Raw genomic sequence first — 56,242 nt, 5'->3', positions numbered from 1 at the left:
CAAGTGCTGCCTTTTCTCCGTTGATGCCTACTGCCAGAACTCCCTGTCGAAACGCGGCTCCCGCCCGTCCAGGAAACCGAGGTCGCGCTTGACGCGATCAGGCATGCCTTCGAGGTCCAGCCGGTCCCATTCCGAAAACCGCCGCAGCAGTCTGCGGCCAAGGCCTGAGAGCCAATTGGAAGTCTCGGAAACCCTCGCATGGCTCTTGTGCTCGATAACGACGCAATCCATAACATCACCTCAACAATCTGATCCGTTGGGTTGCAGATTGCGCCAATAAATGCTGCAATTCCAATCGAACAATCGTTGGAACGCATAAAGAGAACTTATCCATGAAGCTGTCAAAGCAGTTTCCTTTGAACGCCCTGCGGGTCTTCGAGGCCGTGGCGCGGCTCGGCAGCTTTACGCGTGCGGGCGAAGAACTCGGCATGACGCAGACCGCCGTTAGCTACCAGGTAAAACTACTGGAGGAGAATGTCGGCGAGCCGCTGTTCCTGCGTCGTCCACGCCACATCAGCCTGACCGAGACCGGAGAACGGCTGGCCCCGCAGGTGACCGAAGCTTTCGAAATGCTGCAACTCGCCATGGCCGAGGCGCGTGGGGAAACAGAGGTAACCCTACAGATCACCTGCCTGGCGACGTTCGCGTCCCAATGGCTTGCGCGCAAGCTTGGCAATTTTCAGCTCGCCAATCCGAATATCGCCGTGCGGCTCAGCACCACGGATTCGCTGGTCGATTTCGGCCGCGAAGCAGTCGATGTCGGCATCCGCTCAGGCAGGGGAGAATGGCCGGGGCTGCGGGCGGACAAACTGATGGACGTCTATTTCACGCCTATGCTGAGCCCGGCACTGGCGGAAAGTATTGGCGGGATTCATGAGCCTGCCGACCTCTTGAAGCTTCGGATTTTCGATCCCACCGATCCTTGGTGGCACCAATGGCTCGAAGCTGCGGGCGTACCGATTCCCAGCTTCGAGAAGAGAAGCACGAGCTTTTATGGCGCCCAAGCCTATGAGGCCGCGGCCGCGGTGGCCGGCCAGGGCGTTGCGATCCTGACACCTGACTTCTATCCGGAGGAACTTGCGAGCGGGAAGCTGATCCGCCCATTCGAGCTTCAATGCACCGATGGCCGCGGCTACTGGCTGGCTTATCCGGAGAACCGCCGCAACGTCCCTAAGATCAAGGCATTCCGAAACTGGGTTCTTGCTGAAATGAACGTCGCCGGGACCGGCGGCAGCTAATAACCCATCTGAGGCGCGTAGAAGCAGCGTGGCGTGTCCTCGTTCGGGAACAGACAAAGGTGATAGTCACCATCACCGGAACGCATTGCCTTGCCCATGGGAAGAAGGAAGACATGTGCGTGTGTAACAAGCCTATGATCACCCGGTAGCAGCGTGACCCGATATCCGTGCGGCGTGATCGCGACGCTCTTGGGAGGAATCATCTGGCAGTCCCCGTTCTCGCTGTCGCCATTGCAACAAAAGGGCTCATAGCTCCAACCCGACGGCGCATCGTGCGCGTAGGCACATGATGCAAATGCAATCATCACACACACAAGAATGCTGCGCATTGGCATCATCTCCGTCGATGAATGCGCCGTCGGAATGGCGTGATTCTCACCTCATTCCGACGGCCTCAAAACTGAAATTGTAATCGAACCGTGACATTTCAAGCCACTTTCCATGCTGCAAAGCGGCGTCGACACACGCACTTTGAACCGCGCTTTACCATTCCGCGTGCTTGCGAACGGCGGCCCGCAAGCACGCTTCGTGATCGACCCGATCACGACCATCAGGAGAGCATCCGATGCAAAAGCGTCGACATCTTGGCTTGCCACATATTCTTTTTGACGCGCTCCTGCTCGGAGCGCGGGAACACCTGTTCCCGAAAAAGGCTTTTGGGGCGAAAGAGCCCTATCGGCTTGCCATCTCATCGGCCAATCCAAGGGCCTTGATATGGTTTGCATATTACAATGCCGATCAAGCTTGGCCCTTCGCCCCGATCCGGGAGTAGGACAGCGGCCCGATGCCTGCCTCAAGCCGCTGAAAGCGACGCGTGCCGAGTGCTGTTTGGGTCTCTAGGCGCAACCGAGCACGGCGAGAATGGCGGGAGCCCCCCTGAACGCCGAGCAGGCAGTCGGAGCTTCGAACGCTGCGAGCTTTGCGTGTGTACCCGGTCCGTACGGGGCATTTTCACAAGTTCGTTACTGCGAGGGATGCTGGCCCGCTTACTGTTGATGCTCAACCGACGCTTATCCCCTTTCCTCGGGACGCCACTTTCTGCAATGTGAAGAGTCGAGGGAAGTACAGGGGAACTCAATGTATGAATATGCCATCGCGTGGGAATGGCTGGCCTTTGCGGCCCGCTGGTTCCACGTCATTACCGCGATTGCCTGGATCGGCTCGTCCTTTTATTTTATTGCGCTCGACCTCGGGTTGGTGAAACGGCCGCACCTTCCGCCCGGAGCCTATGGCGAGGAGTGGCAGGTGCACGGTGGCGGCTTCTACCACATCCAGAAGTATCTCGTGGCCCCGGCGCAGATGCCGGAACACCTGACCTGGTTCAAGTACGAGAGCTATTTCACCTGGCTCTCCGGCTTCCTGATGCTCTGCATCGTCTACTATGGCGGTGCCGACCTCTTCCTCATCGACCGCCATGTGCTCGACATCAGCGCGCCTGTGGCGATCCTGATCTCGCTTGCCTCACTCGCCGTCGGCTGGATCGCCTACGACCTCTTGTGCAAATCGCCGCTCGGCAAGAACACTTGGGGCCTGATGGTGGTGCTCTACGCCGTGATCGTCTTCATGGGCTGGGGCTATACGCAACTTTTCACCGGCCGCGCCGCGTTCCTGCATCTCGGCGCTTTTACGGCAACGATCATGTCGGCCAACGTCTTCATGATCATCATCCCGAACCAGAAGATCGTGGTCGCTGACCTGATCGCCGGACGTACGCCCGATGCGAAATACGGTGCGATCGCCAAGCAGCGTTCGCTTCATAACAACTACCTGACGCTGCCTGTCATCTTCTTCATGCTGTCGAACCATTATCCGCTGGCTTTCGGCACCGCCTATAACTGGGTAATAGCAGCTCTTGTTTTCCTGATGGGCGTGACCATCCGCCACTGGTTCAACACGACGCATGCCCGCAAGGGCCGTCCGACCTGGACCTGGATCGTGACCGTCATCCTTTTCATCCTGATCATGTGGCTGTCGACGGTGCCGAAGGTGCTGACAGGCGAGAAAGACGCCCAGGCCGTCGCTCCCGCGTTCCAGCAATTCGCCGGCGACGCGCATTTCCCCGCAGTCAAGCAGCTTGTCGGCACGCGCTGCTCCATGTGCCATGCCGCCGAGCCTGTCTATGAGGGGCTGGCGCGACCGCCGAAGGATGTCGTTCTGGAAGCCGATGCCGAAATTGCCGCTCGTGCGCGCGAGATCTATATACAGGCAGGCCGCAGCCACGCCATGCCACCCGGCAACGTGACCGACATCACCCCGGACGAACGCAAGCTGTTGGTCGCCTGGTTTGAAAGCGCAATCGAAGGCAAGCAGGAATGATGTCAGCCGCCCTTCGCTTCATGCTCCTCGCCTCCACCCTGACCGCTTGCGGCCAGAGCGGCGCAGATGCGACTACGGCGAAGGGCAGTCCGGCAGCAGCCACAGGGAATTTTGACGGCGACCTCAACGCCCTCGGCACTGAGCCTTTCTGGGCGATCAAGATACGCGCCGACGGCATCACCATCAGCCGCCCGGGTGTGGAGGACATCAAGAGCGCCAACTCCGGCCCGGCGATCGAGAAGGATAGCGCCACCTGGACAATCGCCGGCGGACCTGCTCCCCTCAGGCTGACACTAACCAAGGGGGCTTGCTCGGACGGCATGTCTGACCGTCACTACCCACTCAACGCAGTTCTGGCATTCGGAGACAAGACCATGTACGGCTGCGCCGCCACACCGGCGGCTATCGCCGCCCAGCCGGCGCCCTGATGCATTCGAGAGGTAGAAAGCCATGACACACACCCTTCTTCGCGGCCGCCTCCTCTCCTTCCTGCGCGCACCTCAAGATCTTGGCGATAGCGGTAGCTATCTCTACGAAAGCGATGGCGCCCTGCTGATCAAGGATGGCCTGATCGTTGCCTGCGGCACCTATGACCAGGTCAGCGCGCAAGCCCCGGCCGACGTGGTGACCATCGATCATCGCCCCCACCTGATCATGCCCGGCTTCATCGACATGCACCTGCATTTCCCGCAGATGCAGGTGATCGCCTCCTACGCCGCGAACCTCTTGGAATGGCTGAACACCTATACCTTTCCCGAGGAGTGCCGCTTCGTCGAAAGCGCCCATGCTCAGCGGATAGCCGGGCATTTCTACGATGAACTCGTGCGCCATGGCACGACGACGGCCGTTGCCTACTGCTCCGTCCACAAGGCCTCCGCCGACGCCTTTTTCGCCGAGGCGCTGAAGCGCAACATGCGCATGATCGGCGGCAAGGTGATGATGGATCGCAATGCCCCGCAGGGTCTGCTCGACACCCCACAGATGGGCTACGACGAGACCCGCCAGATCATTGCCGAATGGCACGGCAAGGGCCGCAACCACGTCGCCATCACCCCGCGCTTCGCCATCACGTCGACGCCGGCGCAGATGGAAGCCACCCAGGCGCTCGCCCGCGAGTTTCCTGACCTGCACATCCAGACGCATCTCTCCGAGAACCACGACGAGATCAAGTTCACCTGCGAGCTCTATCCCGAGGCCATAGACTACACCGATATCTATGCCCGCTACGGCTTGCTCGGCGACAAGACGCTCTTCGGCCACTGCATCCACCTCTCGGATCGCGAGGCCGATGCGATGAGCGAAGCAGGGTCGGTCGCGGTGCATTGCCCCACCTCGAACCTCTTCCTCGGCTCCGGTCTCTTCCCGCTGAAGGCGCTCGCACGCCGCGACAAGCCGGTGCGCATCGGCGTCGCCACCGATATCGGCGGCGGCTCCAGCTATTCGATGCTGCGCACCATGGACGAGGCCTACAAGATCCAGCAGCTGCTCGGCGAACGCCTGAACCCGCTGGAGAGCTACTACCACATGACCCTTGGCAACGCCCGCTCGCTGTCGCTCTCCGACCGGATCGGCACGCTCGACGTCGGCTCCGACGCCGATATCGTCGTCCTCAATGCCGCCGCGACGCCCGCAATGGCGCTGAAGATGGAGGTCGTGAAGGCGCTGCCGGAAGAGCTCTTCCTGCTGCAGACCATGGGCGACGACCGCGCGATCGTGGAGACTTACGTGGCAGGCGTCGCGGCCAAGAGCGCGATCTGAGATCTGCCCGTTGGGGTCGGCATCTGCCCGCAACCAGCGGGCTGGATTTCGTGTGCCTCACTCCCGGTAGCGAAGTGCATTGACCAGCAAGGCGAAGGCCGGCGAGGTTTGCCGACGGCTCGTATAGTAAAGATGATACCCGGGGAAAGGCGCACACCAATCCTCAAGCACGCGAACGAGCCGTCCATTGGACAGAGGCTGCCGCACCAGCGCCTCCGGCACGTACGCCAGACCGAGCCCCGAAAGTGCTGCGTTCAACCGTAGCTGCGCGTTGTTGAACACCAGCTGCCCCTCCACGCGCACCTTCACCTCACGTCCGTCCTTCTCGAACTCCCAGGCATAGACCCCGCCATAGGTCGGCAGGCGCAGATTGATGCAGTTGTGGTCGGTGAGATCAGAAGGCGTCTGCGGCTTCGACCGCCGGTCGAAATATGCAGGCGCTCCGACGACCGCCATCCGCATATCAGGCCCGATACGCACGGCGATCATGTCCTTCGCCACCTGCTCGCCAAGGCGGACGCCGGCGTCGTAACGCTCGGCGACAATGTCGGTCAGCCCATAATCGACGATGATCTCGACATTGATATCGGGATAATCAGGCAGCAGCTTCTCCAGGGCGGGCCAGAGTATGGCGTCGGCGGCATGCTCTCCCGCCGTGATGCGGATCGTACCCGCCGGCTTCTCGCGAAATTCGCTGAGTGCTGCCAGCTCACTCTCGATCTCGTCGAAACGTGGACCGATCGAACCCAGCAGCCGCTCGCCTGCCTCGGTCGGCGACACGCTGCGCGTCGTGCGCGTCAGCAGCCGAAGACCGAGGCGTGTTTCGAGGCCGCGGATCGTATGGCTGAGCGCCGATTGCGACACCCCGAGCTTGGCAGCGGCCTTCGTGAAGCTTCTCTCCCGCGCCACCGCCAGAAAGGCGATAAGATCGTTGATCGATTGCCGCGTCATTCATGAATCCTACTCATAAGATCATGCCGTTTATACCATCTAATCGTAGGAAAGCATCCGCACTAAATCTTCTTCCGAACGTCAGCCGAGCAGCACGCTCCTGAGCTCACGAAAGGACGAAAGATGAAAATCAAGCGAAACGGCTCCGATCCATCCGCCAAGGGACCGGCGGACTATTTCACCGGAACGGTCCGCATCGACGCGCCGTTCAGCGGGGCGCCGCCAGCACGCGTCGGCGGTGCAACGGTGACCTTCGAGCCCGGCGCCCGCACCGCCTGGCACACCCATCCACTCGGTCAGACGCTGATTGTCCTCTCAGGCAACGGTCGCGCGCAGCGTGACGGCGGACCTGTCGAAGACATCCGCGCCGGCGACATCGTCTGGTTCGAACCGGGCGAGAAGCACTGGCACGGTGCATCCGCAACAACAGCCATGACCCACATCGCGATCGCCGAAGCCCTCGACGGCAAGGTGGTCGACTGGATGGAAAAGGTCAGCGACGAACAATATCAGGGCTAGGAAAGGAAAACTCCATGCAAAAGCGCACACTCGGAAAAAGCGGCCTCGAAGTATCCGCCCTCGGCCTCGGATGCATGGGCCTGAGCTACGGCTACGGCCCGGCAACCGACACCGCGGACGCGATCAAATTGATCCGCGCCGCCTTCGAACGCGGCGTCACCTTCTTCGATACCGCGGAAGCCTACGGTCCCTACAAGAACGAAACCCTGCTCGGCGAGGCGCTTGCGCCCTTCCGCGACAAGGTCGTCATCGCCACCAAGTTTGGCTTCAACTTCGGCCCGGATGGCGGCCAGAGCGGTATGAACAGCCGCCCCGCCCATATCAGGGAGGTTGCGGACGCGGCGCTGAAGCGCCTCAACACCGACGTGATCGACCTCTTCTACCAGCACCGCGTCGATCCCGATGTGCCGATCGAGGACGTCGCCGGCACGGTCAAGGACCTCATCAGCGAAGGCAAGGTCAAGCATTTCGGCCTCTCCGAAGCGGGCGCCAGGACGATCCGCCGCGCGCATGCGGTGCAGCCCGTCGCCGCCCTGCAGAGCGAGTATTCGTTGTGGTGGCGCGAGCCGGAACAGGACATCCTGCCGACGCTCGAGGAACTTGGCATCGGCTTCGTTCCCTTCAGCCCGCTCGGCAAGGGCTTCCTGACCGGCGCGATCAACGAAGCGACCACCTTCGACAGCAAGGACTTCCGCAACGTCGTTCCGCGCTTCTCCGCCGAAGCTCGCAAGGCCAATCAAGCGCTCGTCGATCGCCTCGGCGAAATCGCCCGCGACAAGGACGCGACACCGGCACAGATCGCGCTTGCCTGGCTGCTGGCACGCAAGCCCTGGATCGTTCCGATCCCCGGCACGACAAAGATGCACCGTCTGGAAGAGAACATCGGCGCCGCCGCAGTCCAGCTGACGGGTGACGATCTTGCCGCCATCGAAACCGCGCTCGCCGGCTACAAGGTCGAGGGCGACCGTTACCCGGCACATCTCCAGGCAAGGGTCGACCGCTGACCGGCGGCGAAGCGAAGGGAAAGGATCTGTCATGACTGACGGCATCAAGGACAAGGTCGTCGTGATCACCGGCGCAAGCAGCGGCCTTGGCGAAGCTGCGGCCCGGCGCCTGGCAAGGGACGGTGCCAAACTCGTTCTCGGTGCCCGGCGTCTCGACCGGCTGAATGCGATCGCTGATGAACTCGGCCTCGCCTCGGATGCCGTCGTCGAGACCGACGTAACCAAGGTCGATCAGGTCAGACGCCTGGTCGATCACGCTGTTCGGCTGCACGGCCGCATCGACGTCATCATCAACAATGCCGGCCTGATGCCGCACTCTCCGCTGGAGCGCGGCAAGGTCGAGGATTGGGACCGCATGATCGACGTCAACCTCAAGGGCGTGCTCTACGGCATTGCCGCGGCGCTGCCCTATATGAGGGAGCAGAAGAGCGGTCAAATCATCAACGTCTCGTCCGTCGCCGGCCACAAGGTCAATCCGGGTGGGGCCGTCTATGCCGCGACCAAGCATGGCGTTCGCGTGATTTCGGAGGGGCTGCGGCAGGAGGTGAAGCCCTACAACATCCGCACGACGATCATCTCGCCGGGCGCCGTTGCCACCGAACTGCCCGACAGCATCACCGAACCTGACGTCGCCGAGCGCGTCCGCAAGGTCTACGAGATGGCGATCCCGGCCGATTCTTTTGCGAGCATGGTGGCCTTCGCCATGAGCCAACCGGAGGATGTCGACGTCAATGAAATCCTGTTCAGGCCGACCAGGCAGGAATATTGACATTGAAGGCGGCCGCATCTGGCCGCCTCTCACCACCGACCACCTTTACCCGCGACATGCGCGCAGCTGCTAACTTGACCACGCGATCGATTTCAAGGCGTCCATCACAACCCGGATGACCGGCACGTTGCGGATATCCGCGTGCACGACCAGCCACAGCTCCCGCGTCAGAGGCTGCGGCTGCGGGATCGCCTCGATGAGACCATCGACACCAGCGAGCATGAAATTCGGCAGCATGGCGATGCCACCGCCGGCGCGCGCCGCCGCCAGCTGAAATTCCAGCGTCGTGGCCCTTAGCGCCACCTTCCTCCCCTCGGTTGCCTCGGCAAGCCGGATCGACTGCGGTGCGCTCGCCATCGTTTCGTCATAGGCAATGAAGGTTCTCTGCGCCTCCGGCGTGGCGGCCAGATAACCGGCGGTGGCATAGAAGCCGAAGCCGATATCTCCGAGCTTGCTGATGACGAAATTGCCTTGCTCCGGCTTCGTCATGCGAACCGCAATATCCGCCTCCCGCCTGTCCAGCGAGGCGTAGCGCGTCTCTCCGACGATGGTGATGCCGATGTCAGGATGCCGGACCCGCAAGGCGACCAGCCCTGCCGGCAGCATCGCAGCCGCAAGTGTCGGCGGCGCGCTGATCCGGACCTCCCCAGCGAGCGTCGCACCCGCGGCAAGCCCCAGCCGTTCGACGGCCTGCGCCTCCAGCCCCATTCGCTCTGCCATCCCGGCGACCCGCTCGCCCTCCGGTGTCAGCACGATGCGGCGACCGCGCCGGTCAACCAGCTTCACGCCCATCTGCTCTTCAAGCCCGGCAACCCGGCGGGCAACGGTGGCATGTTCCACGCCTAGGGCGCGAGCCGCCCCGAGCAGCGTTCCGGCGCGCGCGAGCGCCGCGAAATAACGGAGGCTTTCCCAATCGATCATTGTTAATTTTTTCCTATTTAATGAGAGGTAATAGGGAATTTTCGATCAGAATGCCATGCGCGATGATGCTTGCAACAGCAATCGGAGAGTACTCATGGACAAGGTCATTACGCTTCTCGCCCCAGGCGGCATCGAACAATTACAGGTTTCGGAACAGGCGTTGCAGTCGCCCGGTGCAGACGAGATCCGCATCCGCCACGACGCGATCGGCATGAACTTCCTCGACATCTATCACCGGCGCGGGCTCTACGCCTTGCCGGCCTATCCCGCCATACTCGGCGTCGAAGGCGCCGGCACTGTCGAAACCGTGGGGAGCGCGGTCACCGACCTGAAGCCCGGCGACCGCGTCGCCTATGCCGGCGCCCCCGTTGGCGCCTATGCCGCAACACGCCTTCTGCCGGCAGTCCGCGCCATTCGCCTGCCCGATAACCTGCCTTCAAAGGTCGCGGCCGCGTCCATGCTGAAGGGGTTGACGGCCTACATGCTGCTGACGAAGACCTATCGCGTCGGGCCGGGAACCACCATCCTCATCCACGCCGCCGCCGGCGGGCTTGGAAGTCTTCTCGTGCGATGGGCAAAGCATCTCGGCGCCACCGTCATCGGAACCGTAAGCTCGGAGGAGAAGGCCGATCTCGCCCGCGACTACGGCACGGACCATCTGATCGTCGGTCGCGATGCCGATCTCGTCGCCGCGGTCGAGGCGCTCACCGACAATGGCGGCGTCGATGTCGCCTATGACGGCATCGGCGCCGGCACGCTTGCAAAATCCATAGCATCCGTCCGTCCGTTCGGCGTCGTGGCGACGATCGGACAGGCGGGCGGGCCGATCCCGCCTGTCGCCGTCGACGCACTTCGCCCCGGAAAATCGCTGACGCATCCAAGTATCATGGCTTACATCACGGACACTTCGGCTTACCTGACGGCGGCCGAGACCGTGGTCAAAATGCTGGCAGCTGGCATCACCGCAACGATCGCCCGCGAATACGCGCTGGAGGAAGCTGCAGAAGCTCAGCAATTCCTCGAAGCGGGACGTGCCGCAGGAAGCCTGATTCTTGTTCCATAGGCGAGGAAAGAGATACACAAAGCCTCGGAAATCATGTTAAGGGCCATGGCGTTATTCAGATGTGAAAGTCTTATCCATGGCCACGCCTCTCACGATCGCCGACCTGAAAACCCTCGCCCAGCGCCGTGTCCCGAAAATGTTTTTCGACTACGCGGATTCCGGCGCCTGGACGGAGTCGACCTACCAGGCGAATGAGAGCGATTTTGCCAAGATCAAGCTGCGCCAGCGCGTGCTCGTCGACATGACGAACCGCACGCTGGAGACGACGATGATCGGCCAGAAGGTGTCGATGCCCGTCGCCCTTGCGCCCACAGGTTTGACGGGCATGCAACATGCTGACGGCGAGATGTTGGCCGCTCGTGCAGCGGAAGACGCGGGCGTTCCGTTCACCCTGTCGACGATGAGCATTTGCTCGATCGAGGATGTCGCGTCTGTCACGACCAGACCCTTCTGGTTCCAGCTCTACGTGATGCGCGACAAGGATTTCGTGCTCAACCTGATCAACCGCGCCAAGGCGGCGAAGTGTTCGGCCCTCGTGCTGACCGCCGACCTGCAGATCCTCGGCCAGCGCCACAAGGACCTGCGAAACGGCCTCTCCGCGCCGCCGAAGTTTACGCCAAAGCATATCTGGCAGATGGCAACACGCCCCTTCTGGTGCCTGGACATGCTGCAGACGAAGCGCCGCACCTTCGGCAACATCGTCGGCCACGCGAAGAACGTCTCCGATCTTTCCTCGCTCGCCTCCTGGACCGCCGAGCAGTTCGATCCGCAGCTCTCCTGGGCCGATGTCGCTTGGATCAAGGAACAATGGGGCGGCCCGCTGATCATCAAAGGGATCTGCGACGTCGAGGACGCCAGGGCGGCAGCCGAGACCGGTGCCGACGCCATCATCGTCTCCAACCATGGTGGTCGCCAGCTCGACGGCGCCCCCTCGTCGATCAGCATGCTGGAACCGATCGTCGATGCCGTCGGCCACAAGATCGAGGTGCATCTGGACGGCGGCATCCGCTCCGGCCAGGACGTGCTGAAGGCAATCGCCCTCGGCGCCAAGGGTACCTATATAGGCCGCCCCTTCCTCTACGGCCTCGGCGCCATGGGCAAGGAAGGCGTGACCCTGGCGCTTGGCATCCTCCGCAAGGAAATGGACATCACCATGGCGCTTTGCGGCAAGCGCGACATCAACGAGGTCAACTCGTCGATCCTGCTCGGTCGCCAGTAAGAACGAGCTACTACGGCAACCAGCCCGTCGCGAGCGCGCCTGCCCAATCCGGGCGGGCGTCCGCCTCCAGAGTGAGGTGGTTGCCGTCCGCGGCCGCGATCGCCGCAAACCGCATGGTCAGCTGCCGCGATAGGTGGAATAGCCGTAGGGCGAGATTAGCAGTGGCACGTGATAATGCGCGCTGAGGTCGGCGATACCGAAGCGGATGGGCACGAGATCCAGAAACGCCGGGTGCGGCAACGCGACGCCCATCCCGCGCAAATAGTCGCCGGCGTGGAAGTGCAATTCGTAGGTTCCGACCTTGAAGCCATCGCCAACTAGGATCGGGCCGCCGTCGACGCGGCCGTCGGAATTGGTCCGCACGGTCTTGATGTGGTGGCGAAAATCGCCATCCATCTGGAAGAGATCGATCCGCAATCCCTCTGCTGGCTTGCCGGACGCAGTATCGAGAACATGGGTCGTCAGTCCGGTCATAGGCTCGGCTCGCTGATGATGTAAGGGGCTTCGAAAGCGTACTCTTCCAGATTATTGCCGGGGCCGTCGCGGTCGACAACGAGGAAATCGCTGGCAGCACCAAGCGACATCAACGGATGGTGCCAGACGTTGCGGCGATAGTTCACGCCCTGATCGCCACGCGCGAGGAATACGCGGGGACGACCGGGCCTTCCGCCCTCGTCCTCAGAGGCGACGACGAGATAGGGCCGACCCGAGATCGGCGAAAAGCTCTGACTGCCGAACGGATGCCGCTCCATCATGCCGATTTCATACGGAAACGCCCGCGGCTGACCACGAAAGAGATTGATGATGACGTGCGCGCCCTCGCCGACTGCTTCGGCGGCCGCGAGCGCATGGAAACGTTCCGTCGTGCCGTTGTTGATATAACGCATCGTCGCCGGATCGGCTTCGATCACATCACCGAACGGCGCAAAGGCGGATTTGGTCAGGGGAAGGATGTCGAGGAATTGAGGCATGTCGTTATTCGCCTTCGGCGCGCCAATTGCGCACGAGGTCAAGCCTATTGAGGAGATCTGGGACGTCGTCTTTCGCCGTAGCCCAAACCTTGTCGAGGTCGATGTCGAAATAGCCGTGTGCAATACGACTGCGCATCCCGCGCATCGCACCCCAAGGAAACTCCGGGTGTTCCAGCGTAAACTCGGGATGGATCTTTATCAGTTGCGAAGCGATCTCCGAAGCCATCAGGAGGCTCATTCCAACTGCCCGCTGAAGGATAACATTCGCTAGGAACTCTTCCTTGTTGACACCATCGATCATGAACTGGGCATCGGTCGCGGCTTGCCGCATGCGCTCCAGCAGATAGGGAATTCGCTCCACGCTCATATCGGCTTCGCTTCAGAAAGGACACGCATCCGCACGGCTTCGGGAAAGTCGCCGGGCGTCAACAGATGGATGGATTTGCCGAGCATCATCTGTTCCAAGGCATCCTGTAAGCCGCCTAACGTTAACAATGTACTGCCGGGTAGCGCGTCCACCAGAATATCCAGATCGCTATCAGCCCGATCTTCGCCGCGCGCAACCGAACCGAAAACACGCGGGTTCGCCGCGTTGAAGCGCTTCGTGGCTTCGCGGATTGCCTGCCTGTTCTTCTCCAGCACTTCCGAAGGTTTCATGACGCGACTATAAGTCACGGATGCAAAAGAGAAAAGCACCAGGAATCGTGCGTCAGCGTCCCGCTAGCATAGTTTCCAGCCGCAGGAACGCGATACGCTCGACTTGAGCGGTGGCCGTTTCAAACTCCTCGTCGCTCGTATTGCCGATGCGCCTTTCGAACGCCGCCAGAATATCGTCCTTGCTCAAGCCCTTCACCGCAATGATAAACGGAAAGCCGAACTTCTCGACATACGCCGTATTGAGCTCGGTGAAACGGTCGTGCTCCTGCGCATTAAGTCGGTCGAGCCCGGCGCCCGCCTGCTCCTTCTTGCTGTCCTCGGTCAATTCACCTGCGATTGCGAGGCGTCCTGCAAGATCGGGATGGGCACGCAGCACTCCCAGCCGCTCCTCTGGGTTGGCCGCCCGGAAGATGGCAACGAGCGCCGTGTGGACACGATCAACCGTCAATTCGTCACCGACGAAGCCATCATCATAGGCACGCTCGGCAATGAATGGCGAATGTTCAAAAACACCGCCGTAACGCGATACGAACTCGTCACGCGAAAGCATCAGATCGTCTCCGGCTTGTGGTGCGTATGCCAATGTTGCGCGATCTCGAGACGCCGGGGGATCCACACCTTATCGTGCTTCAGCACATACTCCATGAAGCGCTTCAGCGCCGCAGCCCGGCCAGGACGACCAACGAGGCGGCAATGCAGGCCGACGGACATCATCTTCGGGCTGCCGGCCTTGCCTTCTTCATAGAGCGTATCGAAGGCATCCTTGAGGTAGGTGAAGAACTGATCGCCCGAGTTGAAGCCCTGGGGCGTGGCGAAACGCATGTCATTGGTCTCGAGCGTATAGGGGATGATCAGGAACGGCTTGTCATCGACACCCTTCACCCAGAACGGCAGGTCGTCGGCATAAGAGTCCGAGGAATAAAGGAAACCACCCTCCTCCATGACGAGGCGCAGCGTGTTGTCGGAGGGCTTGCCTTGATACATGCCGTAGGGCCGCTCGCCGGTCAGCTCGGTGTGCAGGCGCACGGCTTCCTGGATATGCTTGCGCTCGACGTCCTCCTGGAAATCCTTGTATTCCAGCCAGCGGTACCCGTGGCTGGCGATCTCCCAGCCAGCCTCCTTCATGGCCGCGACCGCCTCCGGGTTGCGGGCCATGGCAAGTGTTACGCCATAGACGGTTGCCTGAATCTTGAGTTCCGTGAACGTCCGCCACAGGCGCCAAAAACCGGCGCGCGAGCCATACTCATAGATCGATTCCATGTTCAAGTTGCGCTGGCTCGGCCAAGCGGCGGCGCCGACGATTTCCGACAACAAATTTTCAGAGGCCGGATCGCCATCGAGAATGCAGCTTTCGCCGCCCTCCTCGTAGTTGATGACAAACTGGACTGCCACACGCGCATCGCCCGGCCACTTCGGATCGGGCGTATTGCGTCCATAGCCGACGAGATTGCGCGGATAAGTCTCGGATACCATGAAATCACCTTCCTGAACGTCGGCGAAACGGTAGCATCCGGAGACGGAATGTCGAGACGGAAAGTACGCAACAGAGTTTTGCCTTTGCGGCACAAAGCCTTAGGCAAGCGCCAGAACACGATCCCTCCGGGCGCTGACTTTGCCCATCGGGTGCAACGAATGCACCCGAAACGGTCCGCCATTCCCCTCTTCGATCATCAAGGCAACGTTGGCGACCTTGACGGGATCGACAAGCACTGGCTCGAAAACGTTGCGAAGCGCGTGCTCGACCCGTGGGATATCGCAATGACTGACAGGGCCGGTCAGCGGCATGTGAAACCGAAATTCGTCCATCACATAGGGGCTTCCCCAGCGGTGCAGATTGGTGAACTGCGCCGCCGACAGACCGCCTGGATCCGTCCGCTCGATCTCGGCTTCACTCAGCGGCGCGCGGAAGCGGTCAAACTGCTGAACGACCGAAGAGGCAAGGTAGTGGACGTGCTCGCAGGGCAGCGAGGGAGCGAGACTGTAGAATGAACCGAGCCGCGCCACCTCCAGCCGATTGATCTGAAATGGTGTCAACGTGCCGCAGAAGCGCATAAGATCACGCAGAAGTTGCGCCTCCGTCAAATCGGCGGCCAGGCGGAAGGGGGCCTTCAGGACGCCCTGAAAGCCGTAGCGGCGAGGCATCGCCGTGTGGAAGGCGATTTCGTGAATACTCAGGCCGCGAATCGCGGTTGGCTCAACCATCTCGCCGGAAAACACGTTCCGACCCAACCAATTTGCGGCCACATGTGAGAGCGGATCGCTCGCAGCGGGCGTAAAGCAAATGGCGTAGCGCATAAAATCTCCTCCGTCGGCGCCGCGATTGCGCTAGCTGATAGGTGATTTGCGTGACAGATTAACGAAAGGCAGGAAATGCTAATTCACGTCTAGCGTGAAGCCACATGAATGTGATGGGCAAGCAGGAAGCTTTCAGGCAGCGCAAAGGGCGGCTGCATGCCGGCCGCGAAATGGACGGCAGCCGCCGCAAGACGGTGCGCCAGGCCGAAGCTGACCTTGAAGCCGCCAGTCAGTGCGATCAGACTACCGTGGTCGGGGTGTACGCCGATCATCGGATCGCGATCGATCGCCTTCGGCCGCAAGCCGGCCCACCGTTCAAGCACAGGCGCTCCTTGCAATGCCGGCACCAGTTGTCCAGCTGCTTCAAGCAACCCATCAAGCTGTCCATCGGTCGAGAACGGCTCGTCGAAGCGATTCTCACTCGTGCTGCCGACCGCGACGCGACCGCCCTCGTGCGCAACGACATACAATCCATCGCGAAAAATCGTCGGCTTGGACGGATCAACATCGACTTTGAGCAACGCCGCCTGCCCTTTGACTGGCTGGCCAAGTGGCTTCGTAAGACCGTGGGAATGGCGCTCCAGCACCGGAAAGGAGTGATGGCCGGCTGCGACAATGCAATGGCCGAAAGCAATCTCACCTCTGGTAGTCATCGCAACGTTGCGGTCAAGATCGAGATCATCAAGCGCAAGCTGTTCGACGATCCGCACATGCCGTGCGTCGCGTAGCGCGGCGGTGAGTACCGCGATGAATGAGCGCGGCGCAACTCTGGCGGCCAGCGTGTCATAGACAAAGCCGCTTTCCCCAGCCGCTGCATCGACCCAGGACTCCTGGGGAGGCCTGTCGAGCACATGCCAGTGGAAATGCCGCTCCCCCGCTATCCAGCGCGCTTCCGCGTCCCGGGAATGGCCAAGCGCGATTTCGCGCAGATGCGGCTTCGGCAGCGGAATGAGGCGCCCCGAGCGCCTGTAGCCGGCGGAAAGGCCGGTCTGCAGCTCCAGCGCCGCGATCTCTGCTTCCAATGAAACCAGGGAATCGAACTGAAACTGCTTCTTGGCATTCCATTTGTCCGGCATATGCGGCATCAGCGCCCCGAGCAGGCCGCCACTGGCGCCTTGGCCAAGCCGACCAGCTTCGACGAGCATGGCATCAATGCCCAAGCGTTCCGCATGAATCGCAGCCCATAGCCCCATAATCCCGCCGCCGACGATCAGCAGCGCAGTCGATGATTGACCGGAAGACGACGCCGGACTATCGGCTTGTGGCATGACAGATACGGATCCCGAACTAAGTGCTGGCGCCCATCAACCGCTTGAGTGGCGCGACGGCGATATGCCCTATTCACCGGCCTTTGGCGACCACTTTTATTGCCAGACAGACGGCCGGCTGGAGTGTGGACACGTCTTCCTCGCCGGGAACGGCCTGCCGCAACGTTGGCAGGACCAAAGCCATTTCCTGATCGGCGAACTCGGTTTTGGCACGGGTCTGAACTTTGCCGAGACATGGCGGCAATGGAAACTCCACCGGCTCGCTGGGCAGCAGCTCCACTTCATGTCGTTCGAGCTCTATCCCATGCAGCGAGCAGAAATCGACCGAGCGCTTTCGCATTGGGCCGAAATCGATGCCGAACGGCTGGCCTTGGCCGCGGCTTGGCCGGAAACACCAAAGGCAACGGTCTCCTTGCGGCTGGATGACCAGACATCACTCAGCGTCGTCTGCGGCAACGCCCTCGAAGGAGTCGGAGCTGCCCAGGCAGGCTTCGATGCCTGGTATCTTGACGGCTTCGCCCCGTCGCGCAATGCCGACATGTGGTCTGCGGAATTGATGCGCCTCGTCTGTGAAAAGACAAAGACCAACGGAACCTTTGCGACCTATGCCGCCGCCGGCTTTGTCCGGCGCAACCTGATCGCGGCGGGCTTCACGGTGGAACGCCGCAGCGGCTTCGCCGGAAAGCGCGAGATGCTCTGCGGCGTCAAATCCTAGAGTAGCCCGCCGAGCCTACCTCTTGCTCGTTCCTGCCCAGCCACATTTCCAACTTCTCCTGGAGCAACTCAGGGCTGATCGGCTTCGACATGTAGTCATCCATGCCTGCCTCGATACAACGCTCGCGGTCGGCGTCCAGCGCATGCGCCGTGACCCCGATAATCGGCACGCGATGGCCATTTCCGCGCTCTCTTTCGCGTATCGCGCGCGTCGCATCATGGCCGTTCATCACGGGCATCGAAACGTCCATCATGATGATTCGCGGCGAAAGGCGGCCCCAGACCTCCACGGCCTCCTGGCCGTTATTGACGACGAGAAAGCTGAGGCCGGTTTCCTGCAATATCTGCGTGAAGACAATCTGGTTCACTTCATTGTCTTCCGCGACCAGCACGTCGATAAACTCCGCCGGCGTTCTCTCTTCCGCCACAGGGCGCATCGTCGTAGCGATCTCCTGACCGTCAGCCAAAATAGCCGCCGCCGGGATCTTCTTCGTCCGGCTCGCACGCACGACGTCGACGAGCGTGTTCCGCATCACATTGGCCCGCGCTGGCTTCATCAGATAAGCTTGGCCGTTAAGGGCCGCGAACTCTTTCTCGGTACCGGAAATGTCCATCGAGGTCAGAAAGATGATCGGCAGACGTTCGAAGCGGCTGTCGGCACGTAGCTTTCGTGCGATCTCAGCGCCGTTCATACCGGGGATCTGGTAATCGAGCACGACCGCATCGATCTCGATGCCAAGCTCATCCGCCATATCGAGAACGGCAAATGCTCCTGGACCATCTTCGGCAGCGGCGCCATCGAAACCCCAGAGAGCCAATTGCTCGGTCAATATCTGGCGATTGACAGTGTTGTCGTCGACGAGGAGGACTCGCGCGCCCCTGACATTCACAGGCAGGGGTTTGGGAGCCAGTTGCGCCGCAGCCACGACGAAAGGCAGGTTCACGGTAAAGACAGACCCCTCCCCTGGCTGACTGTCCACCTCGAGATAGCCGCCGAACAGGTCCACCAGCCCCGCGGTGATCGCAAGTCCGAGTCCGGTTCCTTCGTGGCGTCGTGTCGAGGATGAATCGATCTGCGAGAACTTGTCGAAAATGGACTCCAGCTTATCGCGCGGAATACCGATGCCGGTATCCTCGATCCGAACACACGCCATGATTTCGTCTTCAGCGCCCGGTGTGAAGCCTACGTCCACCAGAACGTGGCCGCGCTCGGTGAATTTCACTGCGTTGCCGACGAGATTGGTGATGATCTGGCGGAACCGGCCCGCATCGCCAATCACTGCGGAAGGCAAGTCGGGGGCCGCGCGAACCAACAGCTCGATGCTTTTTTCCGCGGCCGGCGACGACAGGAGGGTCGCGACGTCCTCGATCGCCTCGACCAAATCGAACGTCGTGCGCCGGAGGGTCATCTGCCCCGCATCGATCTTCGAGAAGTCGAGAATATCATTGATGATCGTCACCAGCGCATTGCCCGATTTGACGATGATGTCGACAAAGGTTTTCTGACGGGTATCGAGATCGGTCTTCGCCAGCAATTCAGCCATGCCGAGAACGCCGTTCATCGGCGTGCGGATTTCATGGCTCATGTTGGCGAGGAACTCCGACTTGACGCGATCGGCGGCTTCAGCACGCGACAGCAGACGCTCGAGTTCGGCCTCGCGCTGCTTCGCTTCGGTGACGTCGGTGAACAGTGCGATCCAATGCTGCCGCTCGCTGATGGTAGCGTCCAGGTTGACCCACCGCTCTCCGGCGATATGGAACGGTGTTGAGATCGGCTTCTTGGCGGCGATGTTGTCGCGCCAACCGGTCAGGATCTCGTCCTCCTGACCGTGGAAATCTCCTCGTTTGGCGCAGAACTGGAAGAGATCGATCCATCCCCGGCCAACGGCAAGGTATTCCGACGGAATGGCAAGGATGTCGCTGAGCGGGTTGCTGGCAAGCAGGATATTGCCGTCCTGAACAATCAACAACCCCTGCGACATCGCCCTCGTCGCATCATCCATCAAGTCCCCGAGACGCGCGAGAGCCGCCCGCGTCTCATGGATTTCCTTCTCGTGCTGACGGACAGCAGTGACATCGGCATAGGACAGCAGCACGCGGCCGTTGGAAAGTCGGCGCCCCTCGAAGAGAACCCGCTTGCCATTGACCCAGCCGAGCTCCACCGGCTGCTCTTGTTCCGCAGCGACAAAATGTGCCTCGCGTCGGGCAAAAATCTGCTCCGGCGTCAGCCTGTCACCGTACCGTCCGAGCTGGTGGTTGCGACGGATGACGTCGATGAAGGCCCAGCCGTCGAATCGGTCGTCGCGCGGCAGATCCCAGACCTCGTAGAACTCGTCGTTGGCGTAGAGAACGTCGCGCGAGTCGTCGAGGATCATGACGCCGACAGGAAGAGCGCGGAGAATGCTTTGCAGGTCCTCGGTCAGAGCCTGGCTGCGTGCTACCTCGGATGCCAATGGTGTCGGAATGGCGATCGACGGGTCGCCATTGTTGCGTGGAACCTTCCTTTCGAAGATGCCTAGGACATAAACGCGGCCTTCAGACGGCGAGAAGCTCTCGATCCGCGCACGCCGGTGCTCGACGCCGCCAGCGTCGAAACAAACAGCGCTTTCCTCGCTTGCGAAGACTAGAGCTCGCCTCTCCTTGTCCTCGCGAGCCTCCTCTTCCGGTATATCGATAAGTTCGCGGCTGCGGCGACCGATGAAATCGGAGATCGCCTTTCCGAAGAAGGACGCATAAGCCTCGTTGACTGCCACATAGCGCAGCTCGCTGTTCTTGACGTAGGCCGGGCAATCCAGATCCGCGATCCGGCGGCAGGCCAGTTCGAGAAGGTCCCCGTCCGCCGTCAACACTGTTCCCCGGTCAAGAGTGGCTTGTTCATCGAACGACAATAGACGCACCCTCTTTAACAACGCATTAACCATGATTCCCCGGCGGCGGAGAATAGGTCGCAAGTTTTCCAAACCCGGTCATCGATCGCCATCGTCCGCCGATGCGGACGGGGCAAGCAAACATCTCGGAACTGTGGTATAGTTTCACTCGTTTCTACGAGGAACTCGTTCAGTTGGCCCGTATACCCGAACGGTTTCGCCTGACGGCTTCGAGAATAGGCTTCGTCTACGAAAGGAGACGATCATGTCCGTACTTCATAAAAGCATGGCGGCGGGCTTCATGGCATTGACCCTGGCGAGTGCGCCCGTCATCCCGGCAGCGCCTGCAAACGCCAACAGCGACTTCTGGGGCGGCGTCGCCGCTGGAGCCGTCGGCGGCATCCTGTTGTCGCAGGTCGCCAGGCCCTATCCGTATTACGGCTACGGCCACCCCGGCCCCTACTATGGCGGCGGCTACTACAGACCCTACTATCGGCCTAACTACGCGTACGGGGCATACTATGGATACAGGCCTTACTATCGCCCGTACTATAGGCCTTACTACAGAAGCTATTACCGGCCCTACTACTCGAACTCCTACTACGCGCCGCGCTGCCATATAGAATGGCGTCGCAGCGGCTGGGGCGAAGCCTACAGGACAAGGGTCTGCTACTGACATCCGCACTGGGCTGGGGGCGTCACCGCCCCCTTTTGCCGATGATCCATCAGTAGGTCCCCTTGACTTTTCCCCTGAACTAGACCAAATGCAGGCCAGCTTTCACCTTCCGGCCGCCGCGTGAGCGTGCCCCTGCCAGTAAATAGGATGCAGGAAGAAGGGCAAAAGCGCATTTCGAATAGACCGCACCCCAAGACGCGGCAGAAGCGCTGGAAAGCTTTTTCCAACAAGACAAGTTCCCACTTCACGCGGGGTTCTTGACGCCAGAATGACACCGGGCCGCATTTTGCGACCCGGCCGATTTTTTTGGCGCGCCCTAAAAAGGTTATGACTTGACCAATTTTGAATCGCTTGGCATCTCCAAGCCGATCGTCGCCACACTTTTCCAGCTCGGCATCGAAACGCCGACCCCCATTCAGGAAAAGGCGATCCCGCTTCTACTCGAAGGCCGCGACCTTATCGGCCTTGCCCAGACCGGCACCGGCAAGACGGCCGCCTTCGGTCTGCCGATTATCGAAAAGATCATCCCTGAAGAGCGGCGTCCGGACAACCGGACAACCCGTACGCTGATCCTCGCCCCGACCCGCGAACTGGTGAACCAGATCGCCCAGAACCTGAAGAACTTCCTGCGCAAATCGCACCTGCGCATCAACGTCGTTGTCGGCGGCGTATCGATCAACAAGCAGCAGCTGCAGCTTGAAAAGGGCACCGACATCCTCGTTGCCACGCCCGGCCGCCTGCTTGACCTCGTCGCCCGCCGCGCCATCGGCCTCACCGCCGTACGCTACCTCGTTCTCGACGAGGCCGACCAGATGCTCGACCTCGGCTTCGTGCACGACCTGCGCAAGATCGCCAAGATGGTGCCGAAGAAGCGCCAGACGATGCTGTTTTCGGCAACCATGCCGAAGTCGATCGCCGACCTCGCCGGCGAATACCTGACGGACCCGGTCACCGTCGAAGTGACGCCTCCGGGCAAGGCGGCCGACAAGGTCGAGCAGTATGTTCACTTCGTCAACGGCAAGAACGACAAGACGGACCTCCTGAAGAAGTCGCTCACCGAGAACCCTGACGGACGCGCCATCGTCTTCCTGCGCACCAAGCATGGCGCCGAGAAGCTGATGAAGCATCTCGACCACGTCGGCTATTCCGTGACGTCTATCCATGGCAACAAGAGCCAGGGCCAGCGCGAGCGCGCCCTCAAGGCCTTCCGCGACGGCGACGTCAAGACGCTGATCGCGACCGACGTCGCGGCCCGCGGCATCGACATCCCGGCCGTCAGCCACGTCTACAACTACGACCTGCCTGAGGTTCCGGACGCCTATGTCCACCGCATCGGCCGTACCGCCCGCGCCGGCCGCGACGGTATCGCGATCGCCTTCTGCGCACCGGATGAAACCCGCCTCCTGCGGGATATCGAACGCCTGATGAACATCAACATCGCGGTCGCAAGCGGTGACGCGCCTGCCAACATGAACGCGGCTCCCCGCCGCGGCAACGGCAACGGTGGCAACCGCGGCCAGGGTCGTGGTGGTGAAAACCGTGGCGGTGAGCGTCGTGGCGGCGAAGGCCGTGGCGAAGGCCATCGTGCAGGTGGCCGCCCGGAGCGTCGTCCGCGCCCTGAAGCTGGCGACGAAGTCCGCGCCAACAATGAGGAGCGCCGCGAGCGTCGTCCCCGTCCCGAGCGCCAGACCCAGCGCAACGAAGACTTCCGCGGCCAGCGCCGTGGCGAGGCTACGCCGATGACGTCCGGCCCCGACAACGATCTGGCGGCAACGTCGGACTTCCGTCCGGCCCGCAAGCCGCAGCGCCCGCAGCATGGCAACCATGCCAACGGCGAGAACCGTCATCACCCCGGCGGTGGCGCCCGCAATGCGCACGGTCGCCCGGCCCGCAAGCACGGCGAAGATCGTGGTGCGCAGGCTCACGGTGGCGGCGAGCGTCGCGAAGGCAATGGCGGCAACCGTCGCGGCGGTCCGTCGCGCGGTGGCAACGGCCAGCGTCGCGAACGCGCCTAATTCTAAAGAAAGGGCGGGAGAAATCCCGCCCTTTGCAATACGCGTCTCACGGCGCCAAAGCGATCTCACAATCCTGCCTTGTGGCAATCGGCCCGCTGCATTAGCATGTTGGTGCTGCTGTAGGGCGCGTCGGCTTCGGGCCGGAGGGGCATTGCCCGCCTACGTACGACAAAGTCAAACGTAGGCCGCGCCCATGCCAAATATCGAAAACCTCAGAAAACAAGCCAAGTCGTACCTGCGATGGCATCGCGAACGCTACTATCCCGTTGCGGCCCAGATCAGGTGGATCCTGCCGAGATATCGGGATCAAAGCGATCGAGAGATATTGGACGCCGACTTCAAGCTCAGCGACGCACAGGAGCTTGTTGCCCGAAAGCATGGCTTTGCGGATTGGCCCGCACTGATCAAAGGGATCGAAACCGTGACGAAATCGACAGCATCGGACAACAGACGTCCGTTCGTCCTCTCCGCGGAGCCGCAACTCTTCGTCTCTGATATCAACGTTTCATGCCAGTTCTATGTTCGGAAACTGGGTTTTGAAGTGGCGTTCCAATACGGAGAGCCGCCATTTTATGCCCAGGTGTTTCGCGACGGCGCACGCCTGAACCTGCGAAAGGTCGGCGCGCCTGTCTTCGACACCGGCTTCAGAGCGCGAGAAGTCGACGCCCTCTCTGCAACGTTGACCGTCGATGATCCGAAGCAGTTGTTCTTGGAATATCAGGCTGCCGGCGCCCCATTCCATCAGCCTCTGCGGGCCGAGCCATGGGGCGCCCGCACCTTCATCGTGCAGGACCCCGATGGAAACCTTATCGCCTTTTCAGGCGAGGCTACCTAGGCCCGCTGCAGCTCGGTCGTATCTTGTGGAGCGACCTTCGCTGGTCGGTTAGTCAAATAGACGCCCGTCACGACGACGATGGTGCCGAGGATCAGCGGAAGCGTCAGCGGCTCACCGAAGGCAATGAAGGCCTCGAGCGCCACCGTCGGCGGCATCAGATAGATGAGCGATGCCGCCCGCGACACCTGACCGCGGCGGATGAGATAGAGTAGCAGCCCAACGCCGCCCATCGACAGCCCGAAGACCGACCAGGTGAGCGCCGCGATGGCCTGTGCCGATCCGTCGAAATGCATGCGCTCGAATGTAAGCATCAGCGGCAACGTGACGATCAGCGCACCGACATATTGCAGCGTGGCGATCGGCAGGAGGTTGCCGGTCTGCAAATGCTTCTTCTGATAAAGCGTCCCGTAGGTGACGGAGCCCATGGCCATAAGGTTGATTGCCAACGGCACGGCGGCATGCGCCAGATCGGCCGTCGCCGGATCGAGGAGCTTCGGCGATATCGCAATCGCGATGCCGAGGAAACCAAGCACTAGCCCTGCCTTCTGGATTCCCTGCAACCGCTCGCCGACGAGCAGCGGTGCAGCCATCGCCGTCAACAGCGGCTGCAGCGCCGCGATAATGCCCGATATGCCGGCCGGCACGCCGTTGGCAATCGCCCACCAGAGGCCAGCCAGATAGAAGCCGTGCAGGAAAAGGCCCGAGTAGACCGCCCTAAAGGCGACCGCCCTGCCCGGCCATGCAGCACGCATGACAAGGCAAAGCCCCAGGAATGCCAGCCCCGACAGCGCATAGCGTACGGCAAGAAAGGTGAAGGGCTCCGAATGGATAGCAGCATATTTCGCCACGACCCAGCCGGTCGACCAGAGCAGGACAAAGATGGCGGGAGCGAAGCGATCGAGCGACATGACGTGACCCTGGGGCAATGGATTGCGACGCTGATAGCCGGCCGATGGCCCTTCGTCAAAAGCGAAGCGTTGATGCTTACCTGAAGTTTCGTTGATCGTCGGGCAGTCAGCCGCTGAGCGGGCGCGGGCCGAAAATGAATCGAACGCCGATCTGAAAATAGCCAGATGCTTACATTTTGAGCGACTGCCGGGCACCAATGGCGGCGGGACCTAGGTGCGACTTCCGTAAATGCCCAGTTTTTCGACTCTTTTTATCGCTTCCGAGGATTTTACGAATCTCACCTTCAAACTGTGCATGGTTCTTGCATTGCCATTTGCGTTGTATTCAAATGAAGAAAAAAGGGGAGCCACACCTTTGGCATTTGATGAAATGATCACCGGGGGCGAAAGTCCGCGAGAGCCATATGAAAAATACTTTGAGTGGTACAGTAACCAAGATCGGGCGCATCTGATCGCCAAGAGCCGGGACGCGGAGAACATCTTCCGAAAGACCGGCATTACCTTCGCTGTCTACGGACACGCAGACTCCTCCGAAAAGCTCATTCCGTTCGACATCATCCCCCGTATCATTTCCGGTCGCGAATGGCGCAAACTCGCCCAGGGCATCGAGCAGCGCGTGATCGCCCTCAACGCCTTCCTCGATGACATCTACCACAAGCAGGAAATCATCCGCGCCGGCCGTATTCCGCGCGGACTGATCGAGAGGAACGATGCCTTCCTGCCCGAGATGATCGGCTTCCGGCCGCCGGGCGGCGTTTACACCCACATCGTCGGCACCGATATCGTGCGCACCGGCGAGGATGAATTCTATGTGCTGGAAGACAATGCCCGCACCCCGTCCGGCGTCAGCTACATGCTGGAAAACCGGGAAACGATGATGCAGATGTTTCCGGACCTGTTTCATGCCAACAAGGTCCGGCCGGTCGAGGACTATCCCTATCTGCTGCGCCAGAGCCTGGCATCGCTTGCGCCTCCTGGCTGCAAGGGCAAGCCGCGCGTCGCTGTCCTGACGCCCGGCATCTACAACTCCGCCTATTACGAGCACTCGTTCCTGGCTGACACAATGGGAGTCGAGCTTGTCGAAGGCTCGGATCTGCGTGTCATCGACGGGAAGGTCAAGATGCGCACGACGCGCGGCTACGAGGCGATCGACGTGCTCTACCGCCGGGTCGACGACGACTTCCTCGACCCCCTCACCTTCCGGCCGGATTCAGCGCTCGGCATTCCCGGCATCATGGACGTCTATCGTTCCGGCAACATCACCATCGCCAATGCGCCGGGCACCGGCATATCGGACGACAAGGCGATCTACTCCTATATGCCGGAGATCGTTGAGTTCTATACCGGACGCAAGCCGATCCTCGAAAACGTCCCGACCTGGCGCTGCTCCGAACCGCAAAGCCTTAAGTACGTGCTCGAGCACCTCGAGGAACTGGTGGTCAAGGAAGTCCATGGTTCCGGCGGCTACGGCATGCTGGTCGGCCCAACGGCGACCAAAAAGGAACGCGCCGATTTTGCCGAGAAGCTGAAGGCCAAGCCCGCCAACTATATCGCGCAGCCGACGCTTTCGCTCTCGACCGTGCCCATTCTCGTCAACAAGGGAATTGCGCCGCGCCACGTGGACCTGCGCCCCTATGTTCTCGTCTCCGACAAAGTGCAGATCATCCCCGGCGGATTGACACGCGTGGCCCTGAAAGAGGGTTCGCTGGTTGTCAATTCCAGCCAGGGCGGCGGCACGAAAGATACCTGGGTATTGGAGGACTGATGCTCGGAAGAACTGCAAACGGACTCTACTGGATGTTCCGTTACATCGAGCGCGCCGAAAACATCGCGCGCCTTATCGATGCCGGCCTGCGCATGTCGCTGACCAGAAGCGGAACCGGTGACGACGACTGGGACGGCGTCCTGCAAAGTGCTGGCGTCCGGGAAACCTTTGACGAGGGCCACAGCAAGCTGACGAGCGCCGATGCCATCGACTACTTGCTGCGCGACCGCACCAATCCGTCGAGCGTCATGTCCTGCGTCGACTACGGGCGAAACAACGCCCGCATGGTGCGCACGGCACTGACCAGGGAAACCTGGGAAGCGACGAACGAGTTCTGGATCGAACTCAAGTCCCTCCTTTCGAAGCGGCTGAAGCCGGCGGAGCTGCCGGAAGCGATCGATGCCATCAAGCATCGCGCCGGGTTAATCCGCGGCGCCTTCCATGGCTCCATGCTCAGAAACGAGCTTTACAATTTCGCCCGTATCGGCACCTTCATCGAGCGCGCCGACAATACCAGCCGCATTCTCGACGTGAAGTACTACGTACTCCTGCCGTCAGTCTCCGCTGTCGGCACGTCGATCGACAACATCCAGTGGGAGTCCATCCTGCGCTCGGTCTCCGCCCACCGCTCCTACAGCTGGGCTTATGACGGCGAATATCGCGCGATGAACATTGCCGACTTCCTGATCCTCAACGGCCAGATGCCCCGCTCACTCGCCTATTGCTACGAAAAGATCGTCAGCGAGCTCGGCTATCTCGCCAAGGACTACGGCGAACGGCTGCCGGCGCACGACACGGCCGATTCCATCCGCACGACGCTGCAGACGCGTGCCATCAAGGAGATCATGGATCAGGGCTTGCATGAGTTTCTGGAAGATTTCGTCACACGCAACAACCAGCTCGGCATGGAAATTTCCGACGGTTACCGGTTCTATGCATAGGCGGGCACGACATGAAGCTTAAGATCAGCCACGTCACGGAATACCATTATGAGGAACCGTCGGTCTTCTCGCTGCAGCGGCTGCGGCTAACACCGCCGACGGTGACAGGACAAACGATCCTCAACTGGTCGCTGCATGTCGAGGGTGCCAAGCCGGAGGTCGAGTATGACGATCAGTTCGGCAACCACATCAACCTTGTCTCGCTCGAAGGCGAGCAGCAGGCGACACGGATCGTCGCCGAGGGCGAGGTCGAAACGGAAGATCGAAACGGTGTCCTTGGCCCTCACAGCGGCTTCTGCCCGCTGTGGCTTTTCCTGCGCGAGACGCCAAGGACGAAGCCCGGGAAACTCATCAAGGATCTGACCAAGAGCGTGAGCGGCGACAACGAGCTGGCACGCATGCACGCGCTGATGTCCGGCATCCACGAAATGGTGGCATACCGACCCGGCACCAGCGATACCGAAACGACAGCGGAGCAAGCGCTGGAGAAAAAGAGTGGTGTCTGCCAGGATCACGCCCATATCTTCGTCGCAGCCGCGCGGAGCCTTGGGGTGCCGGCTCGCTACGTCTCCGGCTATCTGATGATGGAAGAGAAGGTGGAGCAGGCTGCAACCCACGCATGGGGCGAGGCGCATGTGGCCGGCCTCGGCTGGGTAGGCTTCGATCCCGCCAACAACATCTGCCCCGATGCACGCTATGTGCGCGTCGCCTCCGGTCTCTGCTACCGCGATGCCGCCCCCGTTTCGGGCATGCGCATCGGCACGCCGGGGGAGAAACTCTCGGTCGTCGTCAAGGTAGAGGATCGGGGACAGATGCAGAGCCAGAGCCAGAGCTGATCGGCTCACATCGGCAGGGTAAAGAATGCGAGCCGCCGATGGCGGCTCGCATCGTCCTTGCAATCACTAGGCCAGCGTATAAGCGGTCTTGACCGACGTATAGAATTCGGCCGCGTACTTGCCCTGCTCGCGCGGGCCATAGGACGATCCCTTGCGGCCGCCGAACGGGACGTGGAAATCCACACCCGCCGTCGGCAGGTTGACCATAACCATGCCGGCTTCGGAATTGCGCTTGAAATGCGTTGCATGCTTCAGGCTTGTCGTGGCGATACCGGCTGACAGGCCAAACGGCGTGTCGTTCGCCGTTGCCAGTGCCTCTTCGTAGTCCTTGACGCGGATCAACGAGACGACGGGTCCGAAGATCTCCTCACGGCTGATGCGCATCTGGTTGGTCGCTTCCGTAAATAGCGTCGGCTGCAGGTAGAAGCCAGGCGTCTCGCGGGTGATGAGCTCGCCGCCGAAGGCAAGCTTGGCGCCTTCCTTCCTGCCGATCTCGATATAATCGGTATCGGTCTTCAGCTGCTTTTCATCGACGACAGGGCCGATATGCGTGCCCGTCTTCATTGCGTTGTCGACGACCAGCGTCTTCAGCTTTTCCGTCAGCGCCGCGACGAACTTGTCGTGGATGCCTTCGGTGACGATCAGGCGCGAGGACGCCGTGCAGCGCTGGCCGGTGGAGAAGAAGCCCGAGTTGGCGGCAGCTTCGACGGCGACGGTGAGGTCCGCGTCATCGAGAACCACCATCGGGTTCTTGCCGCCCATTTCCAGCTGGAACTTGCGATTATGCTCGATCGAGGCGCTCGCGACGCGTCGGCCGGTGCCGGTGGAACCTGTAAAGGTAATGCCGGTGACGTCGGGGCTGTCGAGCATCGCCTGGCCGACCACCGAGCCCTTGCCCATGACGAGGTTCAAGACGCCCTTCGGCAGGCCGGCGCGATGCAGGATGTCGACGATCGCCCAGGAGCAGCCCGGAACAAGTTCGGCCGGCTTGAAGACGATGGTGTTGCCGTAGCACAGCGCCGGTGCGATCTTCCAGGCTGGGATCGCGATCGGGAAATTCCAGGGCGTGATGATACCGATGACGCCGAGCGGATCACGGGTGATCTCGACGCCGATGTTTGGCCGAACCGACGGGATAACCTCGCCTGCAAGCCGCAGCGCCTCGCCTGCAAAGAATTCAAAGATCTGTGAGGCGCGGATGGTCTCGCCGATCGCTTCCGGAAGCGTCTTGCCCTCTTCGCGCGCAAGCAACGCCCCAAGCTCGTCCTTGCGAGCCATGATCTCGTCGCCAGCCTTCTTCAGGATGACGTGGCGTTCCCAGATGCCGGAACGCGACCAGGCAGGAAAGGCTGCCTTGGCGGCCGCGATGGCATTTCTGGTGTCTTCAGCCGTGCCGTCGGCATAGAGGCCAACAACCTCGTTGGTGTCAGACGGATTGATGTTCTTGGTCGCGTCCGAGCCGACCCATTCGCCGGCGATGAGATTTTGATAGATGGTCATGGCCCGATGAGGCCTCCTTTACCGTTTTTTGAAAAACGGTCCGGCCGCCGAAGCGGCGGCCGGGCCTTGCGAAATCAGAGCTGCTTGACAGCAATCTCTTCTTCGGCAGCAATCTTCAGAGGGTTGCGCAGCGGCAGGCCGAACTCGGCGACTTCGATTTCGAAGACATCGCCCTCTTCCGCCTTGATGCCTTCAGCGAAGGACAGCGTCGCGGTGCCGAACATGTGGACGTGAACGTCGCCGGGCACACGGAACAGGCCGTACTTGAAGTGGTGGTATTCGAGGTTCGCGAAGGTGTGCGACATGTTCGCCTCGCCCGACAGGAAGGGCTTCTCGAAGATCACCTTGTCACCGCGCTTGATGCGCGAGGTGCCGCGGATGTCGTCCGGCGCGGCGCCGATGCGGATTTCCGGGCCGAAGCTTGCCGGGCGCAGTTTGGAGTGCGCGAGGTAGAGATAGTTGATCCGCTCGGTGACGTGGTCGGAGAACTCGTTCGACAGCGCAAAACCGATCCGGAAAGGCGTGCCGTCTTCAGCGATGACATAAATGCCGGCCATCTCAGGTTCTTCGCCACCGTCGAGCGCGAAGGACGGGGAAACGAGCGGAGTGCCAGGAGCAGCCGAACCGTAGCCGTTGCCCTTGTAGAACCACTCAGGCTGCACGCCCTTCTCGCCGGCTTTCGGCTTGCCGTTCTCAAGACCCATCTTGAACATCTTCATCGAGTCGGTGAGCGTTTCCTCAGCCGCCTCGGAGGTCTTCTTGTGCATGGAGTCGCGCGTTGCGGCCGAGCCCAGATGCGTCAGACCGGTGCCCGTCAGATGCAGATGCGCAGCGTCAGGATGCGTCATCGGCGGCAGGAACTTGCCTTCGGCATAAGCCTTTTCGAGATCGACGGCATCACCGAGACCATGCGCCTCGATCACCGCTGCGAGCGACTTGCCGCCGTTTGCGGCTTCCATGGCCAGCGCATAGACGCTGCCGGCGTTCTTGACGGCTTTCGCGGTACCGCCCGGCTCGCGCACGGCGACGATGATCTCTCCGTTCGAACCCTTGATCTGCGAAATGAGCACGGTCTTCATCCTTTTTTCGATTGCGCGGAAAATGCTCCGCCAATCCGGCTCCCTGAAGGCGCCGGATTGGTAAGTTCACATGACTGCGAATGCCTGGGCAGCGCCGAAGCGCTTAGCCCTTGTTCTTGTTGTAAACGTCGAAGAAGACGGCAGCGAGAAGCACCAATCCCTTGACCATCTGCTGGAAGTCGATGCCGAGGCCGACGATCGACATGCCGTTGTTCATGACGCCCATGATGAACGCGCCGATGACGGCACCGGTGATCTTGCCAACGCCGCCGGATGCCGAAGCACCGCCGATGAAGCAGGCTGCGATAACATCCAGCTCGAAGCCGACGCCCGCCTTCGGCGTTGCCGAGTTCAGGCGGGCCGCGATGATCATGCCGGCGAGACCGGCCAGAACGCCCATGTTGACGAAGGTGAAGAAGCTCAGGCGCTCGGTGTTGATACCCGAAAGCTTGGTGGCCTTTTCATTGCCGCCCATGGCGTAGATGCGGCGACCGATCGTGGTGCGGCGCGTCACGAAGGCGTAGGCCGCGATCAGCACGAGCATGACGACGAGAACGTTCGGCAGGCCCTTGTAGCTGGACAACTGATAGCCGAGGAACAGGATCGCCAGCGAAAGAATGAGGTTCTGACCGATGAAGAAGCTCATCGGCTCCACATCGATGCCATGGCTCTCGTTGACCTTGCGGCGACGCCAGGCGAGATAAAAGAGGACGACAGTTCCGAGAACGGTCAGGACTAGCGACGTCGAATGGAGCGGAATTCCGCCGATATCGATCATGTCGCCCGGCAGGAAGCCCGTCGAGATGACCTGGAAATCCTTCGGGAACGGGCCGATGTTCTTGCCGCCGAGAACGAACAGCGTGAGGCCGCGGAAGACGAGCATGCCGGCGAGCGTTACGATGAAGGCCGGAATCCGGTGATACGCAATCCAGTAGCCCTGCGCGGCGCCGATGGCGCCACCGATGATCAGGCAGAGAATGCCCGCAAGCACGAAGTTCATCTGCCAGTTGACGGTCATGATAGCCGCCACCGCGCCGACGAAGGCGACGATGGAGCCGACCGACAAATCGATATGCCCCGCCACGATGACAAGCAGCATGCCGAGCGCCATGATGACGATAAACGAGTTCTGCAGAACAAGGTTCGTCAGGTTGACCGGCTTGAACAGGATGCCGCCCGTATAGAACTGGAAGAACACCATGATCGCGACAAGCGCGATGAGCATGCCGTACTCACGGATGTTACCGCGGATGTAGTCCGCAACGGAAACGACGTTGCTCTCTTCGGTGGCGGAAGGGTTGACCGGGGTCATTGTTTCTTCTCCCCTGAGCGCATGATAGCGCGCATGATGGTTTCTTGGCTCGCCTCTCCCTTTGGCAGTTCCGCAACGATACGCCCTTCATTCATGACGTAGATGCGGTCGCACGTGCCAAGGAGCTCCGGCATTTCCGATGAGATCATCAGAACGCCTTTGCCATCGGCGGCGAGCTGGTTGATGATAGTATAGATTTCGTATTTTGCACCGACATCGATACCGCGAGTGGGCTCGTCGAGGATCAAAACGTCGGGATCGGAAAACAGCCACTTCGACAGCACGACCTTTTGCTGGTTGCCACCCGAAAGATTGACCGCCTCCTGGAAGATGCTGGAGCTGCGGATGCGAAGCTTCGAGCGATAATCCGACGCGATCTTGGATTCCTTGATGGTGTCGATGACCGTGCCGCTCGACACGCCAGCCAGATTGGCAAGCGTCGTGTTGTGCACGATGTTTTCGCCGAGCACGAGACCGAGATGCTTGCGATCCTCGGTTACGTAGGCGAGACCGGCATCGATCGCCCTGCGAACGGTGCTGACATCGACGGACTTGCCGTGCATGAAGACGTCGCCGTGGATCTTGTGACCGTAGGACTTGCCGAACAGGCTCATGGCGAATTCAGTGCGTCCGGCGCCCATCAATCCCGCGATGCCGACCACCTCGCCCTTGCGGACGGTGACGTTGATGTTGTGAAGGACCTGGCGGTCACGGTGGTGCTGGTGGTAAGCGTTCCAGTTCTTCACCTCGAGGATCGTCTCGCCGATCGGCACGGAGCGCGGCGGATAACGATCGGCGAGCTCGCGGCCCACCATGTTCTTGATGATGATGTCTTCGCTGATCTCTTCGGTCTGACAGTCGAGTGTCTTGACCGTCATGCCGTCGCGCAGAACCGTGATCTGGTCGGCGACCTTGCGCACTTCGTTGAGCTTGTGCGTGATGATGATCGACGTCAGGCCCTGGTTGCGGAATTCGATGAGGAGCTCGAGCAGCGCATCGGAATCCTTTTCGTTGAGCGACGCTGTCGGCTCATCAAGGATGAGCAGCTTCACGCTCTTCGAAAGCGCCTTGGCGATTTCGACAAGCTGCTGCTTGCCGACGCCGATGTCGGTAACAAGCGTTTCCGGCGACTCCTTGAGGCCGACCTTGCTCAGCAGCTCTTTCGTGCGCTTGAAGGCTTCCTGCCACTTGATGATGCCGTTCTGGGCGACTTCGTTGCCGAGGAAGATGTTTTCGGCGATCGACAGGAGCGGCACGAGCGCCAGCTCCTGGTGAATGATGACGATGCCGATTTCCTCGGAGTCCTTGAGCGCCTTGAAATGACGGACGTCGCCTTCATAAACGATGTCACCGTCGTAGGTTCCGGCCGGGTACACGCCGGAGAGAACTTTCATCAGGGTCGACTTTCCGGCCCCGTTTTCACCCACCAATGCGTGGATTTCACCTTGCCGAACCTTGAGGTTCACATTCTCAAGCGCCTTCACGCCCGGGAACGTCTTGGTGATGTTCCGCATTTCGAGGATTGTATTGTCCATGGTCAAAATCCAGCGCCAGCAGCCGAGAGGGGCGCGGCGATCATAAAATTGAAGACCGGAACCCGCAAGCAGCAGGTTCCGGCCAACGTGGTACAATTATTACTTCAGCTGGTCAGCCTTGTAGTAACCGCCTTCGACGAGGATCTTCTCGTAGTTGGTCTTGTCAACTGCGACCGGGGTCAGCAGGTAGGACGGAACGACCTTGACGCCGTTGTCGTAGGTCTTGGTGTCGTTGACTTCAGGCTCCTTGCCTTCCATCAGAGCGTTGACCATGCCGACGGTAACCTTTGCGAGGTCACGGGTGTCCTTGAAGATCGTGGAGTGCTGCTCGCCAGCGATGATCGACTTGACCGACGGAACTTCAGCGTCCTGGCCGGAAACGACCGGGAGCGGCTGATCGCCAGAGCCGTAGCCGACGCCCTTCAACGACGAGATGATGCCGATGGACAGACCGTCGTAAGGCGACAGAACTGCATTGACCTTCGCGTCGGTGTAGTTAGCCGAGAGCAGGTTGTCCATACGAGCCTGGGCCGTTGCCGGGTCCCAACGCAGCGTACCAACCTTGTCCATGCCGGTCTGGCCAGACTTTACGACGAGCTTGCCGCTGTCGATGTAAGGCTGCAGAACGGACATTGCGCCATCATAGAAGAAGAAGGCGTTGTTGTCGTCCGGCGAACCGCCGAAGAGTTCGATGTTGAACGGGCCCTTGCCATCCTTGAGGCCGAGGGCGTCAACGATAGAGGTTGCCTGCAGAACGCCGACCTTGAAGTTGTCGAACGTCGCGTAGTAGTCGACGTTGCCCGAGTCGCGGATCAGACGGTCATAAGCGATGACCTTGATGCCTGCGTCGTGAGCCTTCTGGAGAACGTCGGAAAGCGTCGTGCCGTCGATAGCGGCGATGACGAGAACCTTGACGCCCTTGGTGACCATGTTCTCAATCTGAGACAGCTGGTTCGGAATGTCGTCGTCAGCGTACTGCAGATCGGTGCTGTAGCCAGCGTCCTGGAGCTGCTTGACGATGTTGTTACCGTCATCGATCCAGCGAGCGGACGACTTCGTGGGCATTGCAATGCCGACAGTCCCCTTGTCGGCTGCCATAGCCGGCATTACGAACGAAGCGACGCCAAAGGCCGCCGCTGCCATCAACGAGATAATGGATTTCATATCTCTCTCTCCCTTAGTTAATAAACGCACGGACGAAAAATCGCCCGCCCCGAAACTGTGGCAGGTTCCGTCTTGGATAATACTTCAGATGGTGAGAAACGAAGTAGGTCTCCTCCACGCTCTCACACGTGTTGAGTGCCAACCAGCACACGGCGGCAAACTGGTATGGATTCCTATAACTGTCAAATAGAATAACTGGCAAAGTGCATAACAATTTTGGTATATCGTTAAAAAGTATTACTTTTGATGGAACACGGTTGGGAGGCCGCAACCATGACGATTATTTCGGACCCGCAGACGCATGCCCATGTGGACATTCACACGGATATTTTCGGTGATGACGCCCTTCTGAGATCGGGGCTTAAACTGAATCACCTGCGGATGATCGTCGCAATCGAAGATAGCGGTCAAATTTCAGCCGCGGCCGAAGCGCTGAACATTTCGCAGCCGGCCGCCTCGCGAATCCTGTCGGAAATGGAGTCGATCGTGAAGACGCCGCTCTATGAGCGCGTCGCGCGTGGTGTGGTTCTGACGACCTTCGGACAGGCGCTCGCACGGCGCGCGCGAAAGATCATGCTGGAACTGCGCGAAGCTGGCCGCGAAATTGCAGAATTGAAGACGGGCAAGGGCGGCGCGGTCTTCATCGGCGCGGTTACGGCGCCAGCCATGAGCCTTGTCGTGCCGGCGATCAAGCGTGTCAGAACGGCTCTCCCCGGCATCGAGGTGACTATCCAGGTCGAAACGAGCAACGTGCTGGCGCGGGAGCTGCTCGCCGCCCGGCACGACTTCATCATCAGCCGTATTCCTGACGACCTCAATCCGCGCTTGTTCCAGGTCCAAGAGATCGGCGTGGAGAAGGCCTGCCTGATCGTCCGGGGCGGTCATCCGCTGCTCAAGAAGAAGGTGGCGTCCCTCGATGACCTCCCGCGCTATGATTGGGTCTTCCAGCCTGCAGGTACTTTGCTGCGCCGGACGATCGAGGACCTGTTCCTGGCGCGCGGTGTGTCGCTGCCGGAAAATATCGTCAACACCTCGTCGCTGCTGCTTACCTGCGCGACAGTTTGCCAGACCGATGCAATCGCACCTATCGCGCTCGACGTGGCACAGTTCCTGGCGTCCCACAAATCAAAGGCTTCGGATGTCCGGGTGCTGCCGATCGACTTTGACATCAACGTCAGGCCGTACAGCCTGATCACAGTGAAGGAGCGCGCCCTGCCCCCGAGTGCACGGCTGCTTTATGATCTGGTGCTGGCCGAGAGCAAAAAAGTCGCCGCCGCGTGACAAGCTCGGCACCACCTTGCTCGGGTCTAATGCGCGCCTCCAAGGGAGGCAATCATGCTGTTTGGCCAATCCGTGTTCCAGTCCGTCCTCGACCGCCTGAAGGCGGAGGACGATGAGGCAGCCGAGCAGGATGCACCCACCGCCCGTGTGAGCGGTCTCAACACCGGTCTTGCCTTCGATGTCATGGAAGGGGTCTCGGCCCAGTCAAACAGGGCCGATCAGGCGTACGTGGAGACAATGGGATTTGCCCCGGAGACGGCGCCTGAGTCCTCACCGGTGCCCCCGACCTCGCCTGAGCCAGACCCTGTGATGCCAGATCACCTCACGCGCGTAGCGCCAGAGGATATCGCTGCAGAACTGGATATTTCCATGCGCGATACAGCCCAGGGCCTCAGCGAAAAGCGTCGTGCCTTTGCCAAGAAGAACCACCCCGATCGCGTTCATCCGCTATTCCGCGAGAACGCCACCAAGCGGATGACGACCGCGAATTTGCTGATCGACCAGGCGCTGCGGCGCCTCGGTCGCTGACTAGTCAGCGTCCTTCTTGTCTTCTCGATCTTCTTTTTCTTCCTCGTCATCGGAAGGTGCCGGCGTGACGCTCTCTGCCGCTTGCGGTTTGTAGCTCCAGAACAGCATATAGGCGGCATAGACGCCCGCACCGCCTGATAGAACCGCCCAGAACGGATCACCGGTGATGATCTCGACCAGTGCCCAGCCGAAGCAAACGGTCACGATCAGGACGCGAGCCCAGAGCGGGCGATAGGCCGGATGGTTCGGATCTATGAGCTGCATAATTGTCCCGCGCCGTATTTCGATCACATGTCTTTAGGATGGATTCTGAAAATGTGAAAGGGCGCCGGGCTTGACGCGGCAACCATTAAATGGAATGAAAATTCCACATGCATCACAATTCGGTTCATTTGTTCCGAATCCAAGGGAGGTTCTCATGACAGTCAGATTTGGTCTTCTCGGCGCCGGCCGCATCGGCAAGGTTCATGCGAAGGCCGTCAGCGGCGATGCCAATGCCAAACTCGTTGCTGTCGCCGACGCATTCCCGCAGGCGGCCGAAGCCATCGCCTCGGCGTATGGCTGCGAGGTCCGCACGATCGAGGCGATCGAAGCCGCCAAGGATATCGACGCCGTCGTCATCTGCACCCCGACCGATACTCACGCCGACCTGATCGAGCGTTTCGCCCGCGCCGGCAAGGCCATCTTCTGCGAAAAGCCGATCGATCTCGACGTTGCCCGCGTCAAGGCGTGCATCAAGGTCGTCGACGAGACCAAGGGCAAGCTGATGGTCGGTTTCAATCGCCGCTTCGACCCGCACTTCATGGCCGTTCGCAAGACGATCGACGACGGCCGAATCGGCGACGTTGAAATGGTCACGATCACCTCGCGCGATCCGGGCGCCCCACCGGTTGATTACATCAAGCGTTCGGGCGGCATCTTCCGCGACATGACGATCCACGATTTCGACATGGCCCGATTCCTGCTCGGCGAAGAGCCGGTTGCCGTCAGCGCCACCGCCGCTGTCCTTGTCGACAAGGCGATCGGCGAAGCCGGGGACTACGACAGCGTTTCGGTGATCCTGCAGACCAAGTCCGGCAAGCAGGCGATCATCTCCAACTCCCGCCGCGCCACGTATGGCTACGACCAGCGCATCGAAGTGCATGGCTCCAAAGGCATGGTATCCGCCGAAAATCAGCGCCCTGTTTCGATCGAAGTTGCCAACGGCGACGGCTACACCCGCCCGCCGCTGCATGACTTCTTTATGACCCGCTACACCGAAGCCTACGCCAACGAGATCGCTAGCTTCATCGCGGCGATCGAAAAGGGTGCGACGATCGCGCCGTCGGGTGCCGATGGTCTCGCTGCTCTGGCGCTGGCAGATGCTGCCGTGCAGTCCGTCAAGGAAGGCAAGCTCATCAAGATTGGCTGACGGCCCTCTCCCGACCGAAAGCCACCTGTGAAATGGCCGGGTCCCTGCCCGGCCATTTCTCGTTTTACGCCTATTTCGCCCTGGCCGCATGGCTAGTCGGCCCCCTGAATACCCGACAGAACCAACTCCTGATCGATCACCGACAATGCCCGGTCGAGATGCCCCTCGAAGACAAGGATCGATTCGTCAGGCGCAACGCGAATCTCGGGCATTCCTTCCATCCGCACGATATGCGCCTGGCCAAGTCCATCCTCGATGCCCTGACGCAACAGATCATAGTAACGCGTTCCTGGACCCGTGATTGCGATCGGCATGCGCTCCGTCAGGCTAAGCAGACGTGAAAGTCCGTTTCCGAGCGCGATGCCGGCCTGCCTGAACGCAAAGGCAGACATGCGATGCCCGTGGCGCGCTTGCGCTGCGATCTTGTCGAGCTCGGCGACAGGCACGAACTTCGCCGGAATGGTATCGAGCGGCACCTCGAAGGCCATACGCAGAATGGCGTAGAAGCCAGCATAGGCCTCGATGCATCCCCTGCTGCCGCAGCGACAGAGGCCACCATTCGCCATGTGTAGCATATGTCCGAAATTCGGCGCCGAGATTTCCCGCTCGCCCTGCCCCGTGCGCCGGACGATGCCAAGGCCGATGCTGTGTCCGAGCGACAATGCGGCAAGAGCACGAAAATCTGTCGGCCTCGTATTTTCCTCATGCGCACCGAGCGCCGCTGCAACAAGCTGCGTCTCATTGCCGAGAAGGATCCTGGCTTGCCAATCTGGCCGCAACGCTGATTCGAAGTCGATCTGATTGCTGCCGAAAATCGGCGACCAAACCAGCACCGGTTCTGTGGGATGCACGAGCCCCTTGCTACTAATCGATATCAGCAGCACTTTTTCCCGGGGAACCTTTGAGCGTGAAAGAATGCGCGCGAGCCCATCCCTAACGGAGGCGACAAACCGCTCGGCGCCTGCAGGATCATGCGACCTTTCCTCGCTGAATCGGTCGATGAGCTTGCCGGCGTAGTCGACCAACGAGTACTGCACGCCATCCGACGAAATGATCACAACGACAAGGTAGCCGCAGTCGCGTCGCTGCCGAAACATGACGCGCGGGCGCCCCCGTCCGCTCGCTGCCTGATGCTCGGATTTCTCGATGATCTGCGCCTTCTCCAGATCGGCAGTGATCGCCGAAACCGTGGCGGAGGACAGCTTCGTAGAGTCGGCGATTTCAGTGTGGGCGAGCGCTCCATGCCTTCGAAGCGCGGCGAGCACGAGGACGCTATTTCTCTGCCGGACCAACTCCGTGCTCGACTTGGTCAGCATATATGCCGGCCCTCTCCCCCTCGCATTCCGCCCTCGTTCACACTGTATCCCCGACAGGTTTTCCCTAACGAAAATTCCGTCGGTAGTGCAGTGTTGACAGTTGAAAAAATCTCTGACACTAAATTTCTCGACTGTCGAGAAAATAATTCGAAGCTTCTCGTCAGCGAACCGCGGCGGCCGGAGGAACCACTGGCTGGGGCTGGCCGCTATTCACTCGGGAGGATATTTATGAAGTCTGTTTTGAAGCTGATGGCCGGCGCGGCCATCCTGGTGTCGGTGCATACCGCCGCAATGGCTGCCGACCTCGTCGTCGGTGTTTCCTGGTCGAACTTCCAGGAAGAGCGTTGGAAGACCGACGAAGCCGCCATCAAGAAAGCCCTCGAAGCCAAGGGCGCGAAGTACATTTCTGCTGATGCACAGTCGTCTGCCGCAAAGCAGCTCACCGACGTTGAATCGCTGATATCGCAGGGCGCGAACGCACTCATCGTTCTCGCTCAGGATAGTGACGCGATCGGCCCTGCCATCGAAAAGGCTGCCGCTGAAGGCATTCCGGTCGTCGGCTACGACCGCCTGATCGAAAACCCTGCTGCCTTCTACATCACTTTCGACAACAAGGAAGTCGGCCGCCTGCAGGCTGAAGGCGTGTTCAAGGTCAAGCCTGAAGGCAACTACGTCTTCATCAAGGGCTCTTCGTCCGACCCGAACGCGGACTTCCTGTTCGCCGGCCAGATGGAAGTCCTGAAGGCCGCTGTTGACGCGGGCAAGATCAAGAACGTCGGCGAAGCCTACACCGACGGCTGGCTGCCGCAGAACGCTCAGCGCAACATGGAACAGTTCCTGACCGCCAACAACAACAAGGTCGACGCGGTTGTTGCTTCCAACGACGGCACCGCCGGCGGCGCAGTGGCTGCTCTCGACGCACAGGGCATGGCTGGCACCGTTCCGGTTTCCGGCCAGGACGCCGACAAGGCTGCTCTGAACCGCATTGCGCTCGGCACGCAGACGGTTTCCGTCTGGAAGGACAGCCGCGAACTCGGCAAGCGCGCTGCTGAAATCGCGCTCGACCTCGCTGGCGGCAAGACGATGGACAAGATCGAGGGCGTAACTTCCTTCGAAGGCGGTCCGAAGAAGGTGAAGATGCAGTCGATCTTCCTGAAGCCGGAAGCAATCACCAAAGACAACCTGAACGTCGTCATCGACGCCGGCTGGATCTCCAAGGCTGAAGCTTGCCAGGGCGTCAAGGCTGGCACCGTCAAGGCTTGCGACTAATCCTCGCCAGCTAAACCAACATGCCGGCGCCGCAGCGGTCACGCTGCGGCGCCGGACGCGGATGGAGCCGTCCACGAACGCTCCCCGCCTCGCAACGCACCGCGAACGCTTTGATTCCCTGCCGGAACAATGCCGCCCCTTGAGCGGCCGCTTCGGAAGTCTCTCGGTGGTCGATTAGAAGAACAGGGCACCTCGGCAAGGGCTTTCGGGCGCCCGCGCCAAAAAGCTCAAACAGTGGGGGAAACGGCAAACCCATGGCAAACATCACGCAATCCTCATCGGGCCATCCGCGCCCGGCGGAGGGTAACGCTTTCACGCGCTTCCTGCGCGCAACCGAGATCGACACGCGCCTGCTCGGCATGGTCGCGGCGCTGCTGGTCATCTGGATCGGCTTCCATCTCTACACCGGCGGGCTCTTCCTGACGCCGCGCAACCTCTGGAACCTCTCGGTCCAGACCACCGAGATCGCGGTTCTCGCGACCGGCATGGTGCTCGTCATCGTCACCCGCAACATCGACCTGTCGATCGGCTCGATGCTTGGCCTCGTCGCCATGATCATGGGCGTCGTCCAGGCGAAATTCCTGCCGCAATATCTCGGCTTCGACAATTCCTGGACCTGGCTGATCACGCTGGTCTGTGGCCTGATCGCCGGAACGCTGATCGGCCTCTTCCAGGGCGTCATCATCGCCTTCCTGGGCGTCCCCTCCTTCATCGTCACGCTCGGCGGCTTCCTCGCCTGGCGCGGTCTTGCCTGGTACGTCACATCGGGCCAGACGGTCGCTCCGCTCGATACCACATTCCGGATCATGGGCGGCGGTGCTGAAGGTGCCGTCGGCGCGACCTGGAGCTGGATCATCGGGCTTGTCGCCTGCGTGCTGATTATCGTCGGCATCATCGGCTCGCGCCACCAGCGCAAGCGCTTCAACTTCCCGCGCCGGCCGCTCTGGGCCGAATATTTCCTGGCCGTTCTAGGCTGTGTGCTGGTGCTCGGCGCCATCTGGGTCTCGACCATCTATTACTGGCCGGTGGCGATCGCCAAGAAATACGCCGAGGCCAACGGTATCGCCTGGCCGGAAGCCGGCCTGTTCATCTCCTACGGCATCGCTGTGCCGGTCCTGATCGCCGTCCTCGTCGGCATCGTCATGACCTTCATCGCCACCCGCCTGCGCTTCGGCCGCTATGTCTTCGCGATCGGCGGCAACCCTGAGGCAGCCGAGCTCGCCGGCATCAAGACCCGCTGGGTCGCGGTCCGCATCTTCGCGCTGATGGGCTTCCTGGCAGCTGTTGCCGCGGCGATCTCGACCGCTCGCCTCAATGCAGCCGCCAACTCGCAAGGCACGACCTACGAGCTCTACACCATCGCGGCGGCCGTCATCGGCGGCACGTCGCTTGCCGGCGGCACCGGCACGATCGCCGGCGCCATGCTTGGCGCGCTGGTCATGCAGTCGCTGCAGTCGGGCATGGGTCTCGCAAACGTCGATACCCCCATACAAAATGTCGTCGTGGGCGCCGTGCTGGTCGTTGCCGTCTGGCTCGACACCGTCTATCGCTCGCGGTCGAAGTAAGAGGAGTCCTAGATATGACTGATCAACGCACTCCCCTTGTGGAACTGAAGAACATCTCGATCTCCTTCGGCGGCATCCACGCCGTGGACAATGCCTCGGTCGATCTCTACCCCGGCGAAGTCGTCGCCCTTCTCGGCCACAACGGCGCGGGCAAGTCGACGCTCATCAAGATCCTCTCCGGCGCCTACAAGCGCGACAGCGGCGAGATCCTGATCAACGGCGAACCGGCCGACATCCGCAATCCGCGCGATGCCAAGAAGTACGGCATCGAGACGATCTACCAGACGCTTGCCGTCGCCGATAACGTCGACGCCGCCGCCAACCTCTATCTCGGCCGCGAAATCCGCACGAAATGGGGCACGCTCGACGACGTCGCCATGGAAGCCTCGACTCGCGAAGTGATGGGTCGTCTCAACCCCAACTTCCGCCGCTTCAAGGAGCCGGTGAAGGCACTCTCAGGCGGCCAACGGCAATCGGTGGCGATCGCCCGCGCGATCCTCTTCAATGCCCGCATCCTGATCATGGACGAGCCGACGGCTGCGCTTGGCCCACAGGAAACGGCGCAGGTTGGCGAGCTGATCAAGCAGCTGAAGAAGGAAGGCATCGGCATCTTCCTGATCAGCCACGACATCCACGACGTCTTCGACCTCGCCGACCGCGTCTCGGTGATGAAGAACGGCCAGGTCGTCGGCCATGCACGCACCGAGGACGTGACCAAGGACGAAGTCCTCGGCATGATCATCCTCGGCAAGGTCCCGCCAAAGGCCATCCCCGGCCCCGGCGCCATGCAGGTCTGACAACAATCGGCGCGCCGTTTGCAAGAACGGCGCACTTTTCAATTTTGGAGATTGATGCTGGCGAGAAGCTAGGCTAAGAACCACCCATCGGACAGGCGATTCAAACCGCCTCAGGCATGCACCCGTAGCTCAGCTGGATAGAGTGTTGGATTCCGATTCCAAAGGTCACAGGTTCGAATCCTGTCGGGTGCGCCATATTTCTTTGAATTTACATAACAGAATCAATAGTATAGCTGACCGCTGTTCGTAATGTGTAACAATATCTGTGACATTTTACGAAAATACCCTAACAGCACATCGGCACAAATCTGCCCCGAGATGCCCGCCGAAGTCAGGCCGGAAACAGCCCAAATTCTAGCTCGGATCTCCGACGCGAACTCCATCGCAATCACCATTCTCTAGAGATCCTCCGAGACGTTCAGATGGCCTCATCGAGCGATAAGGGCTCAACGAGCGGCGTGTAGCCACCGGCGACATCTCTGATTTGCCGCGACACCTACGCAATAGACGTCGAACTGCGGCGTCACGAAAATGAGTCCAGGGCATTCGCTAGGTGTAGTGACGGCGGCCGAGTTGGCACCGAACTCGCTTCAGCCGACCGCGATCGGAGGGCCACGTAACGCAGGGTGGTCTCACTGCTCCGCGGACGCATAGAAGGTATCAATGTCGATGCGAATTATCTTTCGTGACAACGAAAGTTGCCAGCAGATGCTTTCGCTAAAACAATAATAACACAGAAAGAACAAAACAGGAACACGACGACTGTTAGAGAAATATGACCCTGTGATCGACATGGCTGCAAAAGCCTGCAGAGAAGCCGGACAAATCCAATTTGGATTTACAAAAACTAAACAAAAACTCATAAACACCCAGCTTGACCGAGCCATACATTGCAAATTCTAATATATTTTGTCGCAAACGGACACTCGATCGATTGACCGACTTTCCGTTTTATGTATAGACATTTTAGTGTTGACATGTGGTCTTAAGGCAAAAAGGGGTCGCCCATGTCTAAATCGGAGGAGAATGATATGAGAACAATTCTGTCCATCGCCGTGGCGGCTGGCATGTTCGGCCTGCCTGCCCATGCTGGCGAAATACTAGACGCCGTGAAGAAACGCGGCGAGCTCGTCTGCGGTGTGAGCGAAGGAATCGCAGGGTTTTCTGCGCCCGACAGCCAGGGCACCTGGTCCGGAATGGACGTAGACTTTTGCCATGCGATGGCGGCAGCAATCTTCGGCGATAGTTCGAAGGTAACATTCAAGCCGCTCTCGGCGCAGAACCGGTTCACCGCGGTTCAATCAGGCGAGGTGGACGTGCTCTCGCGCGTCACTACATACACGCTGACCCGCGACACATCCCTCGGCCTCGACTTCGGTGCCATCCTCTTCTACGACGGCCAAGGGTTCATGGTGCCGGCGTCGATGGGTATTTCGTCAGCGAAGGATCTATCAGGCGCTACCATCTGCATGCAGACAGGTACCACCAACGAACTCAACGTGGCCGACTTCTTCCGCTCTATCGGCAAAGACTTCAAGCCGCTTGCTATTGAAGACGTCAACGAACTGAACAATGCATTTTTCACTTCCAAACGCTGCGACGTTTACACCGGGGACACTTCCGGCATGGCAGCTTGGCGTTCCTCGCTCGCGAGCAATCAGGCTGACTACACGATCTTGCCTGAACTGATTTCGAAGGAACCGCTTGCCGCTGCGGTCCGCCATGGCGATCAGCAATTCAGTGACATCCTGAGATGGGTGGGCTTCGCGCTAATCGAGGCGGAGGAAAAAGGAGTGACCCAGTCAAACCTCGAGTCGATGAAGACGAACCCTGACCCGTCCATTCAGGCGCTCCTTGGCACTGTCCCGGGCAACGGAAAGGCTTTGGGGCTTGATGAGGCCTGGGCCTACAACGCAATCAAAGCAGTCGGAAACTACGGTGAGATCTTCGAGCGGAATGTCGGGAAAGGAACTCCCCTTGGTCTAGACCGCGGCATGAACGCGCTTTGGAACAAGGGCGGCCTTCTGTACGCGCCGCCAGCTCGATAAGTCTTACATTGCGGCCTGCGACGTCCCACGAGCGGAGTGGGACGTCTTCTTAGCTGCGAAGATCGCCGCACAAATATGGAGCTCGACCTCGATGAGCTTGTCACCGACACAAACATCCGCGCACTCGAAAATTCGCGTGGCGTTGAACCGACAGATACTTAACAACAGCAAATTCAGGGCTTGGTTGTTCCAGATTGCCGTTGTCTCGGTGCTTGCTGCAGTGCTTGGCGCGCTGGCTTCTATAGCGGCCGGCAATCTCGCGAGACAAGGCATCGCGACTGGCTATGACTTTTTAGCACGCACCGCGCGCTTCGAAATCAGCGAAACGCTAATTCCGTATTCTGGCGCAGATAGCTACGCTAGGGCCCTCGCTGTAGGGCTCTTGAATACCTTGAAGGTTGCCGCGCTCGCGATTGTTTTCGCGACAGTGCTGGGCACTGTCGTTGGAATTGCGCGAATTTCAAACAATCGGCTACTGGCACTTGTCGCCGGGATGTACGTCGAAGGCCTGAGAAACATACCGCTCCTGCTGCAACTTTCTTTCTGGTACAGCATGCTTACGATCAGCTTCCCGCCTCCGCGAGCAGCTATCGATTGGGTGGGCGGCATCTTCCTTAGCAACCGCGGGATCGTGGTTCCCAGCCTGTCTTTCGGACCATACGGATATTGGATCGCGGTCAGCATTTGCCTGGCGTTTCTCGTTTCCGTCGCCACAGGGCGTAGAGCATCAACGATGCAGGAAAGGACCGGTCATCGACCTATCGTATGGCCTTACAGCCTTTCTATTGTCGTCTTCCCAATTATCACTTGGTTGGCCTTAGGTATGCCATTCGAGTTCGAACTGCCGGTCCTGCATGGCTTCAATTTCGCGGGAGGTCTGCGCCTCACTCCAGAATTTGGCGCATTGCTCTTTGGCTTGAGCGCCTACAGTTCCGCCTTCATTGCTGAGACGATACGGGGCGGTATCTTGGCGATAACTAAGGGGCAGGTCGAAGCAGGCCGATCGCTCGGGTTGCATAACGGCCGGATCATGAGGCTCATCGTACTACCTCAAGCGCTTCGCATAATCATTCCGCCTTTGACGAGCCAGTATCTCAACCTGATAAAGAATTCGTCTCTAGGTGTGGCGATTGCCTATCCCGATATCGTTGCGATCGGGAACATTACGATTAACCAGACCGGCCAAGCGATCGAGGTCGTCTCGATTTTCATGGCCGTTTATCTGTCGATCAATCTGGTGACGGCCGGATTCATGAATTGGTACAACTATAAGATGGCACTGGTGACACGATGATTGGCGCTCAATCAAACGCGTCGAACGGCGCAATGGCCTGGATGCGGTCTCTTTTTTCGGGTTGGATCAATGTGCTTATAACCGTGGCCATTGGTTTCCTTCTCTACTGCCTAATCCCACCTATTTTGAGTTGGGCGCTCTTCAATGCCGTGTGGAGCGCGCCGAACGGAGCTAGCTGCCGTGGCGTTGATGGTGCATGCTGGGCGTTCATCGTCGAGAAGCTGCGCTTCATCCTTTTTGGCTATTTCCCATTTGATCAGCAATGGCGGCCGTCTCTAGCGCTCGTCTTATTATTTGGCGGTCTTGGTGCCAGCACGTTCAAAAGATTGTGGGGCCTGTGGCTCGTCGCCTTCTGGATTGCGACGCTGGTTCTGGTGATCGCCCTGCTTGCTGGGGGCTGGGCGGGATTGACGCCTGTACCCACGTCAAAATGGGGGGGGCTCCCACTGACGCTGTTAATCACTATCGTCGGCGCTTCTTCGGCCTTTCCGCTGGGGATAGTGCTGGCATTGTGCCGGACTTCGGATCTGCCACTAATTCGGTGGGTCAGCACGGGATATATCGAGTTTGTACGAGGAGTCCCGCTGATCACGGTGCTATTCATGACATCCGTTATGCTTCCACTGTTTCTCCCTCGTGGCTTCGAGATTGACGCTGTGATTAGGGCGCAGGTTGGTATCATCCTCTTTGGTGCTGCCTACTTTGCGGAGGTTATTCGAGGGGGCCTCAATTCGTTACCGCTAGGCCAGTTTGAGGCTGCAAGGTCGCTTGGTCTCACATATTTGACCACAACCAGGCTCGTCGTCTTGCCGCAGGTTCTTCGTATCAGTGTCCCGCCGCTCACAAACACCCTAATTGGCTTGATCAAAGATTCTTCATTGGTCGCGATCGTGGGCCTCGTCGATTTGCTCGGTGCAACACGCCAATCACTCGCGGATCCACAGTGGCTGGGCTTTTACCGAGAAGCCTACATGTTCGTGGCGTTGCTGTACTTCGTCATTTGCTTTTCGATTGGATCGTACTCACGAAAGGTGGAGGCGGACCTACGAAACCGCGAACGTCACTAAGCTGGAACTGGCCAGACGCGTAACCTGAGACTTTTGCTAAGGAGATCGTTGCAAATGGGGCTCATAGACCCGCAGGTGGATCCTGTATTTACCAACACGTTCAGCACTGAGGTGGCAGTTGAACTTTCGGACTTGAATAAGTGGTACGGCGATTTTCACGTGCTGCGTGACATCAATCTGAAAGTGATGCGTGGCGAGCGCATCGTCATTGCCGGCCCGTCGGGATCCGGCAAGTCGACCATGATCCGCTGCATCAACCGCCTGGAAGAACACCAGAAGGGGCAGATCGTCGTCGATGGCGTCGAACTCACCAACGACCTCAAGAAGATCGATGAAGTCCGCCGCGAAGTCGGCATGGTCTTCCAGCACTTCAACCTGTTCCCGCATCTGACCATCCTGGAAAACTGCACGCTGGCCCCAATCTGGGTGCGCAAGATGCCGAAGAAGCAGGCGGAAGAAGTCGCCATGCACTTCCTGAAGCGCGTGAAGATCCCGGAGCAGGCCAACAAGTATCCAGGCCAGCTCTCGGGCGGTCAGCAGCAGCGCGTGGCGATCGCCCGTTCGCTCTGCATGAACCCGAAGATCATGCTCTTCGATGAGCCGACCTCGGCGCTTGACCCCGAGATGATCAAGGAAGTTCTGGAGACGATGGTCGGACTTGCCGAAGAAGGTATGACGATGCTCTGCGTGACACACGAAATGGGCTTTGCCCGTCAGGTCGCGGATCGCGTCATCTTCATGGACCAAGGCCAGATCGTCGAACAGAACTCGCCGGCCGAGTTCTTTGACAATCCGCAGCACGAGCGCACCAAGCTCTTCCTCAGCCAGATCCTATGACGATGTCATGAACGCGATCTATGGCGAGGAAGGGGGTGGGCCAGGACATCATGCAGAGCCTGGCCCATGCAGGCTTCTAGTCCATTGCGCGACGCGTTTCGCGCCTGAACTTCCGAGCGGATTGGATCACGAAATTTTTGAACTCGTTTCCATGGGGGCGGTCGAGTGTTGCTGGATTCCAAGCCAGTGCATATGGTTCCGACAGCGACATCCAACAATCGCAGGGAACGACGAGCTGTCCATTCGCGATTTCGTCCGCCACCAGGGACGCTTGTCCGAGCACGAAACCCGCTCCATGAATGGCGGCGTCGACAGCTGCGCTAGATAAGGAAAATGAGATCTCACAGGGTTCGTTAAGGGGTTCGATACCAAACCGGATCGCCCAATCGGACCATGATGGTGGTGACTGATAGGGATTTTTCCACTCGATACCAATCAGCGGCCACTTAAAGACATCCGCAGCGCCAACGACCGGATGGCGCGTCAGGAACTCAGGCGAGCACATTGGTGCAACGCGATCGACAAATAGGTCGGTAAAATGGGCATACTTGAGACGCGCAGTACCATACGAAATTCTGAAATCGACCTGCTCCTCGTCAAAAACGGGCTCATGATCGTCTCCTAACAATCTCACGCTTACACCTGGCGTTGTGCGCTGCCACTCCGCCATCAGTCCGCGAATCCAACGGATTGTCACTGAGGGCGGCGCACTCATTACAATCTCTGATTTGAGGCGAGCGCGCTGCAGGACATCGTTCGCTGCGCGCAAATGATCAAAACCCTCCCGAACGCTCTGAAGATAAATCTGCCCCCAGGAAGTCAGCGCGAGGCTTCGCCCCTTTCGCTCAAAAAGCGCGACCCCAACTTCCTCTTCCAGCCTGCCTATATGCTGACTAACTGCGCCCGGTGAGAGCCCTAGGTCTCTTGCTGCGACAGCAACGCTCCCGGATCGTCCCACTGCTTCGAAAGCCTGCACCCCTCTCAATCCCGGTAAGCGAACGCTCATTCCGACCTCCTATGCGCAACTCACTTTAGTTATACTAAACAGAAATTCATACTTTATGCAATTGACCATCAGAAAGATCAGTATTCCTAATCGATCAACCGAAGACGCTCATTGACAACGAGAAAAATGCGCCATTATGTACAGACATAATAATGTGGAGCAGCATCAGCAAAGGATTTCCCGGATGCGAGAATCGCGGGCATCAGCACCAGTTGTAAGCGGCTCGACTACCGCCGCCCCTACCCCGAAACTATCGATCGAGAACTTGAATGTGCGTTTCGGTGCAGTTGTAGCTCTCAGCGACCTGTCTTTGCAGGTCAGCGAAGGCGAATTTGTTTGCATTCTGGGTGCTTCTGGATGCGGGAAGAGCACTCTGTTTAATGCAGTGTCAGGTCTTCTTCGGGCGACCTCCGGAAAAATCAAGCTCGACGGGCGAGATGTAAGCAACAAGCCGGGCGAGGTCGGCTACATGCTCCAGAAGGACTTGATGCTGCCCTGGCGGACCGTAAAGGGCAACATCACGCTCGCTGCATCTTTGACGCGGGGCGCGACCAAGGACGACCAGGCGGAAGCCGAGAGTTTAGCACGCCGATACGGCCTTGGTGACTTTCTCGACCACTATCCGCACGCGCTCTCAGGCGGGATGCGTCAGCGTGTGGCCATGATGCGCACTATTGCCGCAGGGCGGCAGGTCATGTTGCTCGACGAGCCCTTTGGAGCATTGGATGCGCAGACCCGGTTTAGCATGCAGCAATGGCTTCTGCAGGTCTGGAAGGACCTCGGGCGAACAATCCTTTTTGTCACCCATGACGTCGATGAAGCAATCTTCTTGGCTGACCGTATCGTAGTCATGACACCGCGACCCGGCAGAATAGGCGAGATTGTCGATGTCGACCTACCAAGGCCGCGATCACTGGAGGATCTGACGACCGAGACATTCACTGTCCTAAAGCGTCACATCATGGCGCACCTCTACCACGATGAGCCCAGACAGGGAGCGGTCTGATGAAAGAGAAAATTTCTCGTGGTTTGGCACCCATCGCCGTTTGGCTTACAGCCTTGATCCTGATTGTAGTGACCTGGCAGTTGGTTATCCTTGTCTCCGGTTTGCCCCCCTATGTCATCCCGTCGCCGGCTCTTGCCTTTGGCGCGCTCGCGGAAAAGTGGCAGGAGCTAAGGATCCTGACTGGGCAGACGCTCTATGAAACCGCCATTGGTTACATCGTTGGCGCACTGGTCGGGTTCATTCTTGCACTGGTCATGGGGCAGATCGGTTTTGTCCGGCGTCTGATCATGCCGGCTCTGATCGTGTCCCAAGCGGTTCCAATCGTTGCCATCGCTGCTCCGTTGGTAATTGTGTTTGGCTTTGGACTGACCCCAAAACTGATCATCGTTGCTTGGATTGTATTCTTCCCTGTTGTCGTCAATGTCCTCGACGGACTCGCAAGCATTGACAGGGATATGATCAATCTCGCGCGCCTTATGGGCGGAAGCCAGCTCCGCGTGTTCCTTATCGTAAAGCTACCGGCATGCGTTGGCCCACTTTTCTCCGGTCTGAAAATTGGCGCTACCTATGCGGTGACAGGCGCTGTCATCGGTGAATGGACGGCCTCCGCCAATCAAGGCCTCGGCACATTTCTACTTAGCTCAAACGCGAGAATGGACACGGCCGGTGTTTACGCCGCCATGCTCTTGCTGACTGCAATCGGCGTCGGTTCGTTCCTCATCGTTCTTGGGATGGAGATCATTGCCACACCATGGCGCACCCAATCGACAGCTCCCAAGTGGCTTCGATGACACCGCTTTCAATTCAGAGAGCGTGATTGTGAACTCTAACAAGAGGGGAAGAAAATGAAATCAACGCTGTTGAAGACCGCCGCATTAGCGGTACTCATGGCTGGCGCCCAACTCACCTCGGCGCTTGCAGAAGAGCTGACGCCCGTGCGCTTCGTGTTCAATTGGTCGAGCGCCGACCATGCCATCATTCCGGTGGTAGCAGGGATCGAGAAGGGGTTCTACAAAGACGAAGGGCTCAAGGTCGACGTCATTCTGCCGCCAGACTCCCAGACGACGGCCCGGCTTCTATCTGTCGGACAGGCTGATATTGGCTTCGAGGCAACGACTGACGTAGTCTTTGGCGCTGAGCAAGGATTGCCGATTGTGTCTGTCGGCGTTTACGCGCAACACAATAATTGGGGCCTCTTCGGGCGCCCTGGCGAGCGCGTAACGCTGGAAGACCTGAAGGGCAAGTCGATCGGTATTTTCACCGACTCCTGGACTAAAGCGATGATGCCGTTTGTCTACAAGGCCGCAGGCATCACCGAGAATGATGTAAAGCTCATTATCGCGCACGACAGCGATACCCCACTCTTGCTGGCTGGCAAGATCGACATTGCCACGAACACCTCGAACTATCTCGTTCCCACCGTTCAGACCCAGCTTCAGAAGGATCCGACCGCTCTCGTCGGTAAGGAGGCCGGCGTTCCAGATATTCCGATCTGGGCATACACGGCGAGTACGGATTATCTCGCGAAACACGGGGACATCGCCTCAAAGTGGATGAAGGCCACTGTCAAGGCGACGCAATGGGCAGCCGAAAACCCCGATGAAGCCGCGAAGATTGTTACCAAGGTTTACCCCGACAGCGGCACCTTGGAATACAACACACTCGGATGGAAGGCGTTGGTTCCGATCCTCCGCGGCCCGGATGGTTTCCTTGTGCAGACCGATCAGCATTGGCTGCCGCTTGCTCAAGCACTCAAGGATACCGGTCAGTTGAAAGAGGTTCTTCCGGCTAACAAGTACTACACCAACGAATTCTTGAAGTAGTCACAACCTTCATCTGCATCTTAGCATTGGGTGGTCGGCGACTGCCCAATCGGGAATGCGCCCTTGTCGCTTTCTCGGAACCGCTAAGCAAAAAGCCTTATCTCCACGAAAACAAAAACCGCTGGATGGCTTTGCCTCCAGCGAGGAGGACGCATGACCAAACACCGTATTATCATCGACTGCGACCCCGGCGTTGACGACGCGGTCGCAATTCTTTTGGCCCTCGCATCACCCGAAGAAATCGAACTCCTCGGCATTACTACCGTCGCAGGGAATGTCCCCTTGGAATATACGACCAGCAATGCGCTGAGAATCTGCGATTTGGCCGGTCGCCGGGATATTCCCGTTTTTGCCGGATGCCAGCACGCTATGTTTCCGACGCCTCCACAAACGTCTTCCGTTCACGGTAATGACGGCCTCGGGGATGTCGGAATTCGTGAACCGTCGCGTGAGGCGACCCCCAAGCATGCCGTGGATTTTATCATCGACACCGTGATGAAACACCCTGGCGAGATCACTCTTTGCCCGATCGGCCCAATGACCAACATTGCCTTGGCCTTGATCAAAGAACCGGCGATTGCTTCGAAGATCAAGAAGATCGTCTTTATGGGTGGCGCAGCCTTCTGCCCGGGCAACACGACGCCGGCAGCTGAGTTCAACGTGTGGTTTGATCCTCACGCAGCACAGATCGTGGTCAACGCCGGCGTTCCACTTGTGATGTTCGGCCTGGACGTGACCGAGAAAGTGATTTCGACGGCCGACAGGATCGCTGTTTTGGAGCGGGGCCGCTCTGACATCGCGCGCCAGACTGCCGCTATGATGATCAACTATGGCGGAAAGGATCCCGCGCTTCATGACCCCTGTGTGACGATGTATCTGCTGGAACCATCGATCTTTAGCGGCGTAGACGCGAAGGTCGATGTCGATTGTACATCGGCGCTTAACCGTGGTCGCACCCATGCTGCAATTTCGGAGCGGCACCGAGCAGGTGCGGCTGCGAACTGCTTCGTTGTAACTGGCGCCAACGACGAGCGACTGTTCGAACTCCTTACAGAGCGCCTTCTCACACTTTAGCCGCGGCCTCGCATCCGGTTCATCCGTTGAAGCGGATGGCCCGTCCGGACGGCCATCCGCCAGTTAGCGCCTTATCGAAAAGGAAGATCCCTAAACTGTGGAAGCAGGCGGACTACACAAGCCACCTTCCTTCGATCGGAACCTCCTGCCGCGGAGGCGATTCTAATACTTCTCCAACAGAAAGTCTTCTCGATGATTGCCGTACTTGGTTCCATCAACCTCGATTTCGTTGCCAGCTCGACGCGTCTCCCGGTACCAGGCGAGACAATCGGCGGGTCATTGTTCGAAGTCTCGCCAGGCGGAAAAGGTGCAAACCAAGCGTTGGCATCTAATAGAGCTGGCGCGGAGGTGTTGATGGCGGGCGCCGTAGGGATCGACGATCACGGAGGGGCTGCGTTGCATAACTTGATTGCTGCCGGTGTCAACATCTCTCATGTGGCACGGAAGGGCGCCGCAACAGGGGTCGCATCAATTTTTGTCGCAGAGAAAGGCGACAACATGATCATTTCTATTCCGGGTGCGAATTACCGGGTAGGCAGCGATGACGTAGATCGGCTTGTCGAGAAACTAAGCGCCGGTGACCATCTTGTCCTCCAACTCGAAATTCCTGCTTCCACTGTCGAGTACGCGCTTAAGGTTGCGAAATGGAGGGGGATCAAGACTCTGCTCAACACCGCGCCGTTTACGATAGACGCAGTGAGGCTCAGCAAGCTCGCGGATATCGTGGTTATGAACGAAAGTGAAATGGCTGAAGCAGCTCGCCTCACGGAAACTGCCGATGGTGATGTGCAGGCTGCTTTCCGAGCGCTTTTCTGCGAAGACGAGAAACTCCTTGTGGTTACGAAGGGGGAAGCAGGTGCAATTGCATGCGACGGCAAAAGCATTCTCTCGGTGGCGGCCTTGCCAATAAAGCCGGTAGATACAGTTGGGGCAGGCGATACTTTCGTCGGATATCTCGCCGCCGGCTTACACGCGAGATTGCCGATCAATACCGCACTTCAGCAGGCCGTCGTTGCAGCGTCACTCGCTTGTACTAAGCGAGGCGCCCAATCTGGTATTCCCTTTGCTGAGGAGGTCCGCGGAGCGTCGCTATAGTGGGTAGTTGCTGCCGTAGTGACGGTCCTTCGAAAAGCGGCGAGTATTTCATCCTCGCGACCGCATGCGAAGTGAGTAGAGCGGAGGCAATCACCGCTTTGCTATCTCGCCCTATCGCCATTCTTCCTACGCGGGTTGGTGAGCCAATCCTCCCATTTTCCGTAGGCTTATTCTCTAGAATAAGGGCGCTTAAGCGACCTGAGTGCCTTCTATCATCGCTTCGAACGGCGATCGCCATCTACATTTACTCACCGCGATACTACCTAGCGTTATCGCAACCGAACTCACTTCGTTTCGGGCTGGACGCGAGACCAACGGATAAGGTCTCAAGACACCATAGGAAGGTCGCCGGCGAGGCCTATCGGACGAGCTGCCGTATAGGTCTGCTTGATAACGAGCATTAGCGCTACGCTCCCGCGCAACGACGAGCAGGATACGGTTAGAACGATTTTCATAGGGTGGCCCGTGAGAAAAACGGATTACGCTGCTGTCTGCATTTCAGAAGGCCCAGAACGAGGATCGTCGACGAGGCGATGGTCACCAACCAGGATGAATAGAGCCTCGTCGTGAGTCTACGCCGCAGGGGCCGGATCGGAACGCCCGGTCAGAAAAAATCAGCTATCTTTTCGAAGCCTGAACGAGCTGTGTCGCTCACGAATCCTGTTGTCGCCTGTCGTCAGCATCGCGGGTTTCAACCATGCACATAGCACGAGAGTTAATTCTTTAAATTATTGGAATAACAAAGTAGATTAACCAATAAATATCGCGTCATTAAGCAAATTTTGTTGACAATTCAGTCTAGTTGTTGTATAAATTAGGCCTCTTCGAGGGCTCGAAGCCCACAAGAACAAATCACTACATAAAATATTATTTTCGCTTCCCGATAGCGGCATAGAAAGTATTATTCAATTTAAGGAGGAGGACAGATCGTATCAATAGACTAATCTGCGCAAGAAATGCGCGAGAGATAAAATACTGTGACATTTTCTGCTTGGAGCGCGCTGAGAACATTCATCCGCACCCCTGCGTGGTCATTGAAGCTAGCGCCGTCGATACGGTCTCATTGGATGCTTCGAACCCGTCCCACGACCTCGCATAAATAGACAGGGATCTTCCCAGCAACACAGATAGCGTGGATTACCAGCGACTGAAAGACTTAACGCCCGCCGTATGCATCAGTCAATTCGCGAACAGCAGCGGCCTCATGGAACATTCCTGAGGCATATGTAAAGTATTATCTAAATTTAACTTATACAATATCGCTATTATATTACATAAAAAGGACAAATTTAATGAAACGAAAATCACAATATAGATTAAATAGAAACATATACTCCAACTCTACTATAGAAATGGGAAGAAAACATCTTTATTTTTCCGACAAAGTATTCAGATGCTCTCCTGAGAAATTCGAAGATCGGTACATACTAGCACTAACCCTTACCTATAATTCCGCGAGGAAGACCAGTTGCGTCTCTGTGGCGAATGAAAATTTGGAACGGGTTTACCGGCATATAAAAGACTTTGTTACCGAGGGAAACCGAAACAAAACCCACCTCAATCCAACGATGTACGGATTCCTCGATGCTCCAGGGACAAAGTGGGGGTTTGTTGATCTGGAGAGAGTTTACGACGGATCGTGCCCACTGCAGTGGTGTAACTGGACGGCTCTGGTCCCATGCTCTCCGGCGTGAGCCGGACTGATCAACGTGCCACTGCCGGCAAGCTG

55 protein-coding genes, 1 tRNA gene and 1 pseudogene are annotated in these 56,242 nt (G+C 59.3%); 34 read left to right on the top strand and 23 right to left on the bottom strand.

Annotation, left to right across the window (positions count from 1 at the left end; all coding sequences use genetic code 11):
- Positions 1-27 precede the first annotated feature (27 nt).
- On the bottom strand, positions 28-231 hold the full coding sequence (locus FHT76_RS26700) for a hypothetical protein (protein ID WP_183861296.1): 204 nt from the start codon (positions 229-231) through the stop codon (positions 28-30).
- 101 nt (positions 232-332) lie between these two features.
- On the opposite strand from FHT76_RS26700, the gene FHT76_RS26695 reads away from it, so the two are divergent.
- Positions 333-1,238, top strand: coding sequence for a LysR substrate-binding domain-containing protein (locus tag FHT76_RS26695; protein ID WP_183861298.1), 906 nt, complete (start codon positions 333-335; stop codon positions 1,236-1,238).
- On the opposite strand, the gene FHT76_RS26690 is transcribed toward FHT76_RS26695, so the two are convergent.
- Positions 1,235-1,567: a hypothetical protein gene (locus tag FHT76_RS26690; protein ID WP_016554797.1), complete on the bottom strand. Its 333-nt coding sequence runs from the start codon at positions 1,565-1,567 to the stop codon at positions 1,235-1,237. The two genes, FHT76_RS26695 and FHT76_RS26690, sit on opposite strands and share 4 nt — an antisense overlap.
- 748 nt (positions 1,568-2,315) lie before the next feature.
- On the opposite strand from FHT76_RS26690, the gene FHT76_RS26685 reads away from it, so the two are divergent.
- The 3 genes from FHT76_RS26685 to guaD are packed head-to-tail and all read left to right on the top strand — an operon-like array spanning position 2,316 to position 5,312.
- Complete coding sequence (locus FHT76_RS26685; protein WP_259129438.1) at positions 2,316-3,554, top strand: urate hydroxylase PuuD; 1,239 nt, start codon at positions 2,316-2,318, stop codon at positions 3,552-3,554.
- Entirely contained in the window at positions 3,551-3,982 is a 432-nt protein-coding gene (locus tag FHT76_RS26680; protein ID WP_259129436.1) for a COG3650 family protein, read from the top strand. Before FHT76_RS26685 ends, FHT76_RS26680 begins: the two co-directional genes overlap by 4 nt.
- Positions 3,983-4,004: 22 nt before the next feature.
- Positions 4,005-5,312, top strand: a complete 1,308-nt coding sequence (gene guaD, locus FHT76_RS26675) for a guanine deaminase (RefSeq protein WP_259129434.1) — start codon at positions 4,005-4,007, stop codon at positions 5,310-5,312.
- Between the two features lie 57 nt (positions 5,313-5,369).
- Here guaD and FHT76_RS26670 read toward each other — a convergent pair whose 3' ends face one another.
- The gene (locus tag FHT76_RS26670) at positions 5,370-6,263 is read right to left on the bottom strand and encodes a LysR family transcriptional regulator (protein ID WP_259129433.1); all 894 of its coding nucleotides are present in this window, start codon (positions 6,261-6,263) and stop codon (positions 5,370-5,372) included.
- Positions 6,264-6,386: 123 nt separating this feature from the next.
- Here FHT76_RS26670 and FHT76_RS26665 point away from each other — a divergent pair, with 123 nt between their 5' ends.
- The 3 genes from FHT76_RS26665 to FHT76_RS26655 are packed head-to-tail and all read left to right on the top strand — an operon-like array spanning position 6,387 to position 8,555.
- Positions 6,387-6,782, top strand: a complete 396-nt coding sequence (locus FHT76_RS26665) for a cupin domain-containing protein (RefSeq protein ID WP_259129432.1) — start codon at positions 6,387-6,389, stop codon at positions 6,780-6,782.
- A gap of 14 nt (positions 6,783-6,796) precedes the next feature.
- Entirely contained in the window at positions 6,797-7,786 is a 990-nt protein-coding gene (locus tag FHT76_RS26660; RefSeq protein ID WP_259129431.1) for an aldo/keto reductase, read from the top strand.
- Positions 7,787-7,817: 31 nt separating this feature from the next.
- Positions 7,818-8,555: an SDR family oxidoreductase gene (locus tag FHT76_RS26655; RefSeq protein WP_259129430.1), complete on the top strand. Its 738-nt coding sequence runs from the start codon at positions 7,818-7,820 to the stop codon at positions 8,553-8,555.
- Positions 8,556-8,624: 69 nt separating this feature from the next.
- Here FHT76_RS26655 and FHT76_RS26650 read toward each other — a convergent pair whose 3' ends face one another.
- Complete coding sequence (locus FHT76_RS26650; protein ID WP_183861315.1) at positions 8,625-9,476, bottom strand: LysR family transcriptional regulator; 852 nt, start codon at positions 9,474-9,476, stop codon at positions 8,625-8,627.
- Between the two features lie 94 nt (positions 9,477-9,570).
- On the opposite strand from FHT76_RS26650, the gene FHT76_RS26645 reads away from it, so the two are divergent.
- Together FHT76_RS26645 and FHT76_RS26640 are read left to right on the top strand one after the other, a co-directional pair.
- On the top strand, positions 9,571-10,539 hold the full coding sequence (locus FHT76_RS26645) for a quinone oxidoreductase (protein ID WP_183861317.1): 969 nt from the start codon (positions 9,571-9,573) through the stop codon (positions 10,537-10,539).
- Between the two features lie 76 nt (positions 10,540-10,615).
- Positions 10,616-11,758 carry an alpha-hydroxy acid oxidase gene (locus tag FHT76_RS26640; protein ID WP_183861320.1) on the top strand — a complete coding sequence of 381 codons (1,143 nt, stop codon included), beginning with the start codon at positions 10,616-10,618 and terminating at the stop codon, positions 11,756-11,758.
- A gap of 117 nt (positions 11,759-11,875) precedes the next feature.
- Here FHT76_RS26640 and uraH read toward each other — a convergent pair whose 3' ends face one another.
- The 8 genes from uraH to FHT76_RS26600 all read right to left on the bottom strand — a co-directional run bounded on the left by uraH (position 11,876) and on the right by FHT76_RS26600 (position 16,949).
- The gene (gene uraH / locus FHT76_RS26635) at positions 11,876-12,232 is read right to left on the bottom strand and encodes a hydroxyisourate hydrolase (protein WP_183754028.1); all 357 of its coding nucleotides are present in this window, start codon (positions 12,230-12,232) and stop codon (positions 11,876-11,878) included.
- Complete coding sequence (locus tag FHT76_RS26630; RefSeq protein ID WP_183861322.1) at positions 12,229-12,729, bottom strand: ureidoglycolate lyase; 501 nt, start codon at positions 12,727-12,729, stop codon at positions 12,229-12,231. Before FHT76_RS26630 ends, uraH begins: the two co-directional genes overlap by 4 nt.
- A gap of 4 nt (positions 12,730-12,733) precedes the next feature.
- Complete coding sequence (locus FHT76_RS26625; RefSeq protein WP_183861324.1) at positions 12,734-13,096, bottom strand: DUF86 domain-containing protein; 363 nt, start codon at positions 13,094-13,096, stop codon at positions 12,734-12,736.
- Positions 13,093-13,386 carry a nucleotidyltransferase family protein gene (locus FHT76_RS26620; protein ID WP_183754020.1) on the bottom strand — a complete coding sequence of 98 codons (294 nt, stop codon included), beginning with the start codon at positions 13,384-13,386 and terminating at the stop codon, positions 13,093-13,095. The genes FHT76_RS26625 and FHT76_RS26620 overlap by 4 nt, the downstream gene beginning before the upstream one ends.
- A gap of 52 nt (positions 13,387-13,438) precedes the next feature.
- Positions 13,439-13,936, bottom strand: a complete 498-nt coding sequence (uraD, locus tag FHT76_RS26615; RefSeq protein WP_183861326.1) for a 2-oxo-4-hydroxy-4-carboxy-5-ureidoimidazoline decarboxylase — start codon at positions 13,934-13,936, stop codon at positions 13,439-13,441.
- Entirely contained in the window at positions 13,936-14,859 is a 924-nt protein-coding gene (puuE, locus tag FHT76_RS26610) for an allantoinase PuuE (RefSeq protein WP_183861328.1), read from the bottom strand. The genes uraD and puuE overlap by 1 nt, the downstream gene beginning before the upstream one ends.
- A 99-nt stretch (positions 14,860-14,958) precedes the next feature.
- Positions 14,959-15,681: a DUF1045 domain-containing protein gene (locus tag FHT76_RS26605; protein ID WP_183861330.1), complete on the bottom strand. Its 723-nt coding sequence runs from the start codon at positions 15,679-15,681 to the stop codon at positions 14,959-14,961.
- Positions 15,682-15,770: 89 nt separating this feature from the next.
- On the bottom strand, positions 15,771-16,949 hold the full coding sequence (locus tag FHT76_RS26600; protein ID WP_183861332.1) for an FAD-binding oxidoreductase: 1,179 nt from the start codon (positions 16,947-16,949) through the stop codon (positions 15,771-15,773).
- On the opposite strand from FHT76_RS26600, the gene mnmD reads away from it, so the two are divergent.
- The gene (mnmD, locus tag FHT76_RS26595; protein ID WP_183861334.1) at positions 16,948-17,664 is read left to right on the top strand and encodes a tRNA (5-methylaminomethyl-2-thiouridine)(34)-methyltransferase MnmD; all 717 of its coding nucleotides are present in this window, start codon (positions 16,948-16,950) and stop codon (positions 17,662-17,664) included. The genes FHT76_RS26600 and mnmD overlap by 2 nt on opposite strands.
- On the opposite strand, the gene FHT76_RS26590 is transcribed toward mnmD, so the two are convergent.
- Positions 17,654-20,509, bottom strand: coding sequence for a response regulator (locus FHT76_RS26590; RefSeq protein ID WP_183861336.1), 2,856 nt, complete (start codon positions 20,507-20,509; stop codon positions 17,654-17,656). The two genes, mnmD and FHT76_RS26590, sit on opposite strands and share 11 nt — an antisense overlap.
- 286 nt (positions 20,510-20,795) lie before the next feature.
- Between FHT76_RS26590 and FHT76_RS26585 the strand changes: the two genes are divergently transcribed.
- The 3 genes from FHT76_RS26585 to FHT76_RS26575 all read left to right on the top strand — a co-directional run bounded on the left by FHT76_RS26585 (position 20,796) and on the right by FHT76_RS26575 (position 24,056).
- Positions 20,796-21,206, top strand: a complete 411-nt coding sequence (locus FHT76_RS26585; RefSeq protein ID WP_183861338.1) for a hypothetical protein — start codon at positions 20,796-20,798, stop codon at positions 21,204-21,206.
- Positions 21,207-21,538: 332 nt separating this feature from the next.
- The gene (locus tag FHT76_RS26580) at positions 21,539-23,221 is read left to right on the top strand and encodes a DEAD/DEAH box helicase (RefSeq protein ID WP_183861340.1); all 1,683 of its coding nucleotides are present in this window, start codon (positions 21,539-21,541) and stop codon (positions 23,219-23,221) included.
- A 193-nt stretch (positions 23,222-23,414) separates the two neighbouring features.
- Positions 23,415-24,056, top strand: coding sequence for a VOC family protein (locus FHT76_RS26575; RefSeq protein ID WP_183861342.1), 642 nt, complete (start codon positions 23,415-23,417; stop codon positions 24,054-24,056).
- Here FHT76_RS26575 and FHT76_RS26570 read toward each other — a convergent pair.
- Complete coding sequence (locus tag FHT76_RS26570) at positions 24,053-24,964, bottom strand: DMT family transporter (protein WP_183861344.1); 912 nt, start codon at positions 24,962-24,964, stop codon at positions 24,053-24,055. The genes FHT76_RS26575 and FHT76_RS26570 overlap by 4 nt on opposite strands.
- Positions 24,965-25,319: 355 nt before the next feature.
- On the opposite strand from FHT76_RS26570, the gene FHT76_RS26565 reads away from it, so the two are divergent.
- From FHT76_RS26565 to FHT76_RS26555, 3 genes are read left to right on the top strand one after another with little or no spacing between them, the layout of a single operon-like run.
- Entirely contained in the window at positions 25,320-26,729 is a 1,410-nt protein-coding gene (locus FHT76_RS26565) for a circularly permuted type 2 ATP-grasp protein (protein WP_183754000.1), read from the top strand.
- Positions 26,729-27,670 (top strand): alpha-E domain-containing protein, encoded by a 942-nt coding sequence (locus tag FHT76_RS26560; RefSeq protein ID WP_183753997.1) that lies wholly within the window; start codon positions 26,729-26,731, stop codon positions 27,668-27,670. Before FHT76_RS26565 ends, FHT76_RS26560 begins: the two co-directional genes overlap by 1 nt.
- An 11-nt stretch (positions 27,671-27,681) precedes the next feature.
- Positions 27,682-28,506: a transglutaminase family protein gene (locus FHT76_RS26555; protein WP_183861346.1), complete on the top strand. Its 825-nt coding sequence runs from the start codon at positions 27,682-27,684 to the stop codon at positions 28,504-28,506.
- Positions 28,507-28,572: 66 nt separating this feature from the next.
- Here the strand turns inward: FHT76_RS26555 and FHT76_RS26550 are convergent, their stop codons facing one another.
- From FHT76_RS26550 to chvE, 5 genes are all read right to left on the bottom strand, one after another.
- Positions 28,573-30,006: an aldehyde dehydrogenase family protein gene (locus tag FHT76_RS26550; protein ID WP_183753991.1), complete on the bottom strand. Its 1,434-nt coding sequence runs from the start codon at positions 30,004-30,006 to the stop codon at positions 28,573-28,575.
- Positions 30,007-30,080: 74 nt separating this feature from the next.
- Positions 30,081-31,076 carry an AraD1 family protein gene (gene araD1 / locus FHT76_RS26545; protein WP_183861436.1) on the bottom strand — a complete coding sequence of 332 codons (996 nt, stop codon included), beginning with the start codon at positions 31,074-31,076 and terminating at the stop codon, positions 30,081-30,083.
- A gap of 112 nt (positions 31,077-31,188) precedes the next feature.
- Complete coding sequence (gene mmsB / locus FHT76_RS26540; protein WP_114713454.1) at positions 31,189-32,397, bottom strand: multiple monosaccharide ABC transporter permease; 1,209 nt, start codon at positions 32,395-32,397, stop codon at positions 31,189-31,191.
- Positions 32,394-33,932: a multiple monosaccharide ABC transporter ATP-binding protein gene (mmsA, locus tag FHT76_RS26535; RefSeq protein WP_183753989.1), complete on the bottom strand. Its 1,539-nt coding sequence runs from the start codon at positions 33,930-33,932 to the stop codon at positions 32,394-32,396. The genes mmsB and mmsA overlap by 4 nt, the downstream gene beginning before the upstream one ends.
- Positions 33,933-34,031: 99 nt before the next feature.
- Complete coding sequence (chvE, locus tag FHT76_RS26530; RefSeq protein ID WP_016554829.1) at positions 34,032-35,096, bottom strand: multiple monosaccharide ABC transporter substrate-binding protein; 1,065 nt, start codon at positions 35,094-35,096, stop codon at positions 34,032-34,034.
- A 273-nt stretch (positions 35,097-35,369) separates the two neighbouring features.
- Between chvE and FHT76_RS26525 the strand changes: the two genes are divergently transcribed.
- Both FHT76_RS26525 and FHT76_RS26520 read left to right on the top strand, forming a co-directional pair.
- Entirely contained in the window at positions 35,370-36,377 is a 1,008-nt protein-coding gene (locus FHT76_RS26525) for a LysR family transcriptional regulator (RefSeq protein ID WP_183861348.1), read from the top strand.
- 54 nt (positions 36,378-36,431) lie between these two features.
- Entirely contained in the window at positions 36,432-36,905 is a 474-nt protein-coding gene (locus FHT76_RS26520; protein WP_183861350.1) for a hypothetical protein, read from the top strand.
- On the opposite strand, the gene FHT76_RS26515 is transcribed toward FHT76_RS26520, so the two are convergent.
- Entirely contained in the window at positions 36,906-37,169 is a 264-nt protein-coding gene (locus FHT76_RS26515; RefSeq protein ID WP_183753983.1) for a hypothetical protein, read from the bottom strand.
- A gap of 154 nt (positions 37,170-37,323) precedes the next feature.
- Between FHT76_RS26515 and iolG the strand changes: the two genes are divergently transcribed.
- The gene (gene iolG, locus FHT76_RS26510; protein WP_183753981.1) at positions 37,324-38,316 is read left to right on the top strand and encodes an inositol 2-dehydrogenase; all 993 of its coding nucleotides are present in this window, start codon (positions 37,324-37,326) and stop codon (positions 38,314-38,316) included.
- A 92-nt stretch (positions 38,317-38,408) separates the two neighbouring features.
- Here iolG and FHT76_RS26505 read toward each other — a convergent pair whose 3' ends face one another.
- Positions 38,409-39,632 (bottom strand): ROK family transcriptional regulator, encoded by a 1,224-nt coding sequence (locus FHT76_RS26505; RefSeq protein WP_183861352.1) that lies wholly within the window; start codon positions 39,630-39,632, stop codon positions 38,409-38,411.
- Between the two features lie 228 nt (positions 39,633-39,860).
- Between FHT76_RS26505 and xylF the strand changes: the two genes are divergently transcribed.
- From xylF to FHT76_RS26485, 4 genes are all read left to right on the top strand, one after another.
- Positions 39,861-40,901 carry a D-xylose ABC transporter substrate-binding protein gene (xylF, locus tag FHT76_RS26500; RefSeq protein WP_016554835.1) on the top strand — a complete coding sequence of 347 codons (1,041 nt, stop codon included), beginning with the start codon at positions 39,861-39,863 and terminating at the stop codon, positions 40,899-40,901.
- Positions 40,902-41,155: 254 nt separating this feature from the next.
- Entirely contained in the window at positions 41,156-42,466 is a 1,311-nt protein-coding gene (locus tag FHT76_RS26495; RefSeq protein ID WP_183861354.1) for a sugar ABC transporter permease, read from the top strand.
- Between the two features lie 14 nt (positions 42,467-42,480).
- A complete protein-coding gene (locus FHT76_RS26490; RefSeq protein WP_183861356.1) occupies positions 42,481-43,263 on the top strand; it encodes an ATP-binding cassette domain-containing protein in 783 nt (260 codons plus the stop codon).
- Positions 43,264-43,381: 118 nt separating this feature from the next.
- Positions 43,382-43,458 (top strand) — tRNA-Arg (locus FHT76_RS26485).
- 119 nt (positions 43,459-43,577) lie between these two features.
- Here FHT76_RS26485 and FHT76_RS26480 read toward each other — a convergent pair.
- Positions 43,578-43,973 (bottom strand): annotated as a pseudogene (locus tag FHT76_RS26480) (DNA polymerase IV); the annotation flags it as partial.
- A gap of 321 nt (positions 43,974-44,294) precedes the next feature.
- Here FHT76_RS26480 and FHT76_RS26475 point away from each other — a divergent pair.
- The 4 genes from FHT76_RS26475 (at position 44,295) to FHT76_RS26460 (ending at position 48,509) form a co-directional block, all read left to right on the top strand.
- Positions 44,295-45,311: an amino acid ABC transporter substrate-binding protein gene (locus FHT76_RS26475; protein WP_259186007.1), complete on the top strand. Its 1,017-nt coding sequence runs from the start codon at positions 44,295-44,297 to the stop codon at positions 45,309-45,311.
- Between the two features lie 91 nt (positions 45,312-45,402).
- Complete coding sequence (locus tag FHT76_RS26470) at positions 45,403-46,605, top strand: amino acid ABC transporter permease (RefSeq protein ID WP_259186006.1); 1,203 nt, start codon at positions 45,403-45,405, stop codon at positions 46,603-46,605.
- Positions 46,602-47,672, top strand: a complete 1,071-nt coding sequence (locus tag FHT76_RS26465) for an amino acid ABC transporter permease (protein WP_259186005.1) — start codon at positions 46,602-46,604, stop codon at positions 47,670-47,672. Before FHT76_RS26470 ends, FHT76_RS26465 begins: the two co-directional genes overlap by 4 nt.
- A 54-nt stretch (positions 47,673-47,726) precedes the next feature.
- The gene (locus FHT76_RS26460; RefSeq protein WP_259186004.1) at positions 47,727-48,509 is read left to right on the top strand and encodes an amino acid ABC transporter ATP-binding protein; all 783 of its coding nucleotides are present in this window, start codon (positions 47,727-47,729) and stop codon (positions 48,507-48,509) included.
- Between the two features lie 76 nt (positions 48,510-48,585).
- On the opposite strand, the gene FHT76_RS26455 is transcribed toward FHT76_RS26460, so the two are convergent.
- The gene (locus FHT76_RS26455) at positions 48,586-49,515 is read right to left on the bottom strand and encodes a LysR substrate-binding domain-containing protein (protein ID WP_259186003.1); all 930 of its coding nucleotides are present in this window, start codon (positions 49,513-49,515) and stop codon (positions 48,586-48,588) included.
- A gap of 136 nt (positions 49,516-49,651) precedes the next feature.
- Here FHT76_RS26455 and FHT76_RS26450 point away from each other — a divergent pair, with 136 nt between their 5' ends.
- The 7 genes from FHT76_RS26450 (at position 49,652) to FHT76_RS41450 (ending at position 55,220) form a co-directional block, all read left to right on the top strand.
- Entirely contained in the window at positions 49,652-50,521 is an 870-nt protein-coding gene (locus FHT76_RS26450) for an ABC transporter ATP-binding protein (RefSeq protein ID WP_310503291.1), read from the top strand.
- Positions 50,521-51,312 (top strand): ABC transporter permease, encoded by a 792-nt coding sequence (locus tag FHT76_RS26445; protein WP_259185999.1) that lies wholly within the window; start codon positions 50,521-50,523, stop codon positions 51,310-51,312. Before FHT76_RS26450 ends, FHT76_RS26445 begins: the two co-directional genes overlap by 1 nt.
- 54 nt (positions 51,313-51,366) lie before the next feature.
- Positions 51,367-52,344, top strand: coding sequence for an ABC transporter substrate-binding protein (locus FHT76_RS26440; protein ID WP_259185998.1), 978 nt, complete (start codon positions 51,367-51,369; stop codon positions 52,342-52,344).
- 153 nt (positions 52,345-52,497) lie between these two features.
- Positions 52,498-53,418, top strand: coding sequence for a nucleoside hydrolase (locus FHT76_RS26435; protein WP_259185997.1), 921 nt, complete (start codon positions 52,498-52,500; stop codon positions 53,416-53,418).
- Positions 53,419-53,610: 192 nt separating this feature from the next.
- A complete protein-coding gene (locus tag FHT76_RS26430; RefSeq protein WP_259185996.1) occupies positions 53,611-54,513 on the top strand; it encodes a ribokinase in 903 nt (300 codons plus the stop codon).
- Positions 54,513-54,917 carry a ProQ/FINO family protein gene (locus FHT76_RS41455; RefSeq protein ID WP_405049516.1) on the top strand — a complete coding sequence of 135 codons (405 nt, stop codon included), beginning with the start codon at positions 54,513-54,515 and terminating at the stop codon, positions 54,915-54,917. Before FHT76_RS26430 ends, FHT76_RS41455 begins: the two co-directional genes overlap by 1 nt.
- A 162-nt stretch (positions 54,918-55,079) precedes the next feature.
- Positions 55,080-55,220, top strand: coding sequence for a WGR domain-containing protein (locus FHT76_RS41450; protein ID WP_405049515.1), 141 nt, complete (start codon positions 55,080-55,082; stop codon positions 55,218-55,220).
- The last annotated feature ends 1,022 nt before the right edge of the window (positions 55,221-56,242 follow it).

This window comes from Rhizobium sp. BK176, assembly GCF_024808055.1.
This window is presented reverse-complemented; position numbering and strand designations above follow the sequence as displayed.

Excerpts from the sequence above, each read along its gene's own strand:
- FHT76_RS26700 (WP_183861296.1), bottom strand. The coding sequence starts at position 231 with ATGGATTGCGTCGTTATCGAGCACAAGAGCCATGCGAGGGTTTCCGAG.
- FHT76_RS26695 (WP_183861298.1), top strand. The coding sequence starts at position 333 with ATGAAGCTGTCAAAGCAGTTTCCTTTGAACGCCCTGCGGGTCTTCGAG.
- FHT76_RS26690 (WP_016554797.1), bottom strand. The coding sequence starts at position 1,567 with ATGCGCAGCATTCTTGTGTGTGTGATGATTGCATTTGCATCATGTGCC.
- FHT76_RS26685 (WP_259129438.1), top strand. The coding sequence starts at position 2,316 with ATGTATGAATATGCCATCGCGTGGGAATGGCTGGCCTTTGCGGCCCGC.
- FHT76_RS26680 (WP_259129436.1), top strand. The coding sequence starts at position 3,551 with ATGATGTCAGCCGCCCTTCGCTTCATGCTCCTCGCCTCCACCCTGACC.
- guaD (WP_259129434.1), top strand. The coding sequence starts at position 4,005 with ATGACACACACCCTTCTTCGCGGCCGCCTCCTCTCCTTCCTGCGCGCA.
- FHT76_RS26670 (WP_259129433.1), bottom strand. The coding sequence starts at position 6,263 with ATGACGCGGCAATCGATCAACGATCTTATCGCCTTTCTGGCGGTGGCG.
- FHT76_RS26665 (WP_259129432.1), top strand. The coding sequence starts at position 6,387 with ATGAAAATCAAGCGAAACGGCTCCGATCCATCCGCCAAGGGACCGGCG.
- FHT76_RS26660 (WP_259129431.1), top strand. The coding sequence starts at position 6,797 with ATGCAAAAGCGCACACTCGGAAAAAGCGGCCTCGAAGTATCCGCCCTC.
- FHT76_RS26655 (WP_259129430.1), top strand. The coding sequence starts at position 7,818 with ATGACTGACGGCATCAAGGACAAGGTCGTCGTGATCACCGGCGCAAGC.
- FHT76_RS26650 (WP_183861315.1), bottom strand. The coding sequence starts at position 9,476 with ATGATCGATTGGGAAAGCCTCCGTTATTTCGCGGCGCTCGCGCGCGCC.
- FHT76_RS26645 (WP_183861317.1), top strand. The coding sequence starts at position 9,571 with ATGGACAAGGTCATTACGCTTCTCGCCCCAGGCGGCATCGAACAATTA.
- FHT76_RS26640 (WP_183861320.1), top strand. The coding sequence starts at position 10,616 with ATGGCCACGCCTCTCACGATCGCCGACCTGAAAACCCTCGCCCAGCGC.
- uraH (WP_183754028.1), bottom strand. The coding sequence starts at position 12,232 with ATGACCGGACTGACGACCCATGTTCTCGATACTGCGTCCGGCAAGCCA.
- FHT76_RS26630 (WP_183861322.1), bottom strand. The coding sequence starts at position 12,729 with ATGCCTCAATTCCTCGACATCCTTCCCCTGACCAAATCCGCCTTTGCG.
- FHT76_RS26625 (WP_183861324.1), bottom strand. The coding sequence starts at position 13,096 with ATGAGCGTGGAGCGAATTCCCTATCTGCTGGAGCGCATGCGGCAAGCC.
- FHT76_RS26620 (WP_183754020.1), bottom strand. The coding sequence starts at position 13,386 with ATGAAACCTTCGGAAGTGCTGGAGAAGAACAGGCAGGCAATCCGCGAA.
- uraD (WP_183861326.1), bottom strand. The coding sequence starts at position 13,936 with ATGCTTTCGCGTGACGAGTTCGTATCGCGTTACGGCGGTGTTTTTGAA.
- puuE (WP_183861328.1), bottom strand. The coding sequence starts at position 14,859 with ATGGTATCCGAGACTTATCCGCGCAATCTCGTCGGCTATGGACGCAAT.
- FHT76_RS26605 (WP_183861330.1), bottom strand. The coding sequence starts at position 15,681 with ATGCGCTACGCCATTTGCTTTACGCCCGCTGCGAGCGATCCGCTCTCA.
- mnmD (WP_183861334.1), top strand. The coding sequence starts at position 16,948 with ATGACAGATACGGATCCCGAACTAAGTGCTGGCGCCCATCAACCGCTT.
- FHT76_RS26600 (WP_183861332.1), bottom strand. The coding sequence starts at position 16,949 with ATGCCACAAGCCGATAGTCCGGCGTCGTCTTCCGGTCAATCATCGACT.
- FHT76_RS26585 (WP_183861338.1), top strand. The coding sequence starts at position 20,796 with ATGTCCGTACTTCATAAAAGCATGGCGGCGGGCTTCATGGCATTGACC.
- FHT76_RS26575 (WP_183861342.1), top strand. The coding sequence starts at position 23,415 with ATGCCAAATATCGAAAACCTCAGAAAACAAGCCAAGTCGTACCTGCGA.
- FHT76_RS26570 (WP_183861344.1), bottom strand. The coding sequence starts at position 24,964 with ATGTCGCTCGATCGCTTCGCTCCCGCCATCTTTGTCCTGCTCTGGTCG.
- FHT76_RS26560 (WP_183753997.1), top strand. The coding sequence starts at position 26,729 with ATGCTCGGAAGAACTGCAAACGGACTCTACTGGATGTTCCGTTACATC.
- FHT76_RS26555 (WP_183861346.1), top strand. The coding sequence starts at position 27,682 with ATGAAGCTTAAGATCAGCCACGTCACGGAATACCATTATGAGGAACCG.
- FHT76_RS26550 (WP_183753991.1), bottom strand. The coding sequence starts at position 30,006 with ATGACCATCTATCAAAATCTCATCGCCGGCGAATGGGTCGGCTCGGAC.
- mmsB (WP_114713454.1), bottom strand. The coding sequence starts at position 32,397 with ATGACCCCGGTCAACCCTTCCGCCACCGAAGAGAGCAACGTCGTTTCC.
- mmsA (WP_183753989.1), bottom strand. The coding sequence starts at position 33,932 with ATGGACAATACAATCCTCGAAATGCGGAACATCACCAAGACGTTCCCG.
- chvE (WP_016554829.1), bottom strand. The coding sequence starts at position 35,096 with ATGAAATCCATTATCTCGTTGATGGCAGCGGCGGCCTTTGGCGTCGCT.
- FHT76_RS26525 (WP_183861348.1), top strand. The coding sequence starts at position 35,370 with ATGACGATTATTTCGGACCCGCAGACGCATGCCCATGTGGACATTCAC.
- FHT76_RS26520 (WP_183861350.1), top strand. The coding sequence starts at position 36,432 with ATGCTGTTTGGCCAATCCGTGTTCCAGTCCGTCCTCGACCGCCTGAAG.
- FHT76_RS26515 (WP_183753983.1), bottom strand. The coding sequence starts at position 37,169 with ATGCAGCTCATAGATCCGAACCATCCGGCCTATCGCCCGCTCTGGGCT.
- iolG (WP_183753981.1), top strand. The coding sequence starts at position 37,324 with ATGACAGTCAGATTTGGTCTTCTCGGCGCCGGCCGCATCGGCAAGGTT.
- FHT76_RS26505 (WP_183861352.1), bottom strand. The coding sequence starts at position 39,632 with ATGCTGACCAAGTCGAGCACGGAGTTGGTCCGGCAGAGAAATAGCGTC.
- xylF (WP_016554835.1), top strand. The coding sequence starts at position 39,861 with ATGAAGTCTGTTTTGAAGCTGATGGCCGGCGCGGCCATCCTGGTGTCG.
- FHT76_RS26495 (WP_183861354.1), top strand. The coding sequence starts at position 41,156 with ATGGCAAACATCACGCAATCCTCATCGGGCCATCCGCGCCCGGCGGAG.
- FHT76_RS26490 (WP_183861356.1), top strand. The coding sequence starts at position 42,481 with ATGACTGATCAACGCACTCCCCTTGTGGAACTGAAGAACATCTCGATC.
- FHT76_RS26475 (WP_259186007.1), top strand. The coding sequence starts at position 44,295 with ATGAGAACAATTCTGTCCATCGCCGTGGCGGCTGGCATGTTCGGCCTG.
- FHT76_RS26470 (WP_259186006.1), top strand. The coding sequence starts at position 45,403 with ATGAGCTTGTCACCGACACAAACATCCGCGCACTCGAAAATTCGCGTG.
- FHT76_RS26465 (WP_259186005.1), top strand. The coding sequence starts at position 46,602 with ATGATTGGCGCTCAATCAAACGCGTCGAACGGCGCAATGGCCTGGATG.
- FHT76_RS26460 (WP_259186004.1), top strand. The coding sequence starts at position 47,727 with ATGGGGCTCATAGACCCGCAGGTGGATCCTGTATTTACCAACACGTTC.
- FHT76_RS26455 (WP_259186003.1), bottom strand. The coding sequence starts at position 49,515 with ATGAGCGTTCGCTTACCGGGATTGAGAGGGGTGCAGGCTTTCGAAGCA.
- FHT76_RS26450 (WP_310503291.1), top strand. The coding sequence starts at position 49,652 with ATGTACAGACATAATAATGTGGAGCAGCATCAGCAAAGGATTTCCCGG.
- FHT76_RS26445 (WP_259185999.1), top strand. The coding sequence starts at position 50,521 with ATGAAAGAGAAAATTTCTCGTGGTTTGGCACCCATCGCCGTTTGGCTT.
- FHT76_RS26440 (WP_259185998.1), top strand. The coding sequence starts at position 51,367 with ATGAAATCAACGCTGTTGAAGACCGCCGCATTAGCGGTACTCATGGCT.
- FHT76_RS26435 (WP_259185997.1), top strand. The coding sequence starts at position 52,498 with ATGACCAAACACCGTATTATCATCGACTGCGACCCCGGCGTTGACGAC.
- FHT76_RS26430 (WP_259185996.1), top strand. The coding sequence starts at position 53,611 with ATGATTGCCGTACTTGGTTCCATCAACCTCGATTTCGTTGCCAGCTCG.